Raw genomic sequence first — 50,855 nt, forward strand, 5'->3', positions numbered from 1 at the left:
CGGCCACCCGAGCCCCGGCGTTCGTCGTCGTCATAGGTCGGGAACTACCGCCGGGCGAGGGCCGCCCGGACCGCGGAGGCGAACCGGAGCGGGGCGGTGGCGTCGGTCTGGCGGAACCCGAGCGAGGGCTCGACCAGCTCCAGCTCCAGCAGCAGCGGCGCGCCGTCGACGCCCGGGACCAGGTCCACCCGCGAGTACAGGAGCTCGTCGCGGCGCAGGCCGATCAGCGCGGCGGCGGCGTCCATGACGTCCTCGGCGACCCGGCGCTGCGCGGGTGAGGGCGCCGCGCCGGACAGCCGTTCCACGATGTAGAGGCCGGACTCGTCGAACTCCGCGTCCGGCGTGAGCATGGCGCCCTTGGTGAACGCGTGCGAGTACTGCCCGCCCAGGAACACCATCGCGGTCTCGCCGACGGAGTCCACCCGCGACTGGTACGGCTGCACGAGCGCGGGCACGCCCAGCGCGTCCAGGTGCGCGGCGGCGGTCCCGTGGTCGCCGGCCGCGACCCGCAGCGCGCCGCGCGAACCGGCGCCGACGGTCGGCTTCACCACGAACTCGCCGTCCGGCCAGTCGGTGAAGCCCGGCCCGGCCACCGCCGTCGGCACGACCGGCACGCCGTGGCGCGCGAGCTCGACCAGGTAGGTCTTGTCGGTGTTCCACCGCACCACCGACGCCGGGTTCACCAGCGCGGGCTCGGCGTCGCACCAGGCCAGGAACTCCGGCAGCCGCTCGGGGTAGTCCCAGGTGGACCGCAGCACGACCAGGTCGGCCGACGTCGGCGCGCCCCACGCCGCCCACGACGCGTGCACGCCGACGTCGGCGAGGGCGTCCACCAGGGCGTCGTCGTCGCCGTCGCCGGCGGGCAGCGTGTCGCAGGTCGCGAAGAGGACCTTCACCGGCCGGCCATCTTGCGGCGGTGCGCCGGCCCGATCTTCACCGCGGCCGTCGTCTCGCGGTCCCACTCGTGCCGGTCCAGGTCGGCGACGGCCTCGACCAGCGCCTCCGCCGACGCCACGTCCGGCAGCACCACGTCGCCCATGGCGCCGTCGTCGCCGACCAGCACGACCCGCGCGCCGGCCCGCCCGACGTTCTGCACGACCGCGCGGGCCGGCTTCCCGTGCGCGGCCACGAACGCCGTCGCCGTCTTCACCGCGCGCCCGATCTTCTTGTCCTCAGCCACGTCGGCCAGACTAGAACCTGCCGGTAACTTCCGCGCACGTGACGGCACTCACCGCCCGGCTCAGGACGACGACCACACCGTCGACCACACCGACTCGTAGGCCTCGACCAGCCACTTGTCGGCCCGCGCGTGGTCGGGCCGCTCGGGCAGCGAGGACTCCGCGGTCAGCTCCTCCAACCGGGCTTCCAGCGACTCGGCCGCGTCCATCGCCTCCTGCTGCGTGTGCCGGCCCTGGCGCAGGTCGCGGATCCAGGTCAGCCACGGCTCCGGCATCGGCAGCGTGATCCGGCCGGTCTCCAGCAGCTCGACGCCCTGCACGCCCAACCGCACCATGTGCGAGGCGTACTTCGTGTCGTAGCCGTGCCGCGCGACCAGCTCGGGCCGGTTGACGCGCTTGGCCACCGTGCCGTCCACCATGCGCCTGCGCTGGCTGTGCAGGTAGCCGATGAACCGCCGGCCCGCCAACCGGGACACGATCATGTCCGAGTTGGCGCGCAGGTCACGTCCCAGGTCGGTGACCGAGACGATCTCGTGCTCGGGCGCGAACAACGGCAGCAGCACGGTCGGGTTGCCCTGCAGCGCCAGGCGCAGCCACTTCCGCAACGAGTACACGACGAGGTCCAAGTCGCCGGGGCCGGACGGGGTGTTGAGCACACCCGTGCGCTCCTCGGCGCTGCGGTGGATGTACTGCTCGAAGCGGCGCAGCCCGATCACGAACTCCGGCGGCTCGACGCACACGCCCATCTCGTCGCGGTCGTCGGTGCCCTCGATGGCGGTCCCGTGCACGCCCGAACCCACCTGCGTGCGCAGGATCGTGGCGCGCCGGGCGATCTCGGCGAATTCCGGGTTGTTGTGCTTCACGACCATTCCCCCTGTCCGGACGCGAGGAACTTATGGCGTCAACAGGCAAAGCCCAAGGGGATTTCCAGCGCCTCCCGGACCTCGCGGTCGCGGGGTAGCTTGCGGGTCGTGACCGATACCCAGAACCTCACCCACCTGGTCGAACAGTTCCTCGCGTGGCACTTCGACCGCAACCCGGGCACCGCCGCCATGCTCGGCTCACCCGCCCACGACCACACCCTCGGCGATTTCAGCGCGGGCGCGTTCACCGAATACGAACGCGGCGCGGACGCGTGGCTCGACCGGTTCGCCGCCGTCACTACCGACGACCTCCAGGGCTCGGTGGACCGCGACCTCATCGTCTCCGTGCTGCGCGGCGTGCGGGCGAAGGCGACGTGGCCCGCGTGGCGGCGCGACCCGTCCGTCTACACCGGCGCGGTGCTGTACCCGTTGTTCAGCGCGTTCCTCAACCGGCTGCGGCCGGAGCCGGAGCTGGTGGCGAGCGTGGTGAAGCGGCTGGGCGAGGTGCCCGCCGTGCTGGCCGCGTGCCGGGCGAACCTGGACCCGGGGCTGGCCGCGCCGAAGATCGTCAAGCGGGCCGCCGACCAGGCGCGCACCGGCCGGGCGTTCCTGACCGCCACGCTGCCGGCCGAGGTGTCCGACCCGGCGCTGCGCGCGGAGCTGGCCGAGGCCGCCGGACCCGCCGCGCGGGCGTTCGACGAGCTGGCGGTGTTCCTGGACGACTTCGCCGAGCGCGCCGAGGGCGACTGGCGGATGGGCGAGCGGCTCTACTCGACGCTGCTGCGCGAGCAGGAGGTGCTGGGTTACGGCGCGGCGGAGCTGCACCAGCGTGGCGAGGCCGCCTACGCCGAGCTGGACGCCGAGATGCGCGAGCTGGCCGGGTCGGACGACTGGCACGCGGTGATGGCGTCGTTCCAGGACGACCACCCGCCGACGCCGGAGGCGATGCGCGCCGAGTACGAGGCGGAGACGCGGCGGGCGCGGGCGTTCCTGGTCGAGCACGGCCTGGTGACGTTCGCCGAGGGCGAGGAGTGCCGGGTCGTGCCGTCGCCCACGTTCCAGCGCCCGGTCCTGTCGGTGGCGTCCTACATGTCGCCGCCGCCGCTGACCGACCGGCGGACGGGCCACTTCTTCGTGCCGTTCCCACCGGACGGGTTCACCGCCGAGCAGACCACCCAGCGGCTGCGCACCAACTCCCGGGCCCAGCTGGCCACGATCGCGGTGCACGAGGCGTACCCCGGCCACCACTGGCACCTGTCGTGGCTGGCCGCGCAGGACCGGCCGGTGCGCAAGGTGTTCCGCACGCCGTACTTCTCCGAGGGCTGGGCGCTGTACGCGGAGAAGCTGCTGCGCGAGCAGGGCTACTTCACCGCCGAGGTGGTCGGCGACGCGGCCAGGGCTCGGGCGCAGGAGCTGGCGCACGTCGAGGCGCGGTTGTTCCGCGCCGCGCGGATGATCGTGGACACCGCGCTGCACTGCGGCGACATGACCGTCGAGCAGGCCGAGGAGTTCATGACGACGAAGGCGTCGCTGACGCCCGGCACGGCCGCCGGCGAGGTCAGCCGGTACTGCGCGTGGCCGACGCAGGCCCCGTCGTACCTGACCGGCGCGTTGGAGATCGAGCGCATCCGGTCCGAGTTCACCGGCTCGTTGCGCGAGTTCCACGACACCATCGCGGGCGCGGGCGCGTTGCCGCTCGGCCTGGCCCGCAAGGTCGCTCTCGGCAGGTGAGACGCTCCGCCGGGTCGGCGGCGGGACGCGGAACAGACCGACCGCCGCGGCGGTTGGCGTACTGACGTACGAACAGAGCAATCAGGAGGACGCACGATGCCCAAGGCAGTGGTGGTGCGCGCGACCGGCGGGCCGGAAGCGCTGGAGCTCGCCGACGTGGAGGCGCCCTCGCCCGGCGCGGGCGAGCTGCTCGTGGACGTGGCCGCCGCCGGGGTGAACTTCATCGACTGCTACCACCGCGAGGGCCGCTACCCGCTGTCCCTGCCGTTCGGGCCGGGGCTGGAGGGCGCCGGCCGGGTGAGCGCGGTCGGTCCGGACGTCGCCGGGTTCGCGGTGGGAGACCGCGTGGCCTGGGCGCAGTCCCTCGGCAGCTACGCGGAGCAGGCCGTGGTGTCGGTCAAGGACGCGGTGCCGGTGCCCGAAGGGGTGGACGACGACACGGCGGGCGCGCTGCTGCTCCAAGGCCTGACCGCGCACTACCTCGTCGCGTCCACGTACCCCGTGCAGAAGGGCGACACGGTGCTCGTGCACGCCGCCGCGGGCGGTGTGGGGCTGCTGCTGGTGCAGTTGGCCAAGGCGCGGGGCGCGCGCGTGATCGGCACCGTGTCCACCGAGGCCAAGGAGGCGTTGGCGCGCGAGGCCGGCGCCGACGAGGTGATCAGGTACGACCTGGTGGACTTCGCGCCCGAGGTGCGGAGGCTGACCGATGGCGTGGGCGTCGAGGCGGTCTACGACGGCGTCGGCCGGACGACGTTCGACGGGAGCCTGGCCAGCCTGCGGCCGCGCGGCATGCTGGCGCTGTTCGGCGCGTCGAGCGGCGCGGTGCCGCCGTTCGACCCCCAGCGGCTCAACCAGGCGGGTTCGCTGTTCCTGACCCGGCCGTCGCTGGGCGCGCACGTGGCCACCCGCGAGGAGCTGGAGTGGCGGGCCGGTGAGCTGTTCGCCGCCATCGTGGAGGGTGCGCTGACCGTGCGGATCGGCGGGCGCTACCCGCTGGCCGAGGCACGGCGGGCGCACGAGGACCTGGAAGCCCGCCGCACCACCGGCAAGCTGCTGCTCCTGCCCTGACCTCGGCGGGCGCCGCGTGCCGGTCGGCGCCTGGCCCGGACGCGCGGAAGGGCGGCCCCGACGCGGGACCGCCCTTCCGCCGCTCCCGGCGGGCGCCGCTCAGCCGGCGACCTTCACCGCGTCGACCACGAAGATCAGCGTCTCGCCGGGCTGGATGTCGTCCTTGCCGTTCGGGTAACCCTTGTCCGACGGCACGACGAGCAGCCGGCGACCACCCTCCTTGAGCCCGATCAGGCCCTCGTTCCAGCCCTGGATCACGTTGGCCTGGCCGATGTTCGCCAGCTCGAACGGCTCGCCGTTGTCCCACGACGACTCGCGCGTGCGCTGGTCGCGGAACGTCGCCAGCACGTAGTGCAGCTGCGCCGTGGAGCCGGGCTTGATCTCCGCGCCGGTGCCCTCGGTCAGGTCCTCGACCAGCAGGCCGTCCTGCGGCGTGCAGCCGGTCGGGACGGTGATCGTCGGCTTCTCCCCCGGCGCGCCGGTCACCTGGTACTGCGCCACCGCGCACGGCGGGCCGCTCGGCTCGGGCAAGTCGGCCTCGGTGGGCTGCTGCGCCTCGGGCTGGGCGGCGGTCGCGGGCGGGGTGTTGGTGAGGGTGGACGGCCGGTCGCTAGCGGTGCACGCGGTCAGCGCCAGACCGGCGGACAACAGGGAGACGAGAGCCAGGGCCGTACGGCCGACAGTACGCATGGTTGCCGAGCTTAGGGTTCACGCCCGCGCGGCGCGCCGCGGCCCCACCGGCAGGCCCAACGCCGATCACGGTGCGCGGTCGTCGATCTTCGAAACAATCCGCAAATGTGCCACTAATTACCGCTTCCGCCGTTGCGTACTCGCGCGTACAGTAACTCCGCGCACTTGATCGCATACCGAGAGCATTCGGCCGTTCGAGTGCCCACCAAGGAGGTGACACCGTGTCCGCGGAGCCGAAGGGCATCCGCAGCAACCTGTTACAGGAATTGTTCTGGACCAGAACAGGGCTGCTCCTGCTCAGCCTAGTCGTCACTTCCGGCAGCGCTCTGGCCATTTCCAGCACGATGGATCAAGGAGCCCTGCGCACGTTCCTCACGTCGGTCGGCACCGGCACGTTGATCTCCGCCGTGGTCGGGTTCGGGCAGACGTTGATCACCAGTTCGGCCGCGCAACGGGCGTTGGTCACGCCGGTCGTGGAGGAGAGCCGCCGGGCGCTGCGCGACCTCGCCGCCGAGTACCGGGCCCTGGACCGCGAGTTCTTCCCCACTCACGTGTTCGAGCCGACCGCACGGCCCGATCCGGCCTTCAACCAGGTCATGATGCAGGACCTGGAGCGCACGCGGCTGTACGTGTTCCGCGGCTTCGCGGGGCGCTACGCGGCCGGCCGGCTGCTGCTGTCGCAGACGGAGTGCGAGCTCAGAGCCGTCCTGGCCGATCCGCGGGACGACGACGCGATCCGCGGGCGGGCGCGTTACCTGCTGCGCAACGAGGGCGTGGACGGCGACTACGACGCGATCGCGGCGCGGTTGCGCGAGCAGATCTCCATCGGCCTGGTGGGGCTGTTCCTGGCCCGCGGCCGGTGCTCGCGGATCGACCTGACGATCGTGTCCGACCCGCCGTTGGACCGACTGGAGCTCTTCGACGACAGCGTCTGGCTCACCCTCTACAGCAACACCAGCGCGGGCGTGATCCGGCTCTACCCGCGCACGGTCCGGTTCTCGGAGGGCTCGTTCATCTACGGGATGGAACGCGCCGAGTTCCTGCGCATCAGCAATTCCAAGGCAGGGCTCCACATCGTCATCACGCCGGGCACCAGTCGGGCGGACTTCCTCGCCCTGTTCGAGAAGATCACCGGCGACCCGCTCACCGACGACGGGTTCCGATCGCTCGAGGAGAAGTTCCACCGATTCCGCAAAGAATTCTCCGCCTCCGCTCAGCTGGGGAGCTGATAAGTCGTGCTCACCGAGTTCACCGGGTTCTCCGCCCTCGCGGAGCTCGCCACGCTCATCGCCGTGGCCGACCCCCCTGTCGTCGACCACTGGGGACACGTCGAGAGGCGTTTCCAGGAGTGGGCGGGCCGACCCGGCCTGCGGGAGAGGCTGCGCGGGCACCTGCGCGCCCTCTCACCGCAGGACGAGATGCGCGTGGTGGCCAGATCCCGCGAGACGACGACCCACTTCGCGTGGTGCCTGCGGGACGAGCCGGCCGAGCCGTTCACGTTCTGGCTGCACGAGTACAAGCCGCAGCGGGACTGGCGACCGGGCTACGCCGACTCGATCCACAACCACCGCTACCACTTCTGCACCACCATCGTGTCGGGCTCCTACCTGCACGAGCGCTTCACCGCGGACCTGGCCGACGAAGGCCGGCAGATCGTGTCCACCACCCTGCTGCGCAGCGCCGAGGCCCACGAGGGCTCCTCGGGCACGATGCTCGCGCACGAGTTCCACCGCATCCCGAAGGCCGCCGACGACACCATGACGTTCCTGGTCAAGTCGCGCGCGGTCAGCCCGTGGAGCCTCAGCTACGACCCCGACACCCGGACCAGCCACCGGCACGTGCCGGTCGAGGCTAGGTTGGAGGTCCTGACGAACAACCTCTAACCCGCGCCAACGATCTTCGCGCGCCCCTACCATCGGCCCACCCGGCACGGGAGGGTCCAATGAGTACGGTCACGAACGCGGTCACGGCGCGGGCGATCTCCGAGGTGGAGGGCGAGGTGTGGCGGCTGTGCCGCGACCTCGCCGCGAAACTGCAGTTCCACGGCTGGCACCACGTCAGCTTCGTGCGGGACAAGGCCGTCCACTTCGCCCGGCGCAACGGCTCGGACGTGTCGCTGGTCGAGGTGGCCGCCCTCGTCCACGACGTCAACTACATGGTCCGGCGGAACTCGCTGCCGGTGGACGGCAGGAAGCTGCGGCTGGACATCCTGGCGCGCGCGGGCGTGCCGGACGAGGTCGCGGCGCGGGTCGACGCGGTGGTCGAGGAGGCCGAGATGCGCACCCGCCACCGCGACATCCCGCTCGAGGCGCAGGCGCTGTCCGACGCGGACACGCTGTTCAAGGCGCTGCCGGTGACGCCGGTGGTGCTCGCGCCCAAGTACCTCGAGGAGAACGGCATCTCGCTCAGGGAGCTGGCGCACAAGATCGTCGGCGAGCAGCGGGGCAAGCACGACGAGGGCTACTACTTCTACGACCCGGAGGCGGCGGCCACCTACTCCAGGTGGGCCACGGCGAACCTGGAGCTGTGGTCGTGCATCGTGGAGTCGCTGGACGACCCGACGGTGAACGAGCTGCTGTCGGCGGTGTCCTAGGGCTGCTTGTCCCACACGACCAGGTCGAAATCCAGGAGCTTGTAGTCCTCGACCGCCTTCACGACCAGGCCTGCCCAGCGCCCCTCCGACGTCTGCACACAGAAGGCCGATCCTTCCTGCACCGCCTTGGAGTCGATGTAGGTGTCCAGCGCCGTCGCGGCCCTGCAGTCCGCGAGGGAGGGCGGGGCGGCGACGGCGGCGATCTTGTCCGCGTAGAGCCCGGAGATGTACTGGAGGTCGCTCTTGGGCGAGTCCTTCTCGGTCACCCCGCCGTTGTCGCCCTTGAAGTCGAGGTCGATGTAGTAACCGGAGGTGAGCTTCACCGGGCCGGACCGGAACACCCCGTCCGTCGTTCCGACCGGGGCGGCGGAGGTCGCGGTCGTGGTCGGCCCTGCCGCGGCGCGGGTCGTGGTGGCGTCGTCGGTGGCGGCTTCGGAGGAAGTGGTGGTCGTGGTCGTCGTCGCGCCGGGTTGGGCGGTGCCCGGGGTGGGGCGCAGTTCCAGGCCGCCGAGCACACCGCCCGTGGCGGCGCCCACCACGGTCAGCAGCACCGGCACCACGAAGTGCTTGGTCAGCTGCTGCCGAGGACGACGGCCCCACCGGTAGAGCAGCCAGACACCGACGAGGGTGACGACACCGGCCGCCACCAGCGACAACGGGACCTGGTCCTGGATGCCGCCGACCACCGAGAGCAGCAGCGCGGCGACGCCAGCCATGCCGCCGAACACCTGCCAGCGATCGACTGTCGCCTTGTCGAACGTGCCCCGATCGGGTGGCGACCCATCCCCCTGCACAGCCATGTCGATCAGGCTAGCTATCCGCAAATATGCGGAAAGTGCATCAAGCTCAGAACGGCCAGCCGAGGACCGGCAGGCCGATCACCGCGTCCACGGCCAGGCCGCAGAACACGAGCATCAGGTACAGGTTCGACAGGTGGAAGAGCCTGCGAACAGCCGCGCCGCGCGCCACCATGCGGTGGATCGACAACGCCACACTTCGACATCACGGACGACGCACCGCGTTGTCAACGTTCTTGTCGACTGCCGCAATCAATCCGCTTTCAAGATCCGTCATGAAATTCCGCCACGACGACACCTCTTGAATGGGACCATCTGGATCCAAACGCTCGAGCAACTGACGCCGATGCTGCGAGAAGCGATCATGAAACTTCGCCAGCTTCCTGCCAGTGAGCCCAGATGCAACTCCCAACACCTCCTTCAGGAGTTTCTTCGGATCAGCTACAGACTCGACTCGAGCAGGGCTAGGAAGGTTCAGCCCCGTCCGCCCTCTGGGGTTACCGGCGACCGTCCGGATCTCATATTCATTTGTAAGCAGCCACGCTTCCGTCATCCTGATCGGGATCACGGAGGTGAACAGGATATCCGGCGCAGCATCATTGAAGGCGATCGAAATTTCACGCAATCGAGCTTCGCGCCCATCCCTATCGGCGTCCCGGTGTACGATCACGAGGTCGTAGTGACCACCGATCAACAACGAGGCCCTCAGCTTTTCGACAACAGACTTCCCTGGAGGATTCGGTAGTCGACCAAGGTCTGGGTCCGTGATGGCAACCTCAATGCCGAGGCGTGCGGCACAAAGCTCTACCTGCGGCACAATACCGCTATCGCTGGTTCCTTCGCCGAGAAACAGGACGCTGAGAGTCACATGATCTCCATGCTGGTCTGCACTCCTGGGGGCGTGGTCAGGTAGGGCAGGACGTCGAGCTTGGTGACCGGAATCTCATTATCATGCTTGGCTCGCCAAGTGTTCTCCATGGGGCGCAGCCTTAGCGCATGCGCTTTCGAGCCGTCTGATGCCGTGCGGATTGCCGTGTCGGCGAACAGGAGATCGTTCGGATCAACCAGTTGCACGATACCCGGAGAATGCGTATTAATAACGACCTGCCGGAATGGGTTGTCCAGCCCTGGCTCGACGGCGGGGTCAACCGCAAGATCCTCGACCAGGCGAACCATGGCGCCCAAGTTGGCTGGATGAATACCGTTCTCTGGCTCTTCCATGCAGATCAACCCGACCACAGTCGGATCTTCCAGCAGAACACACAGAGCAAGGAACCTAAGTGTCCCTTCAGACAAGCTGCGTGCCGGGAGTTCCAGACCGCTTGCCTCTCGCAATTGGATCGTCAGCAACTCCCGGGCGTCGTCCTCTTGCACACGCAAGCTACGCACCCGGACACCTGCGAGATCAGCGAGCCGCCCAGTGACACGAGCGTACACACTTTCCGGATCTGTCGACTCGTCACCTAGCGCAACCCTGAACAGGGTGCCTGGAAGGTGCCGACCATTTGCGTCCATAGCCCGCGGGTCCACGTAACGATCGGACGTCCGGAGTGCAGACGGTTCGAGAGCGAGTCTACGCCAGGACTGCATCTCGCGACGGGCAGCGAGAATCGTCGGATCATCGGCGCTCGTCACGGTGCTAACCACGGTCGCCGGCGCACGATACGCAGCCGAAGGCTTGGGCTGGCCACGACTACCACCGTCCTGGTGGATACGAATCACCGGCTGACCACTGTCCATCGTCGTGGAGATGAAGGCTTTTCCGCTCCGATGACCCTTGAGAATTGCCCGGCGAAACCGTCCCGCGTTGTGCGGGAAACGCAGACGCTTCGGCGCATCACCAAGGTTTATATGCTGAAGTGATTCTTCGAGCAGCGTCAGTCGGCCAATTTTTTCTGAGCCTTTGGGAGCCTGATAGCCGAGAGAGAGCTCGTACCTCAGAAAAGTAATTGTCGGCTCAGCCGGTCGACCGAAATCGTCTTCCACCTGACCTGGAACGATCATCTCTGCAGCGAACCTGAGTTTCGGGTTCGCGGCCCCGTAGCCGTTCCAAAATAGATCACGGGGGTCACCCGTTCGCTCGCCGTGGATCCCCCGGACCTCTTGAGCAGCATCAAGAAGTGAGCGCTCCGCCAGCAGACTCAAGAAATGAATGGCGTCGAAAACGTTTGACTTACCTGTCCCGTTCTCACCTGCAATGCACGTGAATGGCCCAAACTCAATCTTCACGTCAACCAGGTTCTTGAACCCGTCTACCTCAAGCTTGGTGAGCACCTACGACCTCCAGCGGCGAAGCTTGGCACGTGATCGCGAAGTAGTCGTACTGTCCGTGGACGTCCTCGATGCTCCACGTGCGGCACGCCTTGAGCCGCAAATCCACGAACGCCCGTGGTCGACGTCGGACGTACGAGGTACCGGCAGTCCTCACCATGAGCAGCGGGCTTGCCAACCCGGCAGGGGTGGCGTCGACACCGCCTGGTACGTCCGAGCTGCATCATCTGCCCACTGGCCGATCGTCCTGTCACAAGGGTTCCGTGGCGGAAGATTCTGCCATCACTCGGCATGGACATGCCGGTCAGGTGGCCTAACCGCATCACACGAAACCGCACACCCGCCCTAGAACGGCCAGCCGAGGACCGGCAGGCCGATCACCGCGTCCACGGCCAGGCCGCAGAACACGAGCATCAGGTACAGGTTCGACAGGTGGAAGAACTTCATCGTGTTCGTCGACCCGCCGCGCCGCACGACGCCGTGCAGCCGGTGGGCGAACACCGCGAACCACACGCCCGACGCCGCCGCGATCGCGACGTAGATCCACGACGTCACCGGCGCCAGCAGCAGCGTGCACGCGACCGTGATCCACGAGTAGATGACGATCTGGCGCGTGACCTGCTGCGCCGTCGCCACCACCGGCAGCATCGGCACGCCGGCCCGCGCGTAGTCCTCCTTGAACTTCATCGCGAGCGCCCACGTGTGCGGCGGCGTCCAGAAGAAGATCACGCCGAACATCACCAGCGCGGGCCACGCCACCGTGCCGGTCACCGCGGACCAGCCGATGATCACCGGCATGCAGCCGGCCATGCCGCCCCAGATGATGTTCTGCGAGGTCCGGCGCTTGAGCACCAGGGTGTAGACGAAGATGTAGAACAGGATCGTGGCCACCGCGAACACGGCCGACATGAGGTTCGTGGTCAGCCACAGGAACCCGAACGACACGACGCCCAGCACGATGCCGAAGATCAGCGCGTTGCGCGGCGGGATGGCGTCCTTCGCCAGCGGCCGGGCGCTGGTCCGCTTCATCACCGAGTCGATGTCGGCGTCGACGTAGCAGTTCAGCGCGTTCGCCGAGCCCGCGGCCAGGGTGCCGCCCGCCAGGGTGCACGCGATCAGCCACAGCGGCGGCAGGCCGCGGGCGGCCAGGAGCATCGCCGGGATGGTGGTGATCAGCAGCAGCTCGATCACCCGTGGCTTGGTCAGCGCGACGTACGCGCCGACGACCTGCCGGGGCGACCGCGCCGGAGCCTCGGTGACGGCACTCATGGCGTCGCGCTCCTCGTCAGGTCAGGGGATGGACAGATGGTAACCGCGCGTTGCCCGAGCAGCCCCTTCGGGTACTCCCTGAACGCACCAGCCATGCCTGTGCGTACACCCACAGAGCGTGAGTGGCACGTGCGTCCGTTCGTCGGACTAGGCTGGCCGGCGGACCTTGGTAGCCGCGGATCGGGCCTGACGGGATCGATTAAGTTCACGCCGGCCGTCACAACCGCCGCCTAGTGAGTTTGGAGCTGGAAGTCAGTGTCCGTCACCGATGACATCGCCCGGTTGACCGAAGCCCACCTGCCCGAAGATTGGACCGACCTGGACAGGCGCGCGGTGGACACCGCCCGCGTCCTGGCCGCGGACGCCGTGCAGAAGGTCGGCAACGGCCACCCCGGCACCGCCATGAGCCTCGCGCCGCTCGCGTACACGCTGTTCCAGCGGGTCATGCGGCACGACCCGGCCGACGCCGACTGGATCGGCCGCGACCGGTTCGTGCTCAGCGCGGGCCACTCCAGCCTGACGCTGTACGTCCAGCTGTTCCTCAACGGCTACGGCCTGGAGCTGGACGACCTCAAGGCGCTGCGCACGTGGGGCTCGCAGACCCCGGGCCACCCCGAGGTCGGCCACACGCGCGGCGTCGAGACCACGACCGGCCCGCTGGGCCAGGGCCTGGCGAACGCGGTCGGCATGGCGATGGCCGCCCGCCGCGAGCGCGGCCTGTACGACCCGGACGCGCCGGTCGGCGAGAGCCCGTTCGACCACCACATCTTCGTGATCGCCTCCGACGGCGACATCGAGGAGGGCGTCACGTCCGAGGCGTCGTCGCTGGCGGGCACCCAGAAGCTGGGCAACCTGACCGTGATCTACGACGACAACAAGATCTCGATCGAGGACGACACGACGATCGCGCTGTCCGAGGACACCGCGAAGCGCTACGAGGCCTACGGCTGGCACGTGCAGGTCGTCGAGGGCGGCGAGAACGTGACGGGCATCCTCGAGGCCCTGGAGAACGCCAAGGCGGAGACCGAGCGCCCGTCGTTCATCCTGCTGCGCACGATCATCGGCTTCCCGGCGCCGAACAAGCAGAACACCGGCGCGGCGCACGGCGCGGCCCTGGGCGCGGACGAGGTCGCCGAGGTCAAGCGCATCCTGGGCTTCGACCCGGAGCAGACGTTCGAGGTCTCCGACGAGGTGCTGGAGCACACGCGTTCGGTGGTCAAGCGCGGCGAGGCCGCCAAGTCCGAGTGGCAGAAGTCGTTCGACGCGTGGGCGCAGGCGAACCCGGAGCGCAAGGCGCTGCTGGACCGCCTGGTCGCCCGCCGGCTGCCGGAGGGCTGGGCGGACGCGCTGCCGTCGTGGGAGCCCGACGCCAAGGGCGTGCCTACCCGCAAGGCGTCCGGCCAGGTGCTGTCCGCCCTCGGCCCGGTGCTGCCGGAGCTGTGGGGCGGCTCGGCCGACCTGGCCGAGTCCAACCTGACCACGATCAAGGGCGCGGACTCCTTCGGCCCCGAGACGATCTCCACCAAGATGTGGTCGGCCAACCCGTACGGCCGCACGCTGCACTTCGGTGTCCGCGAGCACGCCATGGGCTCGATCCTCAACGGCATCGCGCTGCACGGCCCGACCCGCCCGTACGGCGGCACGTTCCTGGTGTTCAGCGACTACATGCGCCCGGCCGTCCGGTTGGCCGCGATCATGCAGGCCGCGGTCACGTACGTCTGGACGCACGACTCCATCGGCCTGGGCGAGGACGGTCCGACGCACCAGCCGATCGAGCACCTCGCGGCGCTGCGCGCCATCCCGGGCCTCGCCGTGCTGCGGCCCGGTGACGCGAACGAGACCGCCGCCGCCTGGAAGGCGACGCTGGAGCAGACCGGCCCGGTGGGGCTGGCGCTGACCCGCCAGAACATCCCCGTGCTCAAGGGCACCAAGGAGAGGGCCGCCGAGGGCGTCGCGCGCGGCGGCTACGTGCTGGAGGGCGACGGCGAGCCGGAGCTGATCCTCATCGCGACCGGCTCGGAGCTGCAGATCGCGGTCGAGGCCCGCAAGGTCTTCGAGGCCGAGGGCGTCGCCACCCGGGTGGTGTCCATGCCGAGCGTCGAGTGGTTCGACGCGCAGGACAAGAGCTACCAGGAGCAGGTGCTGCCGTCGTCGGTGAAGGCGCGCGTGGTGGTCGAGGCGGGCATCGCCCAGCCGTGGCACCGGTTCGCGGGCGACACCGGCGAGATCGTGTCCATCGAGCACTTCGGCGCCTCGGCGGACTACCAGACGCTGTTCCGCGAGTTCGGGTTCACGACGGAGAACGTCGTCGCGGCGGCCCGCCGCTCGCTGGCCCGGACCAAGTAAGAGACTTCAGGGGAGTTGACGAGATGAGCACCAATCCGCTGGCCGCGCTCAGCGACGCGGGCGTGTCGATCTGGCTGGACGACCTGTCCCGCGAGCGGCTGGACTCCGGCAACCTCGCCGGCCTGGTCGCCGAGCGGCACGTGGTGGGCGTGACCACCAACCCGACGATCTTCGCCGCCGCCCTGTCCAAGGGCTCGGCCTACGACGAGCAGGTACGCGAGCTGGCTGCGCGCGGCGCCGACACCGACGCCGCCGTCCGCGAGATCACCACCACGGACGTGCGCAACGCGTGCGACCTGTTCCGCGACATTTACACCGCCACCGACGGCGTCGACGGCCGCGTGTCGATCGAGGTCGACCCGCGGCTGGCCAACGACACCGAGGCCACCGTCGCCGAGGCGCTCGACCTGGCCAAGGCCGTCGACCGGCCGAACCTGCTGGTGAAGATCCCGGCCACGGTCGAGGGCCTGCCCGCGATCACCCGGGTGCTCGCCGAGGGCATCAGCGTGAACGTGACGCTGATCTTCTCCGTGGAGCGCTACCGGCACGTGATGGAGGCGTTCGTCGCGGGCCTGGAGCAGGCCAAGGCCAACGGGCACGATCTGCGCGGCATCCACTCCGTGGCGTCGTTCTTCGTGTCCCGGGTGGACAGCGAGATCGACAAGCGGCTCGACGCGCTGGACACCCCGGCGGCGGCCGCGCTGCGCGGCAAGGCGGCCATCGCGAACGCGGTGCTGGCCTACGCGGCGTACGAGGAGACGTTCCGCGGCGAGCGCTGGGAGGCGCTGGCCGCCGCGGGCGCCCGCGCGCAGCGTCCGCTGTGGGCGTCCACCGGCGTGAAGGACCCGCAGTACTCCGACACCCGGTACGTGGACCAGCTCGTGGTGGCCGACACGGTCAACACGATGCCGGAGAAGACCCTGCACGCGGTCGCCGACCACGGCAAGATCGAGGGCGACGCGGTCACCGGCCGCGCGGCGCAGGCGCAGGAGGTCTTCGACGGGCTGGTCGAGGTCGGCATCGACCTGGACGACGTGTTCGTCGTGCTGGAGACCGAGGGCGTCGACAAGTTCGAGAAGTCGTGGGCCGAACTGCTCGACACGGTGACCGGACAGCTGAACCAGGCCAAGGCCTGAGAGCCGAGAACGGGACAGGACTGACATGACCGAGGTGATCTCCGTGGAGATCGTCCGCACGCCGAACCAGAACCAGGTCGACACCGTCGTGGGCGACCTGGTCCGGGATTCGGCTCCGAGCAGGCTCACCGCGGGGGACGCCACCCTGTGGGGCGCCGACGCGGAGCCCGAGGCGTCGATCCGCCTGGCGTGGACGACGCTGCACGAGACGTCCCGCCCGCTGGTCGCGGAGATCACCGCGTTGCGCGACGAGCTGCTCGCCGAAGGCGTGGACCGCGTGGTCCTCGCCGGCATGGGCGGCTCGTCGCTCGCGCCCGAGGTGATCACGGGCACGGCAGGCGTGCCGCTGGTGGTGCTCGACACCACCGACCCCGGCCAGGTGGCCGAGGCGCTCGCGGGCGACCTGAAGCGCACGGTCGTGGTGGTGTCGTCCAAGTCGGGCGGCACCGTGGAGACCGACAGCCACCGGCGGATCTTCGAGGCCGCGTTCGCCGCGGCGGGCATCGACGCGGCGTCGCGGATCGTCGTGGTGACCGACCCGGGCTCGCCGCTGGAGGCGGCGTCGCGGGAAGCGGGCTACCGCAAGGTGTTCCTGGCCGACCCGCACGTCGGCGGCCGGTACTCGGCGCTGACCGCGTTCGGCCTGGTGCCCTCCGGGCTGGCGGGGGCGGACGTCGGCAAGCTGCTCGACGAGGCCGCCTCCGCCGCGCCGCTGGTGTCGGCCGACTCGCCGGACAACCCGGCGGTGGTGCTGGCGGCGACGTTCGCGGTGGCGCACGCGCACGGCGCGGAGAAGGTCGTGCTCGCCGACACCGGCTCGGGCATCGCCGGGTTCGGCGACTGGGCTGAGCAGCTGATCGCCGAGTCGACCGGCAAGAACGGCACCGGCCTGCTGCCCGTGGTGGTCGAGGGCCCGGGCGCGCCCGGTTTCGTGGACGCCCGCTCCGACGCCACGACCGTCGCGATCGGACCGGCCACCGGCTCGTCCACGCTGTCGGTCGAGGGCTCGCTCGGCGCGCAGTTCCTGGTGTGGGAGTACGCGACCGCGCTGGTGGGCCGGGTGCTGGAGATCAACCCGTTCGACCAGCCCGACGTGGAGGCGGCGAAGAAGGCGGCCCGGTCCCTGCTGGACTCCCCCGCCGCGTCGACGGTCGAGCCGGCCTTCGTGGACGGTCCGATCGAGGCCTACCCCAGCGAGGGCTGGCTGCCGGCGGACGTGAAGACGGTCGCCGAGGCGCTGAAGGCGCTGGTCGCCGCCGCGCCCGAGCACGGCTACCTGTCCGTGCAGGCCTACCTCGACCGGGTCGACGACGCGTCGTTCGCCCTCGTTCGCCCGGAGTTGGCGCAGCGTTCACACCTGCAGACCACCTTCGGGTGGGGACCGCGGTTCCTGCACTCGACCGGCCAGTACCACAAGGGCGGTCACCAGAACGGCGTGTTCCTGCAGCTGACCGGCGAGTCCGAGACGAAGCTGGACGTGCCGGACCGGCCGTACGACCTCAGCACGTTGCAGCTGGCCCAGGCGCTGGGCGACGGCCAGGTGCTCGCCGAGCGCGGGCGCCCGGTGCTGCGGCTGCACCTGACCGACCGCGTCGCCGGGCTCGCGCAGCTCGTCGAGGCAATCCAGGAGGACGGTTCGTGAGTGCGCCGACCAAGCGCAACCCGTTGCGCGACCCGCGGGACAAGCGGCTCCCGCGCATCGCCGGGCCGTCCGGCCTGGTGATCTTCGGCGTGACGGGCGACCTGTCGCGCAAGAAGCTCATGCCCGCCATCTACGACCTGGCCAACCGCGGCCTGCTGCCGCCGGGCTTCGCGCTCGTCGGCTTCGCCCGCCGCGACTGGGCCGACCAGGACTTCATGCAGGTCGTGCACGACGCCGTCAAGGAGCACGCACGCACGCCGTTCCGGCAGGAGGTCTGGAACCAGCTCGCCGAGGGCATCCGGTTCGTGCAGGGCACCTTCGACGACGACGCGGCGTTCGACTCGCTCGCCGCGACGCTCGCCGACCTGGACCGGGAGCGCGGCACGGGCGGCAACCACGCGTTCTACCTGTCGGTGCCGCCCAGCGCGTTCACCACGGTGGTCAACCAGCTCAAGCGCGCGGGCCTGGCCACGCCGCCGACCGACAGCCCCGACCAGTGGCGCCGGGTGGTCATCGAGAAGCCGTTCGGCCACGACCTGGCCAGCGCCAAGCAGCTCAACAAGACCGTCAACGACGTCTTCCCCGAGGAGTCGGTGTTCCGCATCGACCACTACCTCGGCAAGGAGACGGTGCAGAACATCCTGGCGCTGCGCTTCGCCAACCAGCTCTACGAGCCCATCTGGAACGCCAACTACGTCGACCACGTGCAGATCACCATGGCCGAGGACATCGGCCTCGGCGGTCGCGCGGGCTACTACGACGGCATCGGCGCGGCCCGGGACGTGATCCAGAACCACCTGCTCCAGCTGCTCGCGCTGACCGCGATGGAGGAGCCGGTGTCGTTCCGGCCGAGCGACCTGCGCGCGGAGAAGGTCAAGGTGCTCTCGGCGACCCGCTCGATCGGGCCGTTCGACGAGACCACCGCCCGCGGCCAGTACACCGGTGGCTGGCAGGGCGGGCAGAAGGTGCTCGGGCTGCTGGAGGAAGGCGGGTTCGCGAAGGACTCGGTCACCGAGACCTACGCGGCCATCACCTGCGAGGTGAACACCCGCCGCTGGGCGGGCGTGCCGTTCTACCTGCGCACCGGCAAGCGCCTCGGCCGCCGCGTCACCGAGGTGGCCGTGGTGTTCAAGCGCGCGCCGCACCTGCCGTTCGACGACACCGCCACCGAGGAGCTGGGGCAGAACGCCCTGGTGGTGCGCGTGCAGCCGGACGAGGGCGTGACCATCCGGTTCGGCTCCAAGGTGCCGGGCAACTCGATGGAGGTCCGCGACGTCACGATGGACTTCGGCTACGGCCACGCGTTCACCGAGTCCTCGCCGGAGGCCTACGAGCGGCTGCTGCTGGACGTGCTGCTCGGCGAGCCGTCGCTGTTCCCGAAGAACGACGAGGTCGAGCTGTCCTGGGAGATCCTGGACCCCGTGATCAAGCACTGGAGCGCCACCGGCGCGCCGGAGAAGTACAAGGCAGGCACCTGGGGACCGGCGTCGGCGGACGAGATGCTGGCCCGCACCGGCAGGCACTGGAGGCGTCCGTGATCATCGACCTGCCCTCGACCACCACGTCGCAGGTCAACACCAAGCTCGTGCGGCTGCGCGAGGAAGGCGGCGCGGTCACCCTCGGCCGGGTGCTGACGCTGGTCATCGTGACCGACGACGGCACCAAGACCGAGGACGCCATCGACGCGGCCAACGACGCCAGCCGCGAGCACCCCTGCCGGGTGATCGTGGTGGCGCGCGGCGCGCGCAAGGCCGCGCCCCGGCTCGACGCGCAGATCCGCGTCGGCGGTGACGCGGGCGCGTCCGAGGTCATCGTGCTGCGCCTGTACGGCGAGCTGGCCAACGAGGGCGCTTCGTGCGTCGTGCCGCTGCTGCTGCCGGACACCCCGGTGGTGGCGTGGTGGCCGAACGAGGCGCCCGCCGTGCCCGCCGAGGACCCCATCGGGCAGCTCGCGCAGCGCCGGATCACCGACGCGGCGGCGGAGAAGAACCCGATCCGGGCGTTGGAGCAGCGCCGGACGGGCTACCGGCCCGGCGACACGGACCTGGCGTGGACGCGGCTGACGCTGTGGCGGGCGATGCTCGCGTCGGCGTTCGACCTGCCGCCGCACGAGAAGGTCACCGAGGCCGAGGTGAGCGGCGAGAGCGACTCGCCGTCGACCGACCTGCTGGCCGCGTGGCTCGCCGGGTGCCTGCGGGTGCCGGTGAAGCGGGTGAAGGCCAGTCGCGGCGAGGGCATCGTCGACGTGCGGCTGGAGCGCCGGTCCGGGCTGGTCGAGCTGTCGCGCCCGGACGGCAAGGTGGGCACGCTGACCCAGCCCGGCCAGCCGGAGCGGCGGGTCGCGCTGCAGCGCCGCCAGGTGCGGGACTGCCTGGCCGAGGAGCTGCGCCGGCTCGACCCGGACGAGGTGTACGAGGCGGCGTTGCGGTCGCTGGGCAAGGTCGTGCGCGGTCGGACCGCGCCGAAGGCCACCGCCGCGGCGCGCAAGCCCGCGCGGGCCGGGTCCGGGGCCGCGTCCGGTCCCGCGTCCGGGGCCGCCAAGGCGAAGTCGGACGGCGGTCCGGGCGCGGGGGCCGACACCCGGCCCGCCGGCGCTTCGGCGGAGGTCGCGGCTTCGGCGGACTCGAAGGCGGGCTCGAAGGTGGACGGCAAGGTGGACGGCAGGCCCGCGAAGGCGCCGGCGAAGACCGCCGCCGCCAAGACCGCGGCGCCGAAGTCCTCCGGTGGCAAGGCCGCTCCCAAGGCCGCCGCGAAGGCCGCGCCCAAGGCGGCGAAGGCGAAGGCGGGCTCGTGAGCCGGCCCGAGGTGGTGGTGCACCGTGACGGCGACCTGCTGGCCGCCGCCGCGGCCGCCCGCCTGGTCACCAGCCTGGTGGACGCGCAGACCGCGCGCGGGTCGGCGTCGTTGGTGCTGACCGGCGGCCGGACCGGCATCGCGGTGCTGGAGCAGCTGCGCACCACGCCCGCCCGCGACGCGGTGGACTGGACCCGGGTCGACCTGTACTGGGGCGACGAGCGGTTCCTGCCCGCCGGGCACCCCGACCGCAACGAGACGCAGGCGCGGGAGGCGTTGCTGGACCACGTGCCGGTGCCGGCTTCGCGCGTGCACGTGATGGAGCCGTCCGACGGGCGGTTCGGCGACGATCCGGAGGCCGCCGCCGAGGCGTACGCCGCCGTGCTCGCCGCCGCGGCGGGCCCGGACGGTGCCGTGCCGTCGTTCGACGTGTGCCTGCTCGGTGTCGGGGAGGAGGGGCACGTGGCGTCCATCTTCCCGGAGTCGCCCGCGGTGGTGGAGCGGGAGCGCGCCGTCGTCGCGGTGCGCGACTGCCCCAAGCCGCCGCCGACCCGGGTGAGCCTCACCCTGCCCGCCATCCGCGCGGCGCGCGAGGTGTGGCTGATGACGACGGGTGCGGCGAAGGGCGAGGCCGTGGCCCTCGGCCTGACCGGCGCCGACGAAGCCCAACTGCCGGCCGCGGGCGCCCGTGGTCGGCAGCGCACGCTGTGGCTGCTCGACACGGCCGCCGCCGCGAAGGCGCCGACCACCCCGCCGTCGGCCTGAACCCACCCCCTCCGCTGCCGCCGTCGTCCGTTCCGGGCGACGGCGGCAGCGGCGTTCTCGGGGTGATTTGGCGCACTCGCGGGCCGTCTTCACGCACGTTGTCCGCTCACCGGACGTTCGCGCTCGCAATTTTGTGCGGCGTCGGGCGTCCCGTTCGGGTAATCACAGCATCTCGAAGGGTGAGCGGGTCGTTCGAGCGGGTCGGGGGCGGAAAGGCGGGTCATGCCAAGCGTGATGACAGCGCAGTACGGTGAGGACCGGCGGACAGCTGACACAGGAGGTCGAACCCTGGCCGGCAACGCTGTCGAAAGACTGCCGAGCGGTCGGGTCAACGGCGTCGCGACCGAGCGGGTGCGGCGTGCTGCCCGCCTCGGGGCGCTCGGGCGGTTCCTCTCCCGCGTGCTCGGCCGGCACCGGCAGCTCGCGTTCGACGCGGCGGCCGTCGGCATCGCGGCGCTGGACGTGTGGCTGCGGGTCGTGCCCGAGGCCGAGCCGTACAACTACGTGCTGTCGGTCGTGTCGGTGGCGGCGGTGGCGCTGCGCCGGCGGTTCCCGTTCCTGGTCGTGCTGATCACCGTGCCCGGGTTCCTGGCCGGGTGGGCGCAGTTGGCGGCGATGATCGCGCTGGGGACGTTGGCGCGGCAGCAGCTGCTGTCGAAGCAGACCTACATCGGCGCGGCGCTGGTGTGGCTGAGCCGGTTCTTCGTGTGGCCGCCGGCCGAGTTCGCGGCGTTGGACTGGAAGACGCACGTCCACAACGCCATCTACGGGTGCATCGTGGCGGGGATGCCGATCGCGATCGGGTTGCTGGCGCACGCGCGGGAGGAGTTGTCGGCGCGGATCGCCGAGCTGGCCGCGAGCCGGGAGCGGGAGCGGATGCTGCACGCGCACGCGGTGCGGGCGGACGAGCGGGCCAGGTTGGCGCGGGAGATGCACGACGTCGTGTCGCACCAGGTGAGCTTGATCGCGATGCAGGCGGGTGCGCTGCGGATGGCGGCGGCCGACCCGAACGCGAAGCAGGTCGCCGGGACGATCCGGATGTTGAGCACGAGGACGTTGGACGAGCTGCGGCAGCTGGTCAGCGTGCTGCGGACGACGAGCGGCGAGGACTCGCCGCAGCCCCGGGTCGAGGATTTGGCGCAGCTGGTGGGTGCGGCGGGGATTCCGGCGACGTTGACCGTGCGGGGCCCGATGGCCGATCTGCCGGCTCCGGTGTCGGGCGCGGCGTACCGGGTGGTGCAGGAGGCGTTGACGAACGTGCGGAAGCACGCGTGCGGTGCGGCGACGGCCGTGTCGGTGGTGGCCGATGCCGATCAGCTGCGCGTGGAGGTGCGCAACGAGGCGCCGGAGGGTGCGGTCGGGTCGGTGGACGGGGCGGCGTTGCCCAGCGGTGGTCATGGGTTGGTGGGGCTGAGGGAGCGTGCGGCGTTGTTGAACGGTGAGCTGGAGGCGGGGCCGACGGACAGCGGCGGCTTCACGGTGAGGGTGACGTTTCCCCTGGTCAGGACCCTCAAGCCCTGATTCCGCCCGTCACGCTAATGGGTGATCATTCTGGAATCATCAAACGAAACACTGTTATCGTCGATCTCGAACGTCGGTTGAAACAACGAGGCCGCCGACCAACCCCCGGCCCGTCCGGACCTCGCGGCGCACAGGAGGGGAGCGCGCCGCGAGCAGCGGACGGACGACGGACAACGGAGCACGAGCACGACGAAGGAGCCCGAGGAGGGAGCACGAGGTAAGGAACACGAGGAAGGAGCCACCCAAGAAGAAACCGCACCGAAGCAACACCCAACCCCCACCCCACCTCACCCACCGCCGCCAGCAGTCGGCACCCGATGGCCCGCCGGGCATCACGCTTGCCGCCGCACAGCTGCCGGCAGCGCTGCCCGAACACCGGCTCACCGGCAACCCACGACCGCCCGCCGCACGATCAGCCTGCCGCCACACTCGCAGGCATCGAGCGCCCGCACACACCCGCCCGAACCTGCGCCCGCCGCCCAGACAGCCGCCTGACCCGAAGCCTGTCGGTGCCAGCGGCCGCCGGTGGCAGATGTCGGCGCTGGCAGATGTCGGCGCTGGCAGATGTCGGCGCTGGCAGATGTCGGCGCTGGCAGCGATCGCATGCCGGCACCGGTCGAGTGGTAGCAGCGGCCAGTGGCGCACGTGCAGCCGGTCGGCGCACACGGCCGTCGGCGCGGAGAGCTGGCCGTGCATGTGGCCGTCGGCGCGGAGAGCTGGCCGTGCATGTGGCCGTCGGCGCGAAGGGCTGGCCGTACGCGGCCAGCAGCAGAGTCGAGGGCTGGCCGTGCGTGCGGCCACCAGAGTGGTGGGCTGACCGTGCGCGTAGCCGTCAGCGGAGAGCTGACCGTCGGGTGGCTACGGCCGTGCACAGTGCCGCCGCCACGCCCAGCCCGCCGCACACGAGCGCCGGCCACAAGTCAGGCGTGTGGCGCAGCAGCACGGACGGCAGGAGCCACACGGCCACGCCGAGAGCGAAGCCCAACGGCGCAGACGCGACCACCGCCGCCGTCCCCGCCCGACCCCGCCGCAGGGACCGCAGGATCGACTCCAGGTACGCGAGCGCGAACAGCAGCAGCACCGCGCTCCCCGCGCCCATGATGCTGATCATCGGGTGCGTGACCGGTCGGAGGGAGTAGTCGGTGGACTGGCCGTCGGCCGTCACCGTGGCCACGGCGGCGCCGCCCACGATCCACCGGCTCGCGCCCGGCAGCTCGAACGCCAGTGAGGTGGCAGGCGAGGAGGGGGTGGAGGCGGGTTCGGAGGAGGACGTGGAGGCGGGTTCGGAGGAGGACGTGGAGGCGGGGGCGGGTGGGGAGGCGGGGACGTCGGCCAGGGTGATGCCGACCGCCGTCACGGCGAGGCGCGCGGTCGCCGGGTTGCCTTGGCCCACGGTGACCGGCTTGCTCAGGTCGACGTCGAGGGCGGGCAGGGCGCGGCCCGGCAGGGCGAACGGGATGGTGATCATCACGGCCGCGGCGAGGGCGGCGGTCAGCGCGAACCAGCGGGCGGGCTTCGGGGCGGCGGTGGCGGCCAGGACCTGCGCGGCCGGGACGAGGGTCTGCGAGCCCAGCCGCGCGGGGGTCGACGGGGCGTCCACGAGCGTCGCCCGAACGGGCATGTCGAGGGTCTCCCGCGGCACGGCGGAACCGGTCGCGGGACGAGTGCTCGCGGCGGCGACCTGCGGGCTCAGGTGGACCGGTTCGCCGAGGCGCAGCAGCCAGTCCCGGCCGAAGACCTCCGCCGCCGCGCCCGCCAGGTCCACCGCGAACGTCTCCGCGTTGCGGTACCGGGCCTGCGGGTCGCGTTCGATCCCCCGCATGATCACCCGGGCGAGTGGATCAGGTACCTCGATCAGGGGGCGGGGCTGCTGGTAGACGTGACGCTGGATCATCGCCAACGCCCCACCACCGCTGTCGAACGGCAGCCGGCCGCTGAGCAGCTCGTACAGCACCGTCGCCGCACCGTAGACGTCGGCCGCCGGGCTGAGCGGGTTGCCCAGCGCCTGTTCCGGCGACAGGTACGCGGGCGTGCCGAGCACCTGCCCGCCGTGCGTCACGAGCGTCGCACCCTCGCTCACCACCTGCGAGATCCCGAAATCGGCGACCTTGAGGACCCCACCGGCGGTGAAGAGCAGGTTCTTCGGCTTCACGTCCAGGTGCAGCACCCCGGCCCCGTGCGCCGCGTGCAGACCGGACAGCATCGCCAGACCGATGGCGCACGACGAAGCGGGCGTGACACCCGAACCGGTGAACTTCGACCACACGGTGCCACCGTCGAGCTTCTCCATCACCAGCAGGTGCTCGCCGCGGTCCTGGACGTAGTCGTACACGGGCACGATGTGCGGGTGGTCGAGCCGCGCCAGCAGCCGCGCCTCGTGCGCGAACCGGGCGCTCATCCGCTCGTCCGACGCGAGCACACCGGGCAGCCGCTTCACCGCCACCGCCCGCCCCAACGGCCGGTGCACGGCCGCGTACACGACCCCCATCCCGCCGCGCCCGACCTCCGCGCCGAGCTCGTACTGCGGCAGCGCCGCGACGACGTTCGCCGACACCGTCACGCCGCACCGCCCGGCAACGGCCGCGTGATGCGCTGCGTGCTCTCCGGGTCGATCGGACCGCCCGGACCGACCGGGGCCAGGTCGTCCGCGTCCGGGTGCGGTGTCAGGTAGCCCAGGGCGAACGCGACCGCCGCCGCGCCCAGCACGAACGGGATCTCCGCGGCCGGTGACGGCGCCATGATCCGCAGCACGGACAGCGAGATCACCGCGACGAGCCCGGTGCCGACGCCGGCGGGCAGGAACCGCATCGCCCGCTGCCACCGGTTCGCGGGCAGCCGCCGGCGGGCCAGCGCGAACAGCGCGCCCGCCCACGCCAGCAGGGTCAGCCCGAACAAGGCCAGCCCGAACACCCCGTAGACCGACCACAGCGACCCGCGCACGTCACCGGTCATGCCGATCGACGCGAGCACGTCGCGGTTGGTGTCGAGCACTTCCAGCTCGGTCGGCAGCAGGCCGGTCGCCTGGCCGCCGAGCTGCCCGAGGTCGAGCACGAACCCGCGCGTGACGCTCTCCTTGGCGGGCACGTCGAACGGCACGGTCGTGTCGTAGGAGAAGAACGTCAGCGCCAGCGCCGTGCCGGACAGCCGGATCGTCTTGATGTGCCGGACCGTGTCGGTTCCGTTGTGGACGGTCACGGAGATCAGGGAGGAGCGGGACGGGTCGAGCAGCAACTCGTCCTCGCCGACCGGTGTGCCGTCCACCGTGGCGTCGATGGTGACCGCGTCCCCGGCGGCGTGGGCCGGGGCGACGCCGAGGAAGATCCCGCACAGGAGCAGTAAACCGACGCTGCTCATAATGCGTCTCACAAGGGCACCTCATCGGGGGTCGCGGACTGGTCCGGGAGTCGGCATGCGATCGGCAGGAACACTAGCTCTACTCGGTGCCTTGGCATATGGCGTTACGGCGCTCGTAGCGGCACCGGTATCGGCGCAGCAGCAGGGCGTCGCGACCGCGAGCCCGGATTCCGGTCCGGCGGGCAGCACGTTCACGCTGAGCTGGACCGGCGTGTACCTCGACCCGGACTGCTCGAACCCCACCGTGCAGATCCTGTGGGACGGCGGGCGGGTGATCGGCAGCGGCAGGCACGCGGGTCGCGGCACGGGTTCGGGCACGGCGACCGTGCCGTCGGACGCGGGCGTCGGGACGCACCGGGTCACGGCGCGCCCGCAGTGCGCGGCGACGTCGAACCCGACGGACAGCTTCACGGTGACCGCGAGGCCGACCACGACCACGACCCCGCCGCCGGTCACGACGACGACCGCTCCCCCGGTGACCACGACGACCACCACGCGTCCGACGACCACGACCACCCGGCCGACGACGACCACGACAACCGCGACGACGACAACCACGACGGACAGCTCCGCGCCGACCACGACCGCCACCACGAGGCCGTTCGACGGTGACGGCGCGCTGACGTTGGACAAGGACAACATCCAGCCGGGTGATCCGTTGACGGCCACCGGCACGGGCTGTGACCCGGGGTCGTCGGTGCGGCTCAGCGCGCTGGGCGAGGCCGTCGGCGCGGCGAAGGCGGACGGCTCGGGCACGTTCAGCACCAGGGTCGAGTTCACCACGATCCAGCCGGGTCGCCACGTGATCCGCGCCGACTGCGGTGTGGTGCTGGTCGGGAGCGTGGACGTGGCGTTGACCAGCTCGACCGGCGGCACGACGTCCACCCTGGTGATCCTGGTGTTCTTCCTGCTCGTGGGCGCGATCATGGTCCGGCGCCAGTTCGCCGGCCTGTTCACCAAGCGGTCCTGAGTCGAGCGGGACCTGAGGCGAACCGGGCCTGAACAGGGCAAACCTGAGCGGGCCCGAAGACGATGACGGCCCGAAGACGACGAAGGCCCCGGCGGGGAAGTCCCACCGGGGCCGTCGTGCCGTTCTCGCCTGAGCCTGGCTAGGGCTCTTCGCGCTGCTTGCGCAGCTTGGTGAGCGCCTCTTCGAGGATCGCCTCACCGTCCGCGTCGGAGCGCCGCTCCTTCACGTACGCCAGGTGCGTCTTGTACGGCTCGTTGCGCGGCGGAGCAGGAGGTGCCTGCTCGTCGCGCCCGGCCGGCAGACCGCACCGGGGGCAGTCCCAGTTCTCCGGGATCTCGGCTTCGACCGCGAACGACGGCCGAGACTCGTGCGCGTTCGCGCACCAGTACGACACCCGACGTCGGGGCGCGGACTCGCCGCGCTCCGATTCGCCCATCGGGCCTGCGCCGACGCGGGTACCGCGAATCGCGTTACCACCAGCCATCGACCCTCACACCCCCACCACGTGGTTTCCCTGTGTCCGCGTCGGCCGACGTCGTCGGCGTCCACCGACCTGTGTCAGTTGACCTTCATCAGCAGCCCGATGCCCACGATGGCGATGACCCAGACCGCGCCGACGAACAACGTCAGGCGGTCGAGGTTCTTCTCCACCACGCTGGAACCGGACAGGCTCGACTGCATGCCGCCGCCGAACAACGAGGACAGACCGCCACCACGCCCGCGGTGCAGCAGCACGAGCAGGATCAGCAGCAGGCTGGAGACGAGCAGCAGGATCTGCAGGAACAGGATCATTTCTTCCTCGCTGTCAGGCAGGTGACGCCACAGAGTACCCGGTCGACTGCCGACCGTGGACCACCGCGGGTGGAGAGTGTGTCAATCACATCAGGGTAGAGGGCCGCCCGCGGCGAGTGCACACAGCTTCGCGAACTCGTCCGCATCCAGGCTCGCACCACCGACAAGGGCGCCGTCGACGTCCTTCTGAGCGATCAACTCCGCGATGTTGCCGGACTTGACCGAGCCGCCGTAAAGCACTCGAACGGCCGAAGCGACGTCCTCGCCGTAGAGCTCGGCGAGCTTGACCCGAATGGCGGCGCACACCTCCTGCGCGTCGGCCGACGAGGCGACCTTGCCGGTGCCGATCGCCCACACCGGCTCGTAGGCGACGACGACGTCGCGCACCTGCTCGGCGGTGAGGCCCTTCAGGCCCGCGACGAGCTGCTCGGTGCAGTGCTCGACGTGCCCGCCGGCCTCGCGGACGTCCAGCTGCTCGCCGAGGCAGAAGATGGGCGTGACGCCGTGCTTGAGCGCCGCCTTGACCTTCTTGTTGACGACTCCGTCGTCCTCGTTGTGGTACTCGCGCCGCTCGGAGTGGCCCACGGTGACGTAGGAGCAGCCGAGCTTGGCCAGCATCGGGCCGGACACGTCGCCGGTGTAGGCGCCCGAGTCGTGCGGCGACAGGTCCTGCGCGCCGTACTTGAGCAGCAGCTTGTCGCCGTCGACGAGGGTCTGGATCGACCGGATGTCGACGAACGGGGGCAGCACCGCGACCTCGACCTTGGCGAAGTACTTCTCCGGGAGCGAGAAGGCGATCTTCTGCACCAGGGCGATGGCCTCGAGGTGGTTGAGGTTCATCTTCCAGTTGCCCGCGATGAGGGGCTGACGCTGAGCCATCACGCCTCCAACACAGACACGCCGGGCAGTTCCTTGCCCTCCAGGTACTCCAGGGACGCCCCACCACCGGTGGAGATGTGCGAGAACCCGTCCTCGGGCAGGCCGAGCGCGCGCACGGCCGCGGCGGAGTCGCCGCCGCCGACCACGGTGAACGCGTCGCTCTTGACCAGCGCCTCGGCCACCGCGCGGGTGCCGCCGGAGAAGGCCTCGAACTCGAACACGCCCATCGGGCCGTTCCAGAACACGGTCTGCGCGTCGGCGAGCTTCGAGGCGAACAGCTCGCGGGTCGCCGGGCCGATGTCCAGGCCCTGCCGGTCGGCGGGGATGGCGTCGGTGGCGACGACCTCGAACTGCGCGTCGGGCGCGAAGTCGACGGCGGCCAGCACGTCGACCGGGAGCACGAGCTCCACGCCGCGCTTCTCGGCCTCGGCGAGGAAGCCGCGGACCTGGTCGAGCTGGTCTTCCTGCAGCAGCGAGCCGCCGACCTCGTGGCCCTGGGCCTTGAGGAAGGTGTAGGCCATGCCGCCGCCCACGAGGAGCCGGTCGACCTTGGTGAGCAGGTTCGCGATGACGCCGAGCTTGTCGGAGACCTTCGCGCCGCCGAGCACCACGACGTAGGGGCGCTGGAGGTCGTCGGTGAGCTTGCGCAGCACCTCGACCTCGGCCAGCACGAGGCCGCCCGCGTAGTGCGGGAGCTTCTTGGCCACGTCGTAGACCGACGCCTGCTTGCGGTGCACGACGCCGAAGCCGTCGGAGACGAACGCGTCGGCCTTGGCGGCCAGCTCGTCGGCGAGGGCGGCGCGCTCGGCGTCGTCCTTGCTGGTCTCGCGGGCGTCGAAGCGGATGTTCTCCAGCAGCACGACGGTGCCGTCACCGGCGGCCTCGGTGCCGATCTCGACCGGCAGGCCGAGCAGCTCACCGAGCCGGACGGCGACGGGCGCGAGGGAGAACTTGGGGTCGGGCTCGCCCTTGGGGCGGCCCAGGTGCGCGGCGACCAGCACGCGGGCGCCCGCGTCCACGAGCGCCTTGAGGGTGGGCACCGACGCGCGGACGCGGCCGTCGTCGGTGATCCGGTCGCCGTCGAGGGGGACGTTCAGGTCGGCGCGCACGAGGACGCGCCGACCCGAGACACCCTCGCTGAGCAGATCGTCGAGAGTCTTCACAGCGAGTGATCCGTCTCTTCGCTCAGAGCTTGCTGGCGACGAGGTTGACCAGGTCGGCGAGGCGGTTGGAGTAGCCCCACTCGTTGTCGTACCAGCCGACGACCTTGACCTGGTTGCCGATGACCTTGGTCAGCGGCGCGTCGTAGATGCACGACGCCGGGTCGGTGACGATGTCGGCCGACACGATCGGGTCGGTGTTGTAGCGCAGGTAGCCCTTGAGCGCACCGTCCGCGGCGGCCTTGTAGGCGGCGTTGACCTCGTCCACGGTGACGTCGCGGCCGACGGTGACGGTCAGGTCGGTGGCCGAGCCGGTGGGCACGGGCACGCGCAGGGCGTAGCCGTCGAGCTTGCCCTTCAGCTCCGGCAGGACCAGGCCGATCGCCTTCGCGGCACCGGTGCTGGTGGGCACGATGTTCAGCGCGGCGGCACGGGCGCGGCGCAGGTCCTTGTGCGGCGCGTCCTGCAGGTTCTGGTCCTGGGTGTAGGCGTGGATCGTGGTCATGAGGCCACGCTCGATGGTGAAGCTGTCGTGCAGCACCTTGGCCAGCGGGGCCAGGCAGTTGGTGGTGCACGAGGCGTTGGAGATGACGGTCTGCGAACCGTCGTACTGGTCGTCGTTCGCGCCCAGCACCACGGTGAGGTCCTCACCCTTGGCCGGTGCGGAGATGATGACCTTCTTCGCGCCGCCCTCGTCCACGTGCTTGCGCGCGGCCGAGGCGTCGGTGAAGAAGCCGGTCGACTCCACGACGACGTCGACGCCGAGGTCCTTCCAGGGCAGCTTGCCGGGGTCGCGCTCGGCCAGGGCCTTGATGACCTTGCCGTCGACCGCGATGCCCTCGTCGGTCACGGTCACCTCACCGTCGAGGCGGCCGAGGATGGAGTCGTACTTGAGCAGGTGGGCCATGGTGTTGACGTCACCGAGGTCGTTGAAGGCGACGATCTCGATGTCGTGCCCGCTGGCCTGAACGGCGCGCCAGAAGTTGCGACCGATGCGGCCGAAACCATTGACACCTACGCGAACCGTCACGGTGAGTCTCCTCGGTACTCGACTGGCGTTGTCCGCCAGGGGCGTGCAGTCATGGGCTGACCAGGCAGCCGAGAGCCAGCCTAGCCTCCGGCCTGCGTCCCTGGTCACGTGGACCACCAGGATCTCTTTATCGAACAAGAAAATCCAGCTCGACCGGCTTGTTACCTTTGGGTAACTCGGTCACGGGGGCTTCGTGACCCCGGAGTGCGGTCGTCGCCGCGCTTCGGCGTCGGGCCCGGCGGCTTCCAGCCTATGACTCTCGGTGCTCGCCCGCAGGACGCGCGCTGCGTGACGGAGGGTGGCCGTTCCGAATGTCGACGGTGCGGTAACGCTGCTCTGAACGGGCTACAGCCACGGTTACACGAACGGGTTAAGCTGCGCCGCTTTTTCCGTTCGACTCGTGGCGGTGGGTAGTGGCGCTGGTGACCGACGAACCGCCTCTCGAGGCCGCCCGCGCCGCCGGTCGTCCCGCGGTCAGGGCCGACATCCAGGGCCTGCGGGCGTTGGCCGTCGGCCTGGTGATCTGCTACCACCTGCGCCCCGAGTGGCTGCCCGGCGGTTTCGTCGGCGTCGACGTCTTCTTCGTGCTCTCGGGCTTCCTGATCATCGGCACGCTCACCGGCGAGGTCCGCCGCACCGGGCGGGTCGGGCTGCTCGACTTCTACGCGCGGCGGATCCGCAGGCTCCTGCCCGCCGCCACCGCCGTGCTGCTGGCCGTCGCGGTGGCGGTGTTCGCCGTGCTGCCCGAGTCGCGGTGGCCGACCGTGCTGCGCGAGGTCCTCTTCTCCGCGATCAACGCGCAGAACTGGCTGCTGGCCGTGCTGTCGAACGACTACGGGCACGCGGGCGTCGGGGCCTCACCGGTGCAGCACTTCTGGTCGCTGGCCGTCGAGGAGCAGTTCTACCTGGTCATCCCGCTGGTGCTGGTCGCGGCCACCCTGGCGGCACGGCGGGGTGGACGGCCGGTGCGGTACGCCGCGGTCTCGGTCGGCGTGATCACGGTCGCGTCGTTCGCGTTCTCGGTCTGGTTCACGCCGGTCGACCCCGGCGCGGCGTACTTCGTGACGCCGACCCGGATGTGGGAGCTCGGGATCGGCGGCCTGGCCGCGATGGTGCTGCACCGGCTGCGGCTCGGCGCGGCGGCACGTCTGCTGCTGGGCTGGGGCGGTGTGGCCGCGGTGCTGGTGAGCGCGTTCCGGTTCACCACGGACCTGGCGTTCCCGGGCTGGATCGCGGCACTGCCGACGGTCGGCACGGCGGCGGTGCTGGTCGCCCGGGACGACTCGCTGGCCCGCGTCCTCGGCCTGCGCCCGCTGACCTACGTCGGCGACATCTCCTACAGCCTGTACCTGTGGCACTGGCCGGTGATCGTGTTCGTGCTCGAGGTGACCGGGCGTCAGGTCTTGGACGGGTACCAGGCCGGGTTCGCCGCGGCGCTGAGCCTCGTGCTGGCCGCGTTGTCGAAGCACTTCGTCGAGGACCCGTTCCGGCGGCGCAAGCACAACCGCAGGCGCGTGACGTACGGGATCGGCGCGGCCATGGTCGCGGTGACCGTGGCGGTCGCTTCGGGCGGGTGGGCGTCGGCCGAGTCGACGCTGGCGGCGTTGCGCGGCAGGTCGGTGATCGACGCCGACCACCCCGGCGCGCTGGCGCTGGACCCGAGCCGTCCGGTGCCCGCGCAGGCCGGCATCCCGCTCGCACCCGACCCCGCCGTGGCGGGGGAGGACGGGCCGCTCGGCGACCTGCCGGGCGATTGCAACGTCTACGACATGACCGCGGAGCCCGCGGCGTGCACGTACGGGGCACCCGAGGCGACCAAGACCGCGGTCATCGTCGGCGATTCGCACGCCGCCCAGTTCAGCAGCGCCCTGGCCGAGTTCGTGCGGCACGAGGGCGCCGGCCGGTGGCGGGTGAAGGTCATCGTGCGCAACGGCTGCCCGTTCACCGCGGTGCCGCCGTCGGAGGCGGGCACGCCGCTGACCGTCTGCTCGGACGAGAACCTGAAGAAGCTCGACCTGATCCGCGACCTGAAGCCCGACCTGGTCGTCACCGCCGCCATGTCGCCCGAGTCCTACCGCGCGGACCTGGACTGGACCTGGGAGTCGCCCGACCGCGCGGTCGAGGGTTACCGGACCATGCTCACCGCGCTGTCGGACGCCGCCATCCCGGTCGCCGTGATCCGCGAACTGCCCCGGCCGGCACGGCCGGTCGTGCCCTGCCTGGAACGCCGCCCCGACGACCCGGCCGACTGCGACACGCCCCGGGCGCGGGCCGTCGGCTCGGCGGCCGACCCGCTGGCCGACGCCGCGACCGGTCTGCCGGGCGTGCGGGTGGTCGACCTGACCGACTGGATCTGCCGCGCCGACACGTGCCCCGCCGTGGTCGGCAACGTGGTCGTCTACCGCGACAACCACCTCACCGACACCTACGTGAGGTCCCTGGCCGACCCGCTCGTCGCCGCCCTGGGACTCCGCTAGCGGGGCAGCCCTCCGGTCAGACCTCGGCTTCGAGCATGTCCGCCGTCACGGCGGACTCGGTGTCCGGCATGCCCAGTTCCTTCGCCCGCTTGTCCGCCATCGCCAGGAGTCTGCGGATGCGGCCCGCGACGGCGTCCTTCGTCATCTGCGGGTCGGAGAGTTGGCCCAGTTCCTCCAGCGAGGCCTGCCGGTGGGCCAGCCGAAGGGCTCCCGCGGCGGCCAGGTGGTCCGGCGCCTCGGCGCCCAGGATCTCCAGCGCCCGCTGCACGCGGGCGGCGGCGGCGACGGCGGCGCGGGCCGAGCGCCGCAGGTTGGCGTCGTCGAAGTTCGCCAGGCGGTTCGCCGTCGCACGCACCTCGCGGCGCATCCGGCGCTCCTCCCAGGCCAGCACGCTGTCGTGCGCGCCGAGCCTGGTCAGCATCGCGCCGATGGCGTCGCCATCCCTTATCACCACGCGCTCCGCGCCGCGCACCTCGCGCGACTTCGAGCCGATGCCCATCCGCCGCGCCGCGCCGACCAGCGCCAGCGCCGCCTCCGGCCCCGGGCAGGTCACCTCCATCGACGACGACCGGCCCGGCTCGGTCAGCGAGCCGTGCGCCAGGAACGCGCCGCGCCACGCCGCCTCCGCGTCGCACACACCGCCCGACACCACCGGCGCGGGCAGGCCGCGCACCGGGCGTCCGCGCGGGTCGAGCAGCCCCGTCTGCCTGGCCAGGCCCTCGCCGTCCTTCACCACGCGCACCACGAACCGGGTGCCCTTGCGCAGCCCGCTGGACGTGATGGTGAACACGTCCGACTGGTGCCCGTACAGCTCGTGGATCTCGCGGCGCAGCCGGCGCGCCGTCGAACCCAGGTCCAGCTCCGCCTCGACGACCACCCGGCCGCCCACGATGTGCAGGCCGCCCGCGAACCGCAGCAACGAGGCGACCTCCGCGCGGCGGCAGCAGGTCTTGGAGACGGCCAGCCTGCTCAGCTCGTCCTTCACCGCCGACGTCATCGCCACGGCGCCTCGCCTCCCCTGCTCGTCCGGTCTTCCTGGAGGGTTGTACTCGACGCCCCTCCGGTCTCGTCACCAGGGCCGGCCAACGCCCGGGTGATGCTCGACGCCAGCGCGGCCGGGTCGTGCCGGTCGGGCGCGCCGGCCACGGCGATGGGCGCGAGGTGCGCCGCAGCGCCGAGAGCTGCGGCGGCCCTGCGCAGCCGGTCCGGAACGGGCACCGCGTCGACGTCCGCGATCACCGCGTCCACCCGCAGGGCGGGCGCGTGCGCGCACAGCACGTCCAGGTGCAGCTCCGGCGAGAAGCCGTCGGTTTCCCCCGGTTGGGGGACGAGGTTGAGCACGACCACCTTGCGCGCCGACGTGCGCACGAGGGCGTCGTGCAGCTCGGGCACGAGCAGGTGCGGCAGCACGCTGGTGAACCACGAGCCGGGCCCGAGCAGCACGACGTCCGCCGCGAGCACCGCCTCCACCGCCTGCCGGCAGCCGCGCGGCGCCTCGCCCGGTCCGCCCGGCCCGTTGAGCCGGATCCGCTGCACGCGTCCCGGCGTGGTGGCGATCGCGACCTGGCCGCGGATGCGGCGCACCACGTCGTCGTCATCGTCCAGCCCGGTCACGTCGGCCTCGATCGACAACGGCTCGGTGCACATCGGCAGCACGCGACCGCGCACGCCGAGCAGCCGCCCGGCCTCCTCCAGCACCGCCACCGGGTCGCCGAGCTGCTCCAGCAGGCCCGCCAGCACGAGGTTGCCCACCGCGTGCCCGGCGAGCGCGCCGGTGCCGCCGAACCGGTGCTGGAACAACGTCGCCCACAACGCGCTCGACTCGTCCGCGCCGGCCAGCGCCACCATCGCCTTGCGCAGGTCGCCGGGCGGCAGCAGGCCCAGCTCGCGGCGCAGCCGCCCCGAGGAGCCACCGTCGTCCGCGACCGTCACCACGGCCGTCACGTCGTCGGTCACCCGGCGCAGGGCGGTGAGCGTGGCGTGCAGCCCGTGCCCACCGCCCAGCGCTACCGCTGCGAAGCTCACTCGCGTCCCAGGTCCCGGTGCACGACCTTGACGGCCATGCCGTCCTCGCTGGCCAGCCGGCCCGCGAGCTCCTCGGAGATGGCCACGCTGCGGTGCTTGCCGCCGGTGCAGCCGACCGCCAGCGTCAGGTACCGCTTGCCCTCGCGCCGGTAGCCGGCGCCGATGAGGCGCAGCAGCTCGTGGTAGCGGTCCAGGAACTCCTCCGCGCCTTCCTGCGTGAGCACGTAGTTGCGCACGTCGCCGTCCAGGCCGGTCTGCTCGCGCAGCTCCGGGATCCAGAACGGGTTCGGCAGGAACCGCACGTCCATCACCAGGTCGGCGTCCATCGGCAGGCCGTACTTGTAGCCGAACGACAGCACCGTGACGCGGGTGCGGGTCGCCGACTCGGTGCCGAACGTGTCCTCGATCTTGGCCCGCAACTGGTGCACCGACAGCGCCGAGGTGTCCAGCACCAGGTCGGCTTCCTCGCGCAGCGGCGTGAGCAGGATCCGCTCGGCCTCGATGCCGTCGGCGAGGCGGCCGTCGGCCTGCAGCGGGTGGCCGCGCCGCACCGACTCGAACCGGCGGATCAGCACGTCGTCGGTGGCCTCCAGGAACAGCACCTTCGGCTTGTAGCCGCGCGCGTCCAGGTCCTTGATCACCGCCGCCAAATCCTCGGTGAACGCGCGGCTGCGCACGTCCATGACCACCGCGACCCGGGTGATCGCCCCCCTGGCCTGGGCGCCCAGCTCCACCATGGTCGCGATCAGCTCGGGCGGCAGGTTGTCCACCACGAACCAGCCCAGGTCCTCCAGGCACTTCGCGGCCGTGCTGCGGCCCGCCCCCGACAGGCCCGTCACCACCGCGACTTCGATGCCGGACTTCTCGCCGGCCGGTGCGCTCACGTTCGCTCCCCTTCGGTGCCCGCCGTGCTCAACGTCGCGTGCACGGCCTCCGCGGTGCGCCGGCCCACTCCGGGCACCACGCTGATCTCCTCGATGCTCGCCTCGCGCAACTTCTTCAGCGAGCCGAAGTGCTTCAGCAGCGCGGCCTTGCGCGTCTGCCCCAGTCCCGGCACGTCGTCCAGCGCCGAGGTCGTCATCCGCTTCGACCGCTTCTGCCGGTGGTAGGCGATGGCGAACCGGTGCGCCTCGTCGCGCACCCGTTGCAGCAGGTACAGGGCCTCGCTGGTGCGGGGCAGGATCACCGGGTCCGGCTCGCCGGGCACCCACACCTCCTCCAGCCGCTTCGCCAGGCCGACCACCGCGACGTCGGTGATGCCCAGCTCCGCCAAGACGTCGGAGGCTACCTGCGCCTGCGGCGCGCCGCCGTCCACCACCAGCAGGTTCGGCGCGTAGGCGAACCTGCGCGGCTTGCCGGTCTCCGGGTCGATGCCGGGCGTCGGGCCGCCGTTGTCCTTGTTGTCGCGCAGGTACGCCTGGAAGCGCCGCCGCACCACCTCGGCGATCGAGCCGACGTCGCCCTGCTCGGCGCCCTCCCGCACGCCGAACCGGCGGTACTCGGACTTGCGCGCCAGGCCGTCCTCGAACACCACCAGCGACGCCACCACGTCCGTGCCCTGCACGTGGCTGACGTCGGTGCACTCGATCCGCAACGGCGCCGTGTCCAGGCCCAGCGCCTCCTGCAGCTCCTGCAAGGCCGCCGACCGGGCCGTCAGGTCGCCGGCGCGGCGCAGCTTGTGCTGCTGGAACGCCTCCTTGGCGTTGCGCTCCACCGTCTCCATGAGCGCCCGCTTGTCACCGCGCTGCGGCACCCGCAACGACACCTTGCCGCCGCGCAGGCCCGACAGCCACTTCTCGACCGCCTCGGCGTCGTCGGGCAGCTCCGGCACGAGCACCTCGCGCGGCACCGGCGCCGACTCGACGCCGCTGACCCGGGCCGACTCGACCTGCTCGCCGTAGAACTGGGTGACGAACTGGTCCACCAGGCCCGTCACGCCGGTCTCGTCGACCTTGTCGACCACCCAGCCGCGCTGGCCGCGCACCCGGCCGCCGCGCACGTGGAACACCTGGACCGAGACCTCCAGGTCGTCCTGCGCGAACGCGACCACGTCGGCGTCCGTGCCGTCGCCGAGGACGACGGCCTGCTTCTCCAAGGCGCGCTTGAGGGCCGCCTGGTCGTCGCGCAGGCGGGCGGCCTTCTCGAACTCCAGCTCCTCGGCGGCGGCCGTCATCTCGCGTTCCAGCCGGCGCACCATCGAGTCGGTCTTGCCGGCCAGGAAGTCGCAGAAGTCCTCGACGATGTCGCGGTGCTCGTCCGCGTCGACCCGGCCCACGCACGGCGCCGAGCACTTGTCGATGTAGCCGAGCAGGCAGGGGCGGCCGATCTGGCCGTGGCGCTTGAACACGCCCGCCGAGCAGGTGCGCGCCGGGAAGACGCGCAGCAGCAGGTCGAGCGTCTCGCGGATCGCCCAGGCGTGCGCGTACGGGCCGAAGTAGCGCACGCCCTTGCGGCGCGGGCCGCGGTAGACGTGCAGGCGGGGGAACTCCTCGTTCAACGTCACGGCCAGCACCGGGTACGACTTGTCGTCGCGGTAGCGGACGTTGAAGCGCGGGTCGAACTCCTTGATCCAGTTGTACTCCAGCTGCAGCGCCTCGACCTCGGTGCCGACGACGGTCCACTCGACGCTCGCGGCGGTGGTCACCATCTGGCGGGTGCGCGGGTGCAGGCCGGCGACGTCGGCGAAGTAGGAGTTCAGGCGTTGGCGCAGGCTCTTGGCCTTGCCGACGTACACCACGCGGCCGCCGGCGTCGCGGAACTTGTACACGCCGGGGGCTTCGGGGATGGTGCCTGTCGCAGGGCGATAGGTCGACGGATCGGCCACCGGACAAGCGTACGTGGGGGCACCGACAGCCCGGCGGAGACCGACCCCGTGCCGGATCACGCCGCCCCCGGCGGCACGGGGCGAGGTCGCCTGGCCGAGGTCGGACCTGGCGTTCCGCGGCGGGCGGACCGTTCGCGCCCCGATCCGCCGGCGATCGACGAGCGTGATCGCGGCGGACGAGGGCGCGAACGGTCGACGCGACCTCGCGGGGTTCAGGCGGGGACGATCTGGCCCGCCTCGACCTTCACCGGGACCTCCCTCAGGCCCGTGGTGGCCGGGCCCTTCGTCACCTGGCCGTCCGCGGCGTTGAACGTGCTGCCGTGGTTCGGGCAGGTGATGACGCCGCCCTCGGGCGGCGACACCGCGGTCCCCTGGTGCGGGCAGGTGGCGTCGTAGGCCTTGACCGTGTCGCCGGTGCGGACGAGCACGAGCGGCTTGCTGTCCGCCGGGTTGCCCGCGATCGTGCCGCCGCCGTCGGGCACGTCGGCCAGCGCCGCGATGATCGGCGGCCCGGACGGGGTGGTGCCGCCACCGCCGGGCGTCGTGCCGCCGCCGGTCGCGGTGGTGCCGCCGGGGGTGGAACCGCTGCTGCACGCGGCCAGGCCGCCCGGCACCGCCAGCGCGACCAGCACGCCGCACAGCACCGAGCGACGGGACAGCCCTGTCTTCTCCGTTGAACTCAAAGCAGGTCCTTTGCTACGTGGTGGGTGGTCGTTCGGCCACACAGGCAATACGACACCACGTGAAGCGGGGTTCAACACCCCAGCCCTTGGGACGGCTTCTTCAGGAAAGCAACACGTCGGGCCCGGACACCGCCACCGCGACCTCCGCCAACCCCCGCGGTGACGGGCCGGACAGCACCGCCCCGGTCGTCGGGTCGAACGCGGAGCGGTGCGTGGGACAGCTGATCGTGCCGCCGGCGGGCGGGTTCACCGTCGTGCCCTGGTGCGGGCAGGCCGGGTTGAACGCCCGCACCTCCGACTCCGAGGGCCTGACCAGCAGCAACTGGCCGTCGCCGCCGACGTCGACCAGCGCGCCGGAGCCGACCGGGACGTCGGCGAGCCCGGCCACGCGGTCACCCGCGCGGGCCGAGCCGACACCGGGCCGACGCGTCGGCGCGCCCGAGCCGCAGGAGGTCAGGGGCACGCCGGCGGTCAGGGCGAGCAGTCCGCACAGCAGCGTCCGTCGGTCCACCCGCCCATCTTCGCCTACCGGTCCTTCGCCACCGCCGTCCGGGCCAGCGCCAGCACCGCCGTGAACGGCGGGAACCAGTGCCGCGAGTGCGACGGCGGGTTCGCCCACCTCAGCGACCCGTACCGGGTCATCGTCGGCGGCAGCGCGATCCGCTGCGGCGAGCGGACGAACTGGACCTCGGCGGGCGCCTTCAGGTGCGTGGGCAGCAGGGCGACCAGCTCGGCGAGGAAGATCCAGTGCTCCCGCGGGCCCGGGATGACGGTGACGGGACCGGCGAGCATCCTGGCCTTGAGGTCGGCCAGGACGCGCGAGCCGATGCGGGCGGGCATGGCCAGGGCGGTGGTCGCGGGCCCCAGCGGCAGGAAGACGCCCTGCTCGGTGACCGAGACCTTCCAGCCCAGCAGCCGGTAACCCGCGATCGCCTCACCGAGTGCCTGCTGGTGCGCGCGGTCGCGTGGTCCGTATCGCGGGCCGTTGTCGGCGGTGGTGGCGGCGGTGATGCTCATCGGCGGAGGTCCCTCCCCGGTCGGGTGGAGTGGGCGGCGTGTGCGCGGGCCGCGGGGGTCGTCCCGGCACTGGCACACCACGCAGCGTCGGCCCCGGCGGGACGTTTCACCACACCGTTATCGGGTCGGATCCATGCACCTCACGGATCAGCCTCATCCACCACCCGGCGTCACGGGGGCTCCGACCAGGGGCCCACCCCGCCTTATGCACGAAATGCATGGACTCCTGATCACATCTCTATACACTGGTGAGCACGCTCAGTGACGGGAGCGAGCCATGGAACGGAAAGCTCGAAGAGCAGCCAGTACCAGGCGCGCATGCCCGACGTGCGGGGCGCTGATCGCCGCCGACAACACCGACCGGCTCTGCCAGCGTTGTCGCCGCAACGCGCGGACCGAGCTCTACGGACCACCCGAGGTACCCGGGGACTTCTGGGACCACGAGGCGATGGCCGCCGCGTTCTCCGACCGGAACATGGGCGCCCTCCTCGCCGCCTACCGGCACCACCCCCAGCACGTCAGTCGCGTCACCCAAGACCGCATGGCGTCCTGGCTGGGGATCTCCCAGGCGCAGCTGTCGCGGTACGAGACCGGTGAGAACCCGATCGACCGGATCGACCGGCTGCGCCACTTCGCGCGGGCGCTCGGCGTGCCGGCCGACCGGCTGTGGTTCGACCGCGTCGGAATCCCAAGCCAGGCGGACGCCGATCGCGGCGCCCCGCCCGATGTGCTCGCCGCGGCGTGGGACGCGTCGAGCATTGCCAGATCGGTCGAGGAGACGGCGAGGAACGACTTGGCGATCAGCAGACGAGCGGCGCTCACCGGAGCCGCCGCGGTGGCGATGGGTCCCGCACTGGTCGAACCGTTGCAGAAGTGGCTCCACCCCTTGCAGCCCCTGTCCAAGTGGTCGTCCAGCGCGGCGATCAGCGAGGAGGAGCTGGCGGCGTTGCAGCGCGTCGCCGACGGGCTGCGCGGGTGGGGTGGCCGAGGCGGGTACGGGTTGGCGCGCAAGGCGGTGCTCGGGCAGTTGGAGGAACTGGCCGAGCGGTTGTCGCGGGCGCCGGCGGGCCCCACGACGGAACGGGCCTTCTTCATCGGGGCCGAGCTGTCCAAGGTGGCGGCGAGCATGTCGTGGGACGCGGGCATGCACGACGCCGCGCAGCGGTACTACGTGCTCGGGGTCCGCATGGCGAAGGCCGGGCGCAACGACCCGTTCGCCGCCCTGTGCCTGGCGGCGATGGCCAGGCAGATGTTCGACCTCGGCCGGCCCGAGGACGGTTTAGAGCTGGTCCAGCTGGGCCAGTACGGCACGCGGCGCAACGCCACCCCGACGTTGCAGGCGCTCCTGCTGACCCGTGAGGCGTGGGCCTACGCGCAGATGGGTCGGGTGCGGGAGTTCCACCGGGCGGTCGGGCAGGCGCAGGACAGCTTCGCGCAGCGGCGGCCCGGTTCGGACCCGTGGTGGCTGGACTCGTTCGACGAGGCGGAGCTGGAAGGCGTGATCGGCGCGCGCATGAGGGACCTGGCCGGGCACGACCCGAAGCAGGCGCCGTTGGCGGAGCGGCACATCCGGCGGGCGCTCGACCTGCGCGACCCGGCGAGGGTGCGCAACCGGGCGTTCGACGTCATCGGGTTGGCCCGCACGAAGATGGTGTCGGGCGAGCCCGAGGAGGCGTGCGGGCTGATCCAGCAGGTGCTGCCGACGGCGGCGGGCCTGGCGTCCGGGCGGGTGGTGCGCAAGCTGCAGGACTTCGCCAAGGAGGCCGAGCGGCACCGCGACCTGGCCGTCGTGCGCGACACCCGTGAGGCGATCCGCGGGGTCCGGACGGCCTAGTGATGCGGGTGGGGATCACCGGGCACAGCAAGCTGGCGCCCGATTGCGTCGACTCCGTGCGGGAAGCCATCCGCGCGGCGGTGGAGGCCGAGGCGGCGGGCGGGTCATCCCTGGTCGGGGTGACCTGCCTGGCGCCGGGCGCGGACCAGCTGTTCGCGCGGGTGGTGCTGGAGCTGGGCGGCCGGGTCGAGGTCGTGCTGCCCGCGATGGACTACCGGGACCGGCTGAAGCCGGAGAAGCGGGCCGACTACGACGAGCTGCTGGCGCGGGCGCACGTGGTCAGCGTGCTGCCGAACGAGCTGTCGGGCCGGCACGCGTACGTGATGGCGAACGAGCGGATGCTCGCGTCGGTGGAGCTGCTCATCGCGGTGTGGGACGGGCAGCCGCCGGACGGGCGCGGCGGCACGGCGGACGTCGTGGAGACGGCGCGCGCGTCGGGCGTGCCGGTGGTGGTCGTGTGGCCGGAAGGCGCACGACGCGGCTAGGACGCGGACAGGAGCTGTCCGCGTTGGCCGGCAGACTGCGGCTCATGCTGGAGACCTCGGCCCGTCTGCTCAAGCTGCTGTCGTTGTTGCAGGTGCGCCGCGACTGGACCGGAGCGGACCTCGCGCACCGCCTCGGCGTCGACGTCCGGACCGTGCGGCGCGACGTCGACAAGCTGCGCACCCTCGGCTACCCGGTCAACGCCGCGCCGGGGGTGTCGGGCGGCTACCAGCTGGGCGCGGGCGCCGAGCTGCCGCCGTTGTTGTTGGACGACGACGAGGCCGTGGCGGTCGCCGTGGGGTTGCGCACGGCGGCCAGCGGCAGCGTGTCGGGCATCGAGGAGACGTCGGTGCGCGCGTTGGCCAAGCTGGAGCAGGTGCTGCCGTCGCGGCTGCGGCGGCGGGTGAACGCGCTCCAGGCGCACACCGTGGCGTTGCCGATGCGCGGGGCGCAGGTCGACGCGGGCACGCTGACCGCGATCGCCATCGCGTGCCGCGACCACCAGCGGCTGCGGTTCCCCTACGCCGGGCGCGACGGCGACACCCGCCGCCACGTGGAGCCGCTGGGCCTGGCGAACACCGGGCGGCGGTGGTACCTGGTGGCGTGGGACGTGGACAAGGCGGACTGGCGGACGTTCCGGGTGGACCGGATCCAAGGGGAGCCGACCCCGGGCGCCCGCTTCACGCCGCGCGAGCCGCCGGCGGAGGACCTGGCGTCGTACGTGGCGCGGCAGCTGTCCGTCGCGCCGCACCAGCACGAGGCCCGGCTGATCATGCACGCGCCCTACGACGTGGTCGCGGCACGCACCTCGTACGGCCCGATCCACCTGGAGCGGATCGACGACGAGCGGACCCGGCTGACGGTGGGCACGTCCGCGTTGGAGGACGTCGGGCCGTGGATCGCGATGATCGGCGTCGACTTCGAGGTGGAGGGCCCGGAGGAGCTGAGGCGCCACCTCCGGGCCACCGCCGAACGCCTGCTCCGCGCCGCCGGTCCGTGACGCCTACGCCGTGCCCGGGAGCCGCAGGACGATCTCCCGATGGTCCTCGACGTGCTCGGTGACGACGGTGTCGACCGTGACGTGGTCGACGTCCGGCGCGTCCAGCTCGGCGTGGGAGGGGCCGTCCAGGCGGAGGAAGTCGTCCAGGTCGGGCGACAGGCCCCACACCGAGTAGCCGTCGTCCTCCACGCGCACGGGCGTGCCGACGGGCAGGGACCGCTTGGCCTCCTCCCAGGCGCGGCCACGGGCCTCGGCCTCCGCCCGCACCGCCGGCACGAACTGCGCCGGCGGGCGGTAGTGGTGCCGCACGACGTAGTGGTGCACCAGGTTCGGCGCCGCGTAGACGACGCCGTCCGGCCCGGGAACGCGGATCTCCGCGCTGCCCAGCGTCTGCACGGTCCCCTCGACCGGCTCCCGCACCGGGTACGCGGCGCCCGGTCCGCACAGCTCACAGCCGTGCCACCCGCGCGTGACGTGGACGCGGTGGTACCGGACCAGCACCCCCAGCGCCTCGGCCAGGCCGGGCTCCGGTTCGCCGACCTCGAACCGCGACTCCCGGCCCAACCACCCGACGTTGACCGTCGATGGCGTCTCCCCGCTCCAGTACACGTAGGGCGTCAGGTCTTCGTACGTCGTCATGTCGTCCCGTCGTTCAGCCGCGTGTGCAGGCCAGACGGTAGGCGGCGGCGCCGATCAGCTCCAGCGAGATCTGCAGGCGGTCCGGGCTCACGTTCTGCGCGATCGTGTCCTCGGGCGTGTGGTAGAGCGGCTCCAGCTCGTGCGGGCCGCCCTCTCCGCGCCAGCTGAAGTTCGCCGCGGCGATCTTGCGCTCGTGGAACGGCACGTGGTCGCTGCTGCCGCGCGGCACCGGGCCGTGCACCTGCGCGCCGTAGCCCAGGCGTGCCGCGGCGGCGGCTACCTGCGCGGTGGTGGCGTTGTCGCCGCCGTCCACCGAGAGCAGCCAGTAGGCGGTGGCCGGGCCGTGGCTCGTGGCGACCATGTCGTTCTGGAACACGCCCGCGATGCGCGCCGCGTCCGCGTCGGCGAGCTGGTTCACGTAGTACCGGGAGCCGAGCAGGCCCTGCTCCTCCGAGCCCCACAGCGCGAACCGCAGCGCCTTGTGCGTCGGCAGGTAGCGCAGCACGCGGGCCAGTTCGAGGGTCAGCACCGTGCCGCTGCCGTCGTCGTTCGCGCCGGGCGAGCCGGGCACGCTGTCGTAGTGCGCGGTCACCATGACCACGCCGTCGTCCCGGCCGGGGAACGTCGCCGGGCGTTCGGCGATGACGTTGTACGAGGTCAGGCCCGCGAGGTGGGTGGTGGAGACGGTCACCGTGACGGCGCCCGCGGCCCGCAGCCGCTCGACGTGCACCTGCGCGACGCCCAGCACCGGCACGGCGACGTTCGCGGTCAGCGTCGGGGAGAACGCGCCGGTCTTGCCCGCCGGCGGCGTCGACACGCGGCCGACCAGCACGGCCGCCGCGCCCAGCCGTGCCGCGTCCAGCACCGCCGTGGAGCCGGTCGGCACGTTCACCAGCAGCGCGACCTTCCCGGTCAGGTCGGCGGGCAGGGACGCGCCGGTGCCCAGGTCCACCACCGGGCCGCTCGCGGTCACGCCCAGCGCGCCGAAGCGGGACGCGCCCGCGTGCCACGTGTCCGAGCCGACGGTCAGCTTCGACAGGTACTTGTCCGGCACCGCGAACGGCTGCAACGTCACCTGGTAGCGCAGGTCGCGCAGCTCGGAGGCGAGGTAGTCGCGGGCGCGGTGCTCGGACTCCGTGCCGCCGATGCGCTGGCCGATCCGCTCGCTGAGCACCCGCAGGTGCTCCATCGCCTTGCGCGCCCGCACCCGGCCCACCACCGGGTAGTCGCCGAGGAACAGGTCGGGCTGCTCGGACGCGCCGGGCCGCTGCGCCCGCGCCGCCGGGTTCAGGCCGAGCGTCACCGCGCCGGCCACGGCCGCGGCACCGGTCAGGAGTGAACGTCTGCGCATGTGCGGACCCCCCAAGCTCGTAGATCACCCGAACCTAGGCAGGGGTCCGACCCCCTACAAGAGTGCTGTCGGAGGACACCCCTGGTCCAACGGAACCACGCCGATCAGCGCTTACGCCGGCAGACCGGACGAGGTAGGCGACCGTTCGACCCGGGGGACCCGAACGGGGGACACGCGCGGGCGGTCGATCAGCGGGTGGCGGCTTTGTGCAGGTCGCGAAGGGCGCGGACGGCGGCGACGGCGTGGTCCCGGTCCACCGCCTGGACGGCCATGATCGACACGTACTCGTCGTCCGGCAGCTCCAGGCGCGCCCACGACGCGCCGTCCGGGAACGACACGTGCAGCACCTCCGGCCAGCTGAAGCGGTGCGCCGTGACCACGTTGCGCACCTCGACGCCCTCGGCGTCGGCCCGCACGCGCGGCCTGGTCAGCAGCAGCATGCCGCACGCCAGCAGCACACCCAGGAAGATCATCGCCACCTGGTCGGAGGTCCGGAAGATCACGCCGGTCGGCGTGTCGCCCAGCAGCAACCCGACCACGGTGAACACCGCGACCAGGAACACCGCGCTGGCCCACGCGACCACGCGGATCCTCTTCGGGCGGAACTCGACCACGTCGACGGCCACGGCGGTCCTCACGAGCCCGCTCGCAGCCCGCGCAGCACGACCGCCGTGTCCAGCGCCGCCACGCACGCCTCGAAGCCCTTGTCCTCCACCGAGTCCGGGAACCCGGCGCGGGCCAGCGCCTGGTCCTCGTCGTTGGTGGTCAGCACGCCGTTGCCGATCGGCGTCGACGAGTCCAGCGCGACCCGGGTCAGCCCGGCGGTCACCGCGTCGCACACGTACTCGAAGTGCGGCGTGCCGCCCCGGATCACCACGCCCAGCGCCACCACCGCGTCGTGCGTGCGGGCCAGTTCCTGCGCCACGACCGGCAGCTCCACCGCGCCCGCCACCCGCACCACCGTCGGCGAGGCGACACCGGCCTTCGCCGCCGCCGCCAACGCCCGCTCGACCAGGTTGTCGGTGATCTTCGTGTGCCAGCGCGTGGCCACGACGCCCAGCGTCAGCCCCGCCGCGTCGGGGACGACGTCCTCGGGCCGCCCTTCGCCGCTCATTCCGCTCCCTCCGTGGTGGACACCACCGCGCCGCCCTGGGCCAGCGCCTCGTACTGCTCGAGCTGGTGCAGCTCGTGGCCCATCCGGTCGCGCTTGGTGCGCAGGTACCGCAGGTTCTCCGGGTTGGGCGAGATCGGCAGCGGCACCCGGTCGAGCACGGTCAGCCCGTAGCCCTCCAGGCCCACCCGCTTGGCCGGGTTGTTGGTCAGCAGCCTCATCGACTTGATGCCGAGCGAGGCCAGGATCTGCGCGCCGGTGCCGTAGTCGCGCGCGTCGGCGGGCAGCCCGAGCCCGAGGTTCGCGTCCACCGTGTCCGCGCCCCGGTCCTGCAGCTGGTAGGCCTGCAGCTTGTGCATCAGGCCGATGCCCCGGCCCTCGTGCCCGCGCATGTAGAGCACGACGCCGCGGCCCTGCGCGGCCACCGCCTCCAGCGCCGCGTCCAGCTGCGGGCCGCAGTCGCAGCGCAGCGAGCCGAACACGTCGCCGGTCAGGCACTCCGAGTGCACCCGGACCAGCACGTCCTCGCCGTCGCCGATCTCGCCGTAGACCATCGCGATGTGCTCGATGCCGTCGAGCTTGCTGTCGTAGCCGACGGCGGTGAACGTGCCGTGCGCGGTCGGGATGCGGGCCTCGGCGACCCGCTCGACCTGGACCTCCATCCGCCGCCGGTAGGCGATCAGGTCGGCGATCGTGACGAGCGCCAGGTCGTGGTCGGAGGCGAACACCGCCAGCTCGTCGCGGCGGGCCATGTCGCCCTCGTCCTTCTGCGACACGATCTCGCAGAGCACGCCCACCGGCGACAACCCGGCCATCCGGGCCAGGTCGACGGCGGCCTCGGTGTGCCCGGCACGACGCAGCACGCCACCGTCACGCGCGCGCAGCGGCACGACGTGACCCGGACGGTTGAAGTCCTTCGCCGTGGCGTCCGGGTCGGCCAGCAACCGGATCGTGTGCGCCCGGTCCGCCGCCGAGATGCCGGTGGAGATGCCCTCCCGGGCGTCCACGGTCACGGTGTACGCGGTGCCGCGCTGGTCCTGGTTCGTGTGGTACATCGGCGGCAGGTCCAGCCGGTCGCAATCGCTCTCGGTCAGCGACACGCACACGTACCCGGACGTGTAGCGGACCATGAACGCCAGCAGCTCCGGCGTCGCCTTCTCCGCCGCGAAGATGAGGTCGCCCTCGTTCTCGCGGTCCTCGTCGTCCACGACGACGACGGGCCTGCCCGCGGCCATGTCCGCGATGGCCCGCTCGATGTCGGCGAAGTCGTTCACCGGGCCTCCTCGGCGGGCAGGTGGGGCAGCGCGAGCCGCTCGACGTACTTCGCGATCACGTCCACCTCCAGGTTGACGTGGTCGCCCGGCGCCCGGCGGCCGAGGGTGGTGAGCTCCAACGTGGTCGGGATCAGGCTCACGGTGAACTCGGTCTCCGACACCGACACCACCGTCAGCGACACGCCGTCCACGGTGATCGAGCCCTTCTCCACCACGTACCGGGCCAGGGCAGGCGGCAGGCCGATGTGGACGACCTCCCAGTGCTCGGCCTTCTCCCTGGCCAGCACCACCCCGGTGCCGTCGACGTGGCCCTGCACGATGTGGCCGCCCAGGCGCTGGCCCACGGCGGCGGCGCGCTCCAGGTTGACCCGGTCGCCCCCGGCGATCTTGGCCAGGCTGCTGCGGGTCAGCGTCTCGCGCATCACGTCCGCGGTGAACGCGCCGTCGGCGACGTCCACCACGGTGAGGCACACACCGTTGACCGCTATCGAATCGCCGTGCTTCGCGTCGCTGGTCACCAACGGACCCGCGATGGTGACGCGGGCCGCGTCCGGCAGGTCGGCGACGGCGACGACCTCACCCAACTCCTCGACGATCCCGGTGAACACCGTTCCTCCTCAACGCGCGGGGACTGCGGATACCCGCACGTCCGGCCCGCACATACTGACCTGCTCCACGACCAATCCCACAGCGTCGGTGACGGTCGACACCCCCGCGTCCCGCAACGCCTGCGGACCGTCGCCCAAGAACTTCGGGGCGAGGTAGGCGAGCACGCGGTCGACGCGGTCGGCCGCCACGAACGCACCCGCCAGGGTAGGCCCGCCCTCCAGCAGCACGTCGACCACGCCCCGCGCGGCCAACGCGCCGAGCACAACGTCCGGGTCGTGCGTCCGCAGGTGCATCGTCTCCGCCTCGTCGTCCAGCACTCGGGCCCCCGGCGGCAGGTCGCTCTTGCCGACGACGACCCGCAACGGCTGCCCGACCCCATCCTGCCCCGGACGCGCGGTCCGCGCGGTCAATCTCGGGTCATCGGTGCGGACCGTCCCGGTGCCCACCACGATCGCGTCCACCACCGCGCGGAACTCGTGCACCTCGGCCCGCGACTCCGCCGAGCTGATCCACCGACTGGTGCCGTCGCCCGCCGCGACCCGTCCGTCCAGGCTGGCGGCGTACTTCCAGGTCACGTGGGGTCGCCCGGTCCGCGCGTAGTGCAACCAGGCCCGCAACGGCCCCAGCCGCACCGCGTCCCCGCCCACGCCCGCCTCGACCAGGACCCCGGCCTCCCGGAGCACGGCGGCCCCACCGGCCGCCTTCGGATTGGGGTCCGCCACCGCGAACACCACCCGCGCCACCCCGGCCGCGAGCAACGCCCCGGTGCACGGCGGCGTCCGCCCGTGGTGGGCGCACGGCTCCAACGTCACCACGGCCGTGCCGCCCCGGGCCGACTCGCCGGCCTCCGCCAGCGCCACCACTTCGGCGTGCGCGCCACCCGGCGGCCGGGTCGCGCCGACCCCGACCACCCGCCCGCCCGCGTCCAAGATCACACAACCCACCGGCGGGTTCGGACTGGTCGTGCCCCGCACCCGCTCGCTCGCCGCGACGGCCAGCGCCATCGCCTCGTCCACGTTCACCGCGCGCGCGTCGCCTGCTCGCGCAGCCGCTCCAGCGCCACACCGGGATCGGCCGCGTCGTACACCGCCGACCCGGCCACGAAGCAGTCCACCCCGGCCTCGGCCGCCTGCTCGATCGTGTCCGCGTTGATGCCGCCGTCGATCTCGACCACCAACCGGAGGTGCCCGGTGTCGACCAACCGGCGCGCCACGCGCACCTTGTCCAGCACCTCCGCCATGAACGACTGCCCGCCGAACCCCGGCTCCACCGACATGATCAGCAACGTGTCGTAGTGCTTCAGCACGTCCACGTACGGCTCCAGCGCCGTGCCCGGCTTCAACGACAACCCGGCCTTCGCACCCGCCGCACGCAGGTCCTTCGCCAACGCCACCGGATCACCGGCCGCCTCCACGTGCACGGTCACGTTGTACGCGCCCGCCTCCGCGTACCCGACCGCCCAGCGGTCCGGGTCGTCGATCATCAGGTGGCAGTCGAGCGGCAGGTCGGTCGCCTTGCGCAGCGACTTCACCACCGGCAGCCCGATGGTCAGGTTGGGCACGAAGTGCGCGTCCATGACGTCCACGTGCAGCCAGTCGGCCGAGGGCACGGCGGCGGCCTCGTCGGCGAGTCGGGCGAAATCGGCGGACAGGATGCTCGGGGCGATCATCGGCTGGTGGACCACGGGTGCCGAGTCTAGGCTTCCGCGATTGCCCGGACCTGGCCGGGAGCCGTATTTCACCCCGCACTTTTCCGACTACTCACGCGGGTAGTTCCCTAGCCGGTGTGCCTGCCATAACGTGCACACCGGGGGGCAGCAACTGGGGAGCACTGGGGATGAATGCCGAATTCCGACACAAGATCGCACTGATCACCGGGGCCTGTTCGCCGCTCGGCGCCGAGGTGGTCGAGTCGCTGGCCAGGCAGGGCGCGCTGGTCGCCGCCGTCGACAGCGACGGCGCGAGACTCGCCGACCTGGTCGAACACCTCCACGCACAGGGCCTGCGGATCGCCGGCAGGCAGATCGACGTCACGTCCAGCGCCGCCGTCGACGCCCTCGTCGACCAGGTGGAACGCGAGTTCGGCGCCATCGACGCCCTGGTCGCCACGGCCGGCGCCCTGCGCCCCGGCCCAGCCCTCTCGATCACCGACGACGACTGGTCGCACAGCTTCGCGGTCAACGTGGACGGCGTGTTCAACGTCTCCCGCGCCGTCGCCACCAGAATGGTCGACCGGGGCCGAGGAACGATCATCATGGTGCCCGCCCACGTGATCGCCGTGCCGAGATCGGGCATCGCCGCCTACGCCGCGTCACGCGCCGCAGCCATCGCCTACACAGAGTGCCTGGCGGTCGAAGTAGCACCACACGGCGTCCACTGCGCGGTAGTAGCACCCGCCGACGTCCACCGAGTCGCCGACGAAGTCAGATTCCTCCTCGCCGACCCCTCCCCCATCTCCAACGCCGTCGGCGCCTAACCCCACAAACCGAACCACCCCACCCAAACCCACCCAGCCGCCTATCCAACCCCACACCGACCACAACGGACCCGCCACACCCACCGAGGCCCTCAACCGCCGCACAACGGACCCGCAGCGGACCCCACCGAGGCCCGATTTGACATGGTTCGGGTGCTTTAGGCTGGTCGAAGCCGGCAGGCCCGGCGGGACGCTTTTCCCCGCC

Annotated in this window: 49 protein-coding genes; 18 read left to right on the forward strand and 31 right to left on the reverse strand. The window is 71.6% G+C overall.

Annotated features, from left to right (window positions below):
• Nucleotides 1–44: 44 nt before the first annotated feature.
• From ABTZ99_RS32615 to ABTZ99_RS32625, 3 genes are read right to left on the reverse strand one after another with little or no spacing between them, the layout of a single operon-like run.
• On the reverse strand, nucleotides 45–896 hold the full coding sequence (locus tag ABTZ99_RS32615; RefSeq protein WP_498779766.1) for an ATP-grasp domain-containing protein: 852 nt from the start codon (nucleotides 894–896) through the stop codon (nucleotides 45–47).
• Nucleotides 893–1,180: a hypothetical protein gene (locus ABTZ99_RS32620; protein WP_498779768.1), complete on the reverse strand. Its 288-nt coding sequence runs from the start codon at nucleotides 1,178–1,180 to the stop codon at nucleotides 893–895. Before ABTZ99_RS32620 ends, ABTZ99_RS32615 begins: the two co-directional genes overlap by 4 nt.
• Nucleotides 1,181–1,240: 60 nt before the next feature.
• Nucleotides 1,241–2,041 carry a nucleotidyltransferase domain-containing protein gene (locus ABTZ99_RS32625; RefSeq protein WP_498779769.1) on the reverse strand — a complete coding sequence of 267 codons (801 nt, stop codon included), beginning with the start codon at nucleotides 2,039–2,041 and terminating at the stop codon, nucleotides 1,241–1,243.
• 108 nt (nucleotides 2,042–2,149) lie between these two features.
• On the opposite strand from ABTZ99_RS32625, the gene ABTZ99_RS32630 reads away from it, so the two are divergent.
• Complete coding sequence (locus ABTZ99_RS32630) at nucleotides 2,150–3,772, forward strand: DUF885 domain-containing protein (protein WP_498779770.1); 1,623 nt, start codon at nucleotides 2,150–2,152, stop codon at nucleotides 3,770–3,772.
• Nucleotides 3,773–3,868: 96 nt separating this feature from the next.
• Nucleotides 3,869–4,840: a quinone oxidoreductase family protein gene (locus ABTZ99_RS32635; RefSeq protein WP_498779771.1), complete on the forward strand. Its 972-nt coding sequence runs from the start codon at nucleotides 3,869–3,871 to the stop codon at nucleotides 4,838–4,840.
• Between the two features lie 99 nt (nucleotides 4,841–4,939).
• On the opposite strand, the gene ABTZ99_RS32640 is transcribed toward ABTZ99_RS32635, so the two are convergent.
• Nucleotides 4,940–5,530: an FKBP-type peptidyl-prolyl cis-trans isomerase gene (locus ABTZ99_RS32640; RefSeq protein WP_498779773.1), complete on the reverse strand. Its 591-nt coding sequence runs from the start codon at nucleotides 5,528–5,530 to the stop codon at nucleotides 4,940–4,942.
• 221 nt (nucleotides 5,531–5,751) lie between these two features.
• Here ABTZ99_RS32640 and ABTZ99_RS32645 point away from each other — a divergent pair, with 221 nt between their 5' ends.
• The 3 genes from ABTZ99_RS32645 to ABTZ99_RS32655 are packed head-to-tail and all read left to right on the forward strand — an operon-like array spanning nucleotide 5,752 to nucleotide 8,123.
• Complete coding sequence (locus ABTZ99_RS32645) at nucleotides 5,752–6,759, forward strand: hypothetical protein (RefSeq protein WP_498779775.1); 1,008 nt, start codon at nucleotides 5,752–5,754, stop codon at nucleotides 6,757–6,759.
• A gap of 6 nt (nucleotides 6,760–6,765) precedes the next feature.
• Complete coding sequence (locus ABTZ99_RS32650; protein WP_499616743.1) at nucleotides 6,766–7,413, forward strand: hypothetical protein; 648 nt, start codon at nucleotides 6,766–6,768, stop codon at nucleotides 7,411–7,413.
• Nucleotides 7,414–7,472: 59 nt separating this feature from the next.
• On the forward strand, nucleotides 7,473–8,123 hold the full coding sequence (locus ABTZ99_RS32655; RefSeq protein WP_499616746.1) for an HD domain-containing protein: 651 nt from the start codon (nucleotides 7,473–7,475) through the stop codon (nucleotides 8,121–8,123).
• Here the strand turns inward: ABTZ99_RS32655 and ABTZ99_RS32660 are convergent.
• The 5 genes from ABTZ99_RS32660 to ABTZ99_RS32680 all read right to left on the reverse strand — a co-directional run bounded on the left by ABTZ99_RS32660 (nucleotide 8,120) and on the right by ABTZ99_RS32680 (nucleotide 12,460).
• Nucleotides 8,120–8,923, reverse strand: a complete 804-nt coding sequence (locus tag ABTZ99_RS32660; protein WP_499616748.1) for a hypothetical protein — start codon at nucleotides 8,921–8,923, stop codon at nucleotides 8,120–8,122. The genes ABTZ99_RS32655 and ABTZ99_RS32660 overlap by 4 nt on opposite strands.
• A gap of 46 nt (nucleotides 8,924–8,969) precedes the next feature.
• Nucleotides 8,970–9,116 carry a hypothetical protein gene (locus ABTZ99_RS32665; protein ID WP_499616751.1) on the reverse strand — a complete coding sequence of 49 codons (147 nt, stop codon included), beginning with the start codon at nucleotides 9,114–9,116 and terminating at the stop codon, nucleotides 8,970–8,972.
• Between the two features lie 9 nt (nucleotides 9,117–9,125).
• Entirely contained in the window at nucleotides 9,126–9,788 is a 663-nt protein-coding gene (locus tag ABTZ99_RS32670) for a hypothetical protein (protein ID WP_499616753.1), read from the reverse strand.
• Nucleotides 9,785–11,194: an AAA family ATPase gene (locus ABTZ99_RS32675; RefSeq protein ID WP_499616756.1), complete on the reverse strand. Its 1,410-nt coding sequence runs from the start codon at nucleotides 11,192–11,194 to the stop codon at nucleotides 9,785–9,787. Before ABTZ99_RS32675 ends, ABTZ99_RS32670 begins: the two co-directional genes overlap by 4 nt.
• Before the next feature lie 342 nt (nucleotides 11,195–11,536).
• Entirely contained in the window at nucleotides 11,537–12,460 is a 924-nt protein-coding gene (locus ABTZ99_RS32680; RefSeq protein WP_498779782.1) for a heme o synthase, read from the reverse strand.
• A gap of 255 nt (nucleotides 12,461–12,715) precedes the next feature.
• Between ABTZ99_RS32680 and tkt the strand changes: the two genes are divergently transcribed.
• The 7 genes from tkt (at nucleotide 12,716) to ABTZ99_RS32715 (ending at nucleotide 22,663) form a co-directional block, all read left to right on the forward strand.
• Nucleotides 12,716–14,806, forward strand: a complete 2,091-nt coding sequence (tkt, locus tag ABTZ99_RS32685) for a transketolase (protein ID WP_499616759.1) — start codon at nucleotides 12,716–12,718, stop codon at nucleotides 14,804–14,806.
• 23 nt (nucleotides 14,807–14,829) lie between these two features.
• On the forward strand, nucleotides 14,830–15,942 hold the full coding sequence (gene tal, locus ABTZ99_RS32690; protein WP_498779784.1) for a transaldolase: 1,113 nt from the start codon (nucleotides 14,830–14,832) through the stop codon (nucleotides 15,940–15,942).
• 25 nt (nucleotides 15,943–15,967) lie between these two features.
• Nucleotides 15,968–17,584: a phosphoglucose isomerase-related protein gene (locus tag ABTZ99_RS32695; RefSeq protein ID WP_498779786.1), complete on the forward strand. Its 1,617-nt coding sequence runs from the start codon at nucleotides 15,968–15,970 to the stop codon at nucleotides 17,582–17,584.
• Nucleotides 17,581–19,122 (forward strand): glucose-6-phosphate dehydrogenase, encoded by a 1,542-nt coding sequence (gene zwf, locus ABTZ99_RS32700; protein ID WP_498779788.1) that lies wholly within the window; start codon nucleotides 17,581–17,583, stop codon nucleotides 19,120–19,122. Before ABTZ99_RS32695 ends, zwf begins: the two co-directional genes overlap by 4 nt.
• A complete protein-coding gene (gene opcA, locus ABTZ99_RS32705; RefSeq protein ID WP_499616763.1) occupies nucleotides 19,119–20,378 on the forward strand; it encodes a glucose-6-phosphate dehydrogenase assembly protein OpcA in 1,260 nt (419 codons plus the stop codon). Before zwf ends, opcA begins: the two co-directional genes overlap by 4 nt.
• Nucleotides 20,375–21,142, forward strand: coding sequence for a 6-phosphogluconolactonase (pgl, locus tag ABTZ99_RS32710; RefSeq protein ID WP_498779791.1), 768 nt, complete (start codon nucleotides 20,375–20,377; stop codon nucleotides 21,140–21,142). Before opcA ends, pgl begins: the two co-directional genes overlap by 4 nt.
• 222 nt (nucleotides 21,143–21,364) lie before the next feature.
• Nucleotides 21,365–22,663, forward strand: a complete 1,299-nt coding sequence (locus ABTZ99_RS32715; protein WP_498779792.1) for a sensor histidine kinase — start codon at nucleotides 21,365–21,367, stop codon at nucleotides 22,661–22,663.
• An 832-nt stretch (nucleotides 22,664–23,495) separates the two neighbouring features.
• Here ABTZ99_RS32715 and ABTZ99_RS32720 read toward each other — a convergent pair.
• Both ABTZ99_RS32720 and ABTZ99_RS32725 read right to left on the reverse strand, forming a co-directional pair.
• Nucleotides 23,496–25,223 (reverse strand): serine/threonine-protein kinase, encoded by a 1,728-nt coding sequence (locus tag ABTZ99_RS32720; protein ID WP_499616766.1) that lies wholly within the window; start codon nucleotides 25,221–25,223, stop codon nucleotides 23,496–23,498.
• Entirely contained in the window at nucleotides 25,220–26,029 is an 810-nt protein-coding gene (locus tag ABTZ99_RS32725; RefSeq protein ID WP_499616769.1) for a hypothetical protein, read from the reverse strand. The genes ABTZ99_RS32720 and ABTZ99_RS32725 overlap by 4 nt, the downstream gene beginning before the upstream one ends.
• Before the next feature lie 79 nt (nucleotides 26,030–26,108).
• On the opposite strand from ABTZ99_RS32725, the gene ABTZ99_RS32730 reads away from it, so the two are divergent.
• Nucleotides 26,109–26,987: a hypothetical protein gene (locus ABTZ99_RS32730; protein ID WP_499616772.1), complete on the forward strand. Its 879-nt coding sequence runs from the start codon at nucleotides 26,109–26,111 to the stop codon at nucleotides 26,985–26,987.
• A gap of 139 nt (nucleotides 26,988–27,126) precedes the next feature.
• Here ABTZ99_RS32730 and ABTZ99_RS32735 read toward each other — a convergent pair whose 3' ends face one another.
• The 5 genes from ABTZ99_RS32735 to gap all read right to left on the reverse strand — a co-directional run bounded on the left by ABTZ99_RS32735 (nucleotide 27,127) and on the right by gap (nucleotide 30,848).
• On the reverse strand, nucleotides 27,127–27,471 hold the full coding sequence (locus ABTZ99_RS32735) for an RNA polymerase-binding protein RbpA (RefSeq protein WP_015103628.1): 345 nt from the start codon (nucleotides 27,469–27,471) through the stop codon (nucleotides 27,127–27,129).
• A 74-nt stretch (nucleotides 27,472–27,545) separates the two neighbouring features.
• Nucleotides 27,546–27,779, reverse strand: a complete 234-nt coding sequence (secG, locus tag ABTZ99_RS32740) for a preprotein translocase subunit SecG (protein ID WP_498779798.1) — start codon at nucleotides 27,777–27,779, stop codon at nucleotides 27,546–27,548.
• A 90-nt stretch (nucleotides 27,780–27,869) separates the two neighbouring features.
• A complete protein-coding gene (gene tpiA / locus ABTZ99_RS32745) occupies nucleotides 27,870–28,658 on the reverse strand; it encodes a triose-phosphate isomerase (protein WP_498779800.1) in 789 nt (262 codons plus the stop codon).
• Complete coding sequence (locus ABTZ99_RS32750) at nucleotides 28,658–29,821, reverse strand: phosphoglycerate kinase (RefSeq protein ID WP_498779802.1); 1,164 nt, start codon at nucleotides 29,819–29,821, stop codon at nucleotides 28,658–28,660. Before ABTZ99_RS32750 ends, tpiA begins: the two co-directional genes overlap by 1 nt.
• A gap of 22 nt (nucleotides 29,822–29,843) precedes the next feature.
• Entirely contained in the window at nucleotides 29,844–30,848 is a 1,005-nt protein-coding gene (gap, locus tag ABTZ99_RS32755; protein ID WP_230569162.1) for a type I glyceraldehyde-3-phosphate dehydrogenase, read from the reverse strand.
• A 422-nt stretch (nucleotides 30,849–31,270) separates the two neighbouring features.
• On the opposite strand from gap, the gene ABTZ99_RS32760 reads away from it, so the two are divergent.
• Complete coding sequence (locus ABTZ99_RS32760; RefSeq protein ID WP_499616777.1) at nucleotides 31,271–33,325, forward strand: acyltransferase family protein; 2,055 nt, start codon at nucleotides 31,271–31,273, stop codon at nucleotides 33,323–33,325.
• A 16-nt stretch (nucleotides 33,326–33,341) separates the two neighbouring features.
• Here the strand turns inward: ABTZ99_RS32760 and whiA are convergent, their stop codons facing one another.
• The 7 genes from whiA to ABTZ99_RS32795 all read right to left on the reverse strand — a co-directional run bounded on the left by whiA (nucleotide 33,342) and on the right by ABTZ99_RS32795 (nucleotide 39,874).
• The gene (gene whiA, locus ABTZ99_RS32765; protein ID WP_230569164.1) at nucleotides 33,342–34,328 is read right to left on the reverse strand and encodes a DNA-binding protein WhiA; all 987 of its coding nucleotides are present in this window, start codon (nucleotides 34,326–34,328) and stop codon (nucleotides 33,342–33,344) included.
• On the reverse strand, nucleotides 34,319–35,350 hold the full coding sequence (locus ABTZ99_RS32770; RefSeq protein WP_499616780.1) for a gluconeogenesis factor YvcK family protein: 1,032 nt from the start codon (nucleotides 35,348–35,350) through the stop codon (nucleotides 34,319–34,321). Before ABTZ99_RS32770 ends, whiA begins: the two co-directional genes overlap by 10 nt.
• Nucleotides 35,347–36,204, reverse strand: a complete 858-nt coding sequence (gene rapZ / locus ABTZ99_RS32775; RefSeq protein ID WP_170232487.1) for an RNase adapter RapZ — start codon at nucleotides 36,202–36,204, stop codon at nucleotides 35,347–35,349. The genes ABTZ99_RS32770 and rapZ overlap by 4 nt, the downstream gene beginning before the upstream one ends.
• A 26-nt stretch (nucleotides 36,205–36,230) precedes the next feature.
• Entirely contained in the window at nucleotides 36,231–38,174 is a 1,944-nt protein-coding gene (gene uvrC, locus ABTZ99_RS32780; protein WP_499616783.1) for an excinuclease ABC subunit UvrC, read from the reverse strand.
• A gap of 212 nt (nucleotides 38,175–38,386) precedes the next feature.
• Nucleotides 38,387–38,857 carry a Rieske (2Fe-2S) protein gene (locus ABTZ99_RS32785; RefSeq protein WP_498779809.1) on the reverse strand — a complete coding sequence of 157 codons (471 nt, stop codon included), beginning with the start codon at nucleotides 38,855–38,857 and terminating at the stop codon, nucleotides 38,387–38,389.
• Between the two features lie 100 nt (nucleotides 38,858–38,957).
• The gene (locus ABTZ99_RS32790) at nucleotides 38,958–39,368 is read right to left on the reverse strand and encodes a Rieske (2Fe-2S) protein (RefSeq protein ID WP_498779811.1); all 411 of its coding nucleotides are present in this window, start codon (nucleotides 39,366–39,368) and stop codon (nucleotides 38,958–38,960) included.
• 14 nt (nucleotides 39,369–39,382) lie between these two features.
• Nucleotides 39,383–39,874 carry a hypothetical protein gene (locus ABTZ99_RS32795; RefSeq protein WP_123746588.1) on the reverse strand — a complete coding sequence of 164 codons (492 nt, stop codon included), beginning with the start codon at nucleotides 39,872–39,874 and terminating at the stop codon, nucleotides 39,383–39,385.
• 277 nt (nucleotides 39,875–40,151) lie between these two features.
• Here ABTZ99_RS32795 and ABTZ99_RS32800 point away from each other — a divergent pair, with 277 nt between their 5' ends.
• Genes ABTZ99_RS32800 through ABTZ99_RS32810 form a run of 3 tightly spaced genes read left to right on the forward strand, consistent with a single transcriptional unit; the run spans nucleotide 40,152 to nucleotide 43,191 of the window.
• Nucleotides 40,152–41,708, forward strand: coding sequence for a helix-turn-helix domain-containing protein (locus ABTZ99_RS32800; RefSeq protein ID WP_498779812.1), 1,557 nt, complete (start codon nucleotides 40,152–40,154; stop codon nucleotides 41,706–41,708).
• Nucleotides 41,709–41,710: 2 nt separating this feature from the next.
• Complete coding sequence (locus ABTZ99_RS32805; protein WP_498779813.1) at nucleotides 41,711–42,193, forward strand: hypothetical protein; 483 nt, start codon at nucleotides 41,711–41,713, stop codon at nucleotides 42,191–42,193.
• A 44-nt stretch (nucleotides 42,194–42,237) separates the two neighbouring features.
• On the forward strand, nucleotides 42,238–43,191 hold the full coding sequence (locus ABTZ99_RS32810) for a helix-turn-helix transcriptional regulator (protein WP_498779887.1): 954 nt from the start codon (nucleotides 42,238–42,240) through the stop codon (nucleotides 43,189–43,191).
• Between the two features lie 3 nt (nucleotides 43,192–43,194).
• Here the strand turns inward: ABTZ99_RS32810 and ABTZ99_RS32815 are convergent, their stop codons facing one another.
• From ABTZ99_RS32815 to rpe, 8 genes are all read right to left on the reverse strand, one after another.
• Nucleotides 43,195–43,830 carry a DUF7919 family protein gene (locus ABTZ99_RS32815; RefSeq protein ID WP_499616787.1) on the reverse strand — a complete coding sequence of 212 codons (636 nt, stop codon included), beginning with the start codon at nucleotides 43,828–43,830 and terminating at the stop codon, nucleotides 43,195–43,197.
• Between the two features lie 13 nt (nucleotides 43,831–43,843).
• On the reverse strand, nucleotides 43,844–45,181 hold the full coding sequence (locus ABTZ99_RS32820; RefSeq protein WP_498779817.1) for a M28 family peptidase: 1,338 nt from the start codon (nucleotides 45,179–45,181) through the stop codon (nucleotides 43,844–43,846).
• A gap of 188 nt (nucleotides 45,182–45,369) precedes the next feature.
• On the reverse strand, nucleotides 45,370–45,819 hold the full coding sequence (locus tag ABTZ99_RS32825; RefSeq protein ID WP_498779818.1) for a PH domain-containing protein: 450 nt from the start codon (nucleotides 45,817–45,819) through the stop codon (nucleotides 45,370–45,372).
• Nucleotides 45,816–46,295 carry a 6,7-dimethyl-8-ribityllumazine synthase gene (gene ribH / locus ABTZ99_RS32830; protein WP_230569175.1) on the reverse strand — a complete coding sequence of 160 codons (480 nt, stop codon included), beginning with the start codon at nucleotides 46,293–46,295 and terminating at the stop codon, nucleotides 45,816–45,818. Before ribH ends, ABTZ99_RS32825 begins: the two co-directional genes overlap by 4 nt.
• Nucleotides 46,292–47,566: a bifunctional 3,4-dihydroxy-2-butanone-4-phosphate synthase/GTP cyclohydrolase II gene (locus tag ABTZ99_RS32835; RefSeq protein WP_498779821.1), complete on the reverse strand. Its 1,275-nt coding sequence runs from the start codon at nucleotides 47,564–47,566 to the stop codon at nucleotides 46,292–46,294. Before ABTZ99_RS32835 ends, ribH begins: the two co-directional genes overlap by 4 nt.
• A complete protein-coding gene (locus ABTZ99_RS32840; RefSeq protein ID WP_498779823.1) occupies nucleotides 47,563–48,174 on the reverse strand; it encodes a riboflavin synthase in 612 nt (203 codons plus the stop codon). The genes ABTZ99_RS32835 and ABTZ99_RS32840 overlap by 4 nt, the downstream gene beginning before the upstream one ends.
• Before the next feature lie 9 nt (nucleotides 48,175–48,183).
• A complete protein-coding gene (ribD, locus tag ABTZ99_RS32845) occupies nucleotides 48,184–49,179 on the reverse strand; it encodes a bifunctional diaminohydroxyphosphoribosylaminopyrimidine deaminase/5-amino-6-(5-phosphoribosylamino)uracil reductase RibD (protein WP_499616794.1) in 996 nt (331 codons plus the stop codon).
• A gap of 14 nt (nucleotides 49,180–49,193) precedes the next feature.
• Nucleotides 49,194–49,844, reverse strand: a complete 651-nt coding sequence (rpe, locus tag ABTZ99_RS32850) for a ribulose-phosphate 3-epimerase (RefSeq protein ID WP_498779891.1) — start codon at nucleotides 49,842–49,844, stop codon at nucleotides 49,194–49,196.
• Nucleotides 49,845–50,011: 167 nt separating this feature from the next.
• Here rpe and ABTZ99_RS32855 point away from each other — a divergent pair, with 167 nt between their 5' ends.
• Nucleotides 50,012–50,650, forward strand: a complete 639-nt coding sequence (locus tag ABTZ99_RS32855) for an SDR family NAD(P)-dependent oxidoreductase (protein WP_498779825.1) — start codon at nucleotides 50,012–50,014, stop codon at nucleotides 50,648–50,650.
• Nucleotides 50,651–50,855 lie beyond the last annotated feature (205 nt).

This window comes from Actinosynnema sp. NPDC002837, from assembly GCF_040295345.1.
Lineage (GTDB): Bacteria > Actinomycetota > Actinomycetes > Mycobacteriales > Pseudonocardiaceae > Actinosynnema.

Bases quoted from the DNA above. Each gene is read 5' to 3' on its own strand.
- ABTZ99_RS32635 (WP_498779771.1), top strand. From the start codon at position 3,869: ATGCCCAAGGCAGTGGTGGTGCGCGCGACCGGCGGGCCGGAAGCGCTG.
- ABTZ99_RS32640 (WP_498779773.1), bottom strand. From the start codon at position 5,530: ATGCGTACTGTCGGCCGTACGGCCCTGGCTCTCGTCTCCCTGTTGTCC.
- ABTZ99_RS32655 (WP_499616746.1), top strand. From the start codon at position 7,473: ATGAGTACGGTCACGAACGCGGTCACGGCGCGGGCGATCTCCGAGGTG.
- ABTZ99_RS32660 (WP_499616748.1), bottom strand. From the start codon at position 8,923: ATGGCTGTGCAGGGGGATGGGTCGCCACCCGATCGGGGCACGTTCGAC.
- ABTZ99_RS32680 (WP_498779782.1), bottom strand. From the start codon at position 12,460: ATGAGTGCCGTCACCGAGGCTCCGGCGCGGTCGCCCCGGCAGGTCGTC.
- tal (WP_498779784.1), top strand. From the start codon at position 14,830: ATGAGCACCAATCCGCTGGCCGCGCTCAGCGACGCGGGCGTGTCGATC.
- ABTZ99_RS32695 (WP_498779786.1), top strand. From the start codon at position 15,968: ATGACCGAGGTGATCTCCGTGGAGATCGTCCGCACGCCGAACCAGAAC.
- ABTZ99_RS32715 (WP_498779792.1), top strand. From the start codon at position 21,365: ATGCCAAGCGTGATGACAGCGCAGTACGGTGAGGACCGGCGGACAGCT.
- ABTZ99_RS32735 (WP_015103628.1), bottom strand. From the start codon at position 27,471: ATGGCTGGTGGTAACGCGATTCGCGGTACCCGCGTCGGCGCAGGCCCG.
- secG (WP_498779798.1), bottom strand. From the start codon at position 27,779: ATGATCCTGTTCCTGCAGATCCTGCTGCTCGTCTCCAGCCTGCTGCTG.
- tpiA (WP_498779800.1), bottom strand. From the start codon at position 28,658: ATGGCTCAGCGTCAGCCCCTCATCGCGGGCAACTGGAAGATGAACCTC.
- ABTZ99_RS32795 (WP_123746588.1), bottom strand. From the start codon at position 39,874: ATGAGCATCACCGCCGCCACCACCGCCGACAACGGCCCGCGATACGGA.
- ABTZ99_RS32800 (WP_498779812.1), top strand. From the start codon at position 40,152: ATGGAACGGAAAGCTCGAAGAGCAGCCAGTACCAGGCGCGCATGCCCG.
- ABTZ99_RS32805 (WP_498779813.1), top strand. From the start codon at position 41,711: ATGCGGGTGGGGATCACCGGGCACAGCAAGCTGGCGCCCGATTGCGTC.
- ABTZ99_RS32810 (WP_498779887.1), top strand. From the start codon at position 42,238: ATGCTGGAGACCTCGGCCCGTCTGCTCAAGCTGCTGTCGTTGTTGCAG.
- ABTZ99_RS32815 (WP_499616787.1), bottom strand. From the start codon at position 43,830: ATGACGACGTACGAAGACCTGACGCCCTACGTGTACTGGAGCGGGGAG.
- ABTZ99_RS32820 (WP_498779817.1), bottom strand. From the start codon at position 45,181: ATGCGCAGACGTTCACTCCTGACCGGTGCCGCGGCCGTGGCCGGCGCG.
- ribH (WP_230569175.1), bottom strand. From the start codon at position 46,295: ATGAGCGGCGAAGGGCGGCCCGAGGACGTCGTCCCCGACGCGGCGGGG.
- ribD (WP_499616794.1), bottom strand. From the start codon at position 49,179: ATGGCGCTGGCCGTCGCGGCGAGCGAGCGGGTGCGGGGCACGACCAGT.
- rpe (WP_498779891.1), bottom strand. From the start codon at position 49,844: ATGATCGCCCCGAGCATCCTGTCCGCCGATTTCGCCCGACTCGCCGAC.
- ABTZ99_RS32855 (WP_498779825.1), top strand. From the start codon at position 50,012: ATGAATGCCGAATTCCGACACAAGATCGCACTGATCACCGGGGCCTGT.